Origin of the sequence: Sphingomonas sp. NFR04 (assembly GCF_900114095.1) — a bacterium.
Taxonomy (GTDB): Bacteria; Pseudomonadota; Alphaproteobacteria; order Sphingomonadales; family Sphingomonadaceae; genus Sphingomonas.
In genome coordinates, this window is sequence record NZ_FORV01000005.1 from 283,694 (window position 1) to 339,918 (window position 56,225).

A 56,225-nucleotide genomic window follows, 5' to 3' on the forward strand; every position below is an offset into this window, starting at 1 on the left:
AATAGATCAATACTCGGCAAGCCGAAGCGCGCCGTCCATGAACGTCACCACGGCCATGGTTCTGGCCGGCATCGCGTTGGTGTGTGGCACCATTACGCTGGCCGGTTGGGCGCTCGACATGCCGATTCTGCACCGCTTCCTGCCGCGCGCCTATCCGTTGTGGCCAGTGGGCGCGATCGGCTATATCTTCGTCGCGCTGGGCGTGCTGGCCGATCACGCACGGCGGCCACGCTTCGCGGTTTCCTTCTACCTGGCGGCCATGGCCGTCGGCATCGCCGGTACGCTTCAGCCGGTGCTGGCGCCTTGGATCGATCTCGGGCGGCTGCTCTTCGCCGATCGGGTCGCCGCGTTCCGGCTGGAACATGCTGGACGGCCAGGCGTGAACGCCATCGTCTTCCTGCTGATGCTGCCGATCGCGGCCTTCGCCTCGCGCAGCAAATGGCGGCTGTTGCGGGAGGTTGCTCCCTTGGTGGCGATCGCCCCGCTGGCGCTGGCGTTGGCATCGGCGACGGGCATGATGCTGTCGGACAACCCTACGTCGGTGAACCTCAGCCTGCGCGCCTCGATCCCGGGGACGATCATGGCGCTGTCGCTCACCGCAGCGATCCTGCTAGCGCATTGGGGCGTCGATGCGAAGCGATCGAGCCGGATCGAACGCTCCGACCCCATGGCGATCAAGACGGTGGTCGCCGGCGCGATCCTGCTGCCCGCCCTTCCCGCCACGATCGAACTGCTGCTCGAACGCGGCGCCCAGGGCGAGGCGATGACCAGCCATCTCGTACTGGGCGTGTTCAACGTGCTGGCGATCGGGCTCATCGCCTTCTGGGCGGTAAGCCGCGTCGGCCGGGAGCAGGTCGCGCGCGCCGAACTGAGCCTCGCGCTCGACGGTGCCACCGTGGTGATGACCGACGCACGCGGCCGCATCATCCACTGGTCACTCGGCTGCCAGCAGCTCTATGGCTGGACCGAGGCCGAGGCGCTGGGCGAGAATCTCTACATGCTGCTGCGCGCCCAGTGCCCCAACTGGAACAGCAGCTATGCCCTGCCCGATGCCGATGGCGCGCAGGAACTGATCGAGCAGCGCAAGGACGGCAGCCAGCTGCACGTGATCGAGCGGCTGCTGCGCTCCGCCACGCCAACGCGCGGCGCGATCGTCGTCCACAGCATCCTCGACATTTCCGAGCGCGTTTCGGCGCTGCGTGCGCTGCGGGCGAGCGAGGAAAGGCTCGCCCAGGCCACCGCTGCCCACGAACTCGGCATCTTCGACTGGGATGTCGGCAGCGATCACATCAACTGGTCGCCGGGCACCGAGCAGCGGCTGGGGCTTCCGCTCGGATCGTTGTCCAGCTTCGACTCGTGGAAGCAGCTGATCGATCCGGACGATCTGGAAAGCCTCCGCGCGACCGTGGCCGAGGCTGTCGCCGAGCGTGCCGAGCGCTTCTCCTTCCGCTACCGCCTGACCGGCTGCAAGGGCACCGAACGTACGCTGGAAGGCTCGGCACGCTGCTTCTACAATTCCGCCGGCGCGCTGATCCGCGTCGTCGGGGCGGCGCTCGACATCACCGAGCGCGACGAGCACGAGGCCGCGCTGCGTCGGCGCGAGGCGCAGCTGCGCACGGTGCTGGAGACGGTGCCGGACGCGATGATCGTGCTTTCCGGCGACGGATCGATCCTCCAGTTCAGCGCTGCCGCCGAGGAACTTTGGGGCTATCGGGCCTCGGAAGTCGTCGGCCGCGACTTCACCATGCTGATCCCGGCGGACGAGGTGGAAACGGATCAGGAAGTGCTGCACCGCTTCGTCCAGACCGGCGAGGGCCTGGTCGGCGAAGTGCTGGTCGGCACCGCGCAGACCGCCGACGGGCGCCGCTTCCCTGCCGAGATGCGCGCCGGTGCCGCGCGCAGCGACGGCCACCTGCTGATCACGGTCTTCGTCCGCGACCTCACCGAGCGCGTCGCCACCGAACAGCGCCTGAGCGCGCTCAACAACGAGATCGCGCACGTCTCGCGCCAGAGCGCGATGAGCGAGATGGCCGCCGATCTCGCGCACGAGCTCAACCAGCCGCTGAGCGCCACCGCCAACTTCCTCGCCGCCGCGCGCATGCTGATCGAGCGGGGCGAAGGCGGCCCGCGCGTCACCGACCTTCTCCGCATGGGCTCCGAACAAACCCAGCGTGCCGGCGAGATCATCCGCCGACTGCGCGCCTTCGTCGCCCGCGGCGAAGTCGAGATGCGGGTGGAATCGGTGGAGCGCACGGTCCGCGACGCGGTGGAGCTGGTGCTGGTCGGCACCGGCCATTTCAACCTGCGCGTGAGCTTCCATCTCGATCCCGCCGCCCGCTTCATCCTGGCGGATCGCATCCAGGTACAGCAAGTTCTGGTTAACCTGTTGCGCAATGCCGTGCAGGCATTAAAGTTCGTCGAGCCCGATGATCGACAGATCACGATCACGTCCGAGAAGCTGCCCGACCAGATGATAGCGATCACAGTTACGGACAGCGGACCAGGCCTCCCCGAACATGTCTTGGAAACACTGTTTTCGCGGTTCAGCACGACAAAGGGAGGTGCAGGCGGAATGGGGATTGGACTTTCGATCAGCAAACGCATTATCGAAGGCCATGGGGGGATGCTGAGTGCGGAGAACGCGCCGGGGGGCGGCGCGTCGTTCCGCTTTACCTTGCCCGGTATCGAAGAAGGTGAAGAATAATGACCCGAACGATCTACATCGTCGATGACGACGATGCCGTCCGCGCTTCGCTGCACAGCCTGCTCTCGGTCCGTCCGGACCTGATCGTGCGCGGCTATCGCTCGGGCGATGCGTTTCTGGAGCAGGAGGCCGAGCTCGATCCGGGCGTGGTGCTGCTCGACTTCCACATGCCGGGCTCGAGCGGGCTCGACGTGCTGATCAAGCTCGACCGCTCGCCGAAATTCGTGCCGATCGTTCTCACCGGTCAGGGAAATGTCGGCCTGGCGGTGCAGGCGATGAAGGCCGGCGCGCTCGACTTCATCGAAAAGCCCTATGAGGCAGAATTCCTGCTCAAGGTGATCGACCAGGCCTTCTCCAAGCTGGAAGAGGATGGCGAGGCGGCCGCCCGCACGGCCGGTGCCGAAGCGAAGATCGCGAAGCTCTCGCCGCGCGAGACCGATGTGCTGAAGGGCCTGATCGAAGGGCGATCGAACAAGATCATCGCCTATGAGCTCGACATCAGCCCGCGCACGGTGGAGATCTACCGCGCCAATCTGATGGAGAAGCTGGAAGTCCGCAGCCTGTCCGAAGCGCTGCGCATCGCCTTCGCCGCAGGGTTGTTCCCCAAGGGGTGACTTGGAGCGAGATGACAGGAGGTTGATCCACCCTGTCCTCTCGCTTTAATGCACCGCCCCGGCGTCGCGCAGCAGGGCGGCGATGGCGGCGGCGGGTTCCTCGGCGGTGACATGGTGCAGATGCGGCGCCGTCACGGCCTTGTCACCACCCAGGATGATCAGCCGGTGCCACAGCGGATCGGCCGCCAGGGCGGCAAGGCCGCCGGGGTGGTCCTCCGTCGCCGCCGCATCGGCGACGAGCACCGGCGCGGTGCCGCCCAGCCGGGCGATGCGGCTCGCATCCACCTGCTCCATGCTGACCACGTCGATCCCGGAGAGCGCCAGTCGCGCGGCGAGCATGCTGCGCAGGCTGGCCTCCCGGACCATCAGGATCACCAGCATGTTGAGCACCATTGCCATCAACCTTTGTTACGCGTTTATGTCCGACCATATTCCCGATCGTGGCATATGGCCACAGGTATCGCTTTGGTCAGGTCGATCGGCGTTCAGAACTTGAACACCAGGTCTGCATAGCCGTAGCGGGCATCGCCGCTGTGCGGCGCATTGGGGGCGCTGGTGAGGAAGCGCCCCTTGGCGAGATATGCGGCACCGATTTCGGCGCGCAGGCGATCCGGGATCAGCGAACGGCGCACGCGCATTTCCACTTCGGTGCCGGCATGGCGCCCGGACGCGCCGGTCTTGTCGCGTACGCTGGTGAAGGCGAAGGTATCGGTGCGATCGGCGAGCCACAGCCCGCGAACGGCGCCCATCAAGTCCAGCCGCTTCGAGGGCTTGGCTTCGATGCGGATGCCCGGCGAGACGAGGTTCGCCAGCCCGACCGGGCCGAACAGCGAGGCGGGGCCATAATCGGCTCGGCGCGCGCCGTAGAGCGAGTCGAACCGCCCATAGGCCGGGTTGGCACCGTCACCGCTGGCATAGTCGAAGAAGCCGGAGATGCGCGGCGTCCACTTCTTGGCGATGGTGTAGCCGCCTTCGATATGGACGAAGCCGGCGCGGACCGGCAGGTCCTTGCGGTCCGTCACCGCATTGGTGACACGTGCCTCGCCCCGCTGGAGCGCGGCTTCGCCCTCGATATCGAACTTGCTCTTGGCGGGCGCGCGGCGGAGGCGGAGACCGAATGTCACCAGGCGGCGATCGCGGGTCTGATAGCCCGGGCGGTCCTGCTCGGCGAGGCGGTAGACATAGCCGCCGACGCTCAGCTTGTGGCCGATATCGGCGAGGTTGCCGTCGGCGCCGTAGAACACCGTGCCGGTGTTGACGTGATCGAGTTCGACCTTGTTGTCGTAGATTCCGTCCGCCGAATTGGGCAGCGCGTCAATGGGATGGGTCCAAAACAAGACCAACTCGTCCTTTTTCTTGGTGCGGTATTCGACGCGGCCGCCAAGATAGGAAGGGAAGGTGTTGCCGAAATCGGCACGGGCGATCAGTCGCTGGGCACCGAAGGTCATCGTGAAGCGACCCGCGATTGCCGTCAGGCTGTCCTTCTTCCCGATGACATTGTGCAGCTTGTAGCTGACGAACGCCTGGAGCGGCTCGACCGTGTTGACGTCGCTGGCCTTGACCGAGCTGTTATGCCCTTCGCCATAGCCGCGCGCGTCGAGCAGCTCGCCGGTGAGGTTCAGATCGCCCCAATCGAGCTTGGCAGCCACCAGGGTGCGCAGCGATGCGAAGGCGATGCTGTTGTCGACCTTGGGACGGAACTGGCCATCGATGCCTTCCATGCGCGCGCGGACGCTGCCTTCGATACTCAGTTTGGGACCGGCAGGCTGAGGCGCGGGCGGCGCGGCGGCCGGCTTGGTCTGCGCGTGCGCGGTGCCCGACACAAGAAGCAGCGCGAAGCCGATGCTCCGCAACGAATTTCCGCTATTCCGAATGCCGTGCACGTGCGTACTCCTGCCGCCCCTTGTTTGTTGCACTTATAGAAAGGAACGGATCCGCTCCTGCTGAGCACGAGCGCGTACCCGGAGTTTTCCGGAAGTAGCGGCCCGCCCATCCGTAATCGCCGCAGCCCGGAGCGCCAGAAAACCCGCCTATAATGGGAACCACGTCGCATGCGCGGCGCGCCCTAACCGCTTCGACGGAAGATCGGAGCCTGCGGATGGAACGCAACATGTTCGCATTTCTTGACGACTGGCCCCTCACCAAAAAGATGCTGGCGGCCTTCAGCTTTCTCGGCCTGCTGCTGGTTGGTCTTGCGATCAACGGCTGGGTATCGAACCGCGATCTCACCAGCATCGCCCGCAAGCATGTCGAAGTCAGCGTCGCCGGCATGTCCAACATGAGCGACGTGATCAGCGACATCAAAGAAATGCGGATCATCGTCTACAGCCACTATAATGCGCTGACGGACGAGGAGCGCGCCAAGCTGCAGAAGCGCCTCGACACCGCCTCCGACGAGCTCGACAAGGATCTCAAGGCGTTCGCCGCGGTCGCCGACCCCTCCATGGCCAGCGACATCGCGAAGATGACGACGATCAAGGGGCAGCTCGACGACACCAACCGCCGCATCTTCGAGGCGGACGTGGTCGACAAGGACGCCGGGCTCAAGCTGATCAAGGGCGAGGGCAAGGACCGCTCGCACGATGCGCTCGACCAGGCCCAGAAGATCCTCGATGCGCTGCGCAAGGCTTCCGAGGAAGCCAATACGCGCGGCAACTCCTCCGCATTCACCGCGCTGATCCTCACGATCGGCCTGTCGCTGATCTCGATCGCCGCGCTCGGCGTGGTGTGGCTGGTGATCAACCGCACCATCGCCCAGCCGATGGCGGCGCTGGCACGCGTCACCAAGACGCTGGCCGAAGGCGGTTCGGCGACGGTGCCGAGCCTGAACCGCGGCGACGAACTGGGCGAGATCGCCCGCGCCGTCGAGCAGTTCCGCCTCTCCGCGCAGGAGCGCGCGCAGATCGACGCCCGTGCCGCCGCCGAGCAGCAGATGGTGACCAACACCGTTCGCGACAGCCTGGTGCGCGTCGCCCAGGGCGACCTCACCGCGGACGTCTCGGTCGACTTCCCGGCGGCCTATGCCGAGCTCAAGGCGAACCTGAACGAGGCGCTCGCCTCGCTGCGCGAGCTGATCGGATCGGTGACGGCATCGACCCACCGCATCCGCACCGGCTCGAGCGAGATCGCCCAGGCGAGCGAAGACCTTGCCCGTCGTACCGAGGCGAACGCCGCCGCGCTCGAGGAGACCGCGGCTGCCGTCACCCAGATGGACCAGCGCCTGAAGGCGACGGCCACCGCCGCCGGCAGCACGGTGCAGCGCGCCGACCAGGCGATCAGCGTCGTCTCGTCGGGCCGGAGCACCGCCGACGAAGCCGTGCAGGCGATGACGCGCGTGTCGGAAAGCGCGAAGGGCATCGACAGCGTCATCGAGGGTCTCGACAAGATCGCCTTCCAGACGCGCGTTCTCGCGATGAACGCGGCGGTCGAAGCCGGCCGCGCGGGCGAAGCGGGCCGCGGCTTCGCGGTGGTCGCCGATCTCGTCTCGGCGCTCGCGATGCGCGCCGAAGAAGAAGCCGGCCGCGCCCGCGATCAGCTGACCGCGACGCAGGCCGACATCGTCACCGCCGTCGGCATGGTGGAGAAGGTGGACGGCGCGCTGTCCAACATCTCGAACGATGTGGGCGAGGTGCACCAGCTGCTCGGCCGCATCGCCAGCGACAACCAGGCCCAGTCCTCGGCGATCTCCGAAATCTCGGACACGATCGGCACGATGGACCAGTCGACCCAGCAGAACGCGGCGATGGTGGAAGAAACCTCGGCTGCGGCCCGCAACCTCACCTCCGAGGTGGCCTCGCTCGCCGATCAGGCGGAACGCTTCAACATCGGCAAGACCTCCGCCGGGGCGCGGGCGCCCGCGAACGCCGGCAGCACCGCGACCGCTACGCGAGCGAAGAGCAAGGCCAAGCCCTCGGGCGGCGGCTATGTCTCGCCGGTCAAGCCGATGGCGACGCCGGCAGCGGCTGCGGCAGGTGGGGACGACTGGACGTCGTTCTGATCGCCTGCGCGCCAGCGGACGAAAAAATGGGCGCCCGGCCATGCCGCGGCGCCCATTTTGCATGTGGTCGGCGCCGACGCACGGCCGGCCGGGGTCTCGTACCCTGCCCTTGTGCCTGTGCGGAGACCTGCGGTGCGCTGCGGTGCGGAGCTTCGAGCCTCCTATTGTCCCCCAGCCGGCGATCGCACGTCGCCAAGGGTAGCGGGCCCTCCCCGCGGCGGTGGAGATCCATTGGCGCCGATGCTGCCCTGAGCTTCCTCGGACATCTATCCCCGCTTTCGCGGCCGTGACGATAGTCCGCGGCGCGCATCCAGGCACGAAAAAGCCCCGGGGGATCACCCCGGGGCTTTTTCGATTCGCGCTGAGGCGAAGGATCAGGCGGCGGCTGCGGTCGCCTGCGGCGCAGGCGCGCGATCCTGGAAGCCCAGGCCTTCCATGATCGTGCGGTTCACCTGGATCAGCTCCATGATCGACTCGCGCCCGGCGACCACGTCGCTGGTGAAACGATCCACCCAAAGCCCAAGCGAGATGATCTTCGCGCGCAGCTCCACCGGCAGCGTGTTCCCGCGAGCACCGCAGTCGGTCATGAACGCGGTCCACATTTCGCGATTGCGGTACAGCGACGGCATCAACAGCGCGCCCTTCAGGCCGGCTTCGTGTGCCGTCAGCATTTCCCCGGTGATCTCGCGCATCAGCCGCAGTTCCGCAGCACGCGGCGTCTCGGCCCGGCTCCGGGCAGCCTGATAAGCATTGATCGTCATTGTCGCTCCTTTGCTCCTGCCGCCATTGTAGGAAGATTTTGCCGGGTTGGTCCGTCCCCTTCCTATAAGATTCCTGCGTCCCCTCGGTGCGGACGCTTTCCAGGGACAGTACCGTGACCGACTTCATCCTTCCGCATGCTTTGCCGTCCGCGCTCGACGGGCGTGCGAACGTCAAGCTGCTCTCGCTCGACTGCTTCGACACGCTGCTCTGGCGCGACTGCCATGCGCCGATCGACCTCTTCGGCGCGCTGCCCGGCGTGAACGTCCTGCAGCGGCAATGGGCGGAGACCCGCGCCCGCACCGCCGTGATGGTGCAGCATCGTCACAAGGAAGTATCGATCGAGCAGATCTACCGCGAAATGTATCCGAATGCGCGCAAGGCGGAGATCACCGCCGCCGTCGCGCACGAGCTGGACGCCGAGGCGCGGCACTGCTTCGCCTTCCAGCCGGCGGTGGAACTGATCCGCGAGGCGAAGCGCCGCGGCATCGGCGTGATCATCGTCTCCGACACCTATCTCGACCAGAAGCAGCTGCGCGAACTGATCGCACGCGCTGCCGGCGTCGAAGTCGCGAACATGATCGAGCGGATCTTCTGCTCGTCCACCTACCACAAGTCCAAGTCGGACGGCCTCTATGCCGACGTGCTCAAGACGCTCAAGGTTCGGCCGGAAACGATCCTGCACATCGGCGACAATCCCATCGCCGACGTCGCCGGCGTGGCGCCGTTCGGGGTGCAGACGCTGCACCTCAAGCAGTTCACCGAAGCGACCGAGCAGCGGCTGCGCCTCGAATCCTCGATCAGTGCCATACTGCACCCAATGCTCCCGGAGATGATCGCAGCGCAGCAGCCCCACCGCGCCGCGCTCGCCATCGGCGAGCCGCGGATCGACGATCCGGCGAAAGCACTCGGCTTTTCGGTAATGGGCCCGGTTTTCCACAGCTATGAACGCTGGCTCCAGCAGGAGGCGGCGGCACTGCAGGCGGAGCGCGGCGGCACCGTCCACTGGCTGTTCATGATGCGCGACGGCCTGCTGCCGATGCGCATCCACCAGGTGGCGCAGCCCGAGAGCCCGGCCCACTCTGTCGAAATCAGCCGCTTCACCGCCGTCGCCTCCTCGCTCACCAGCCCGGAGGCGATCGACCGCTATGTCCAGTTCGACATCGGCAGCGACGCGCGCAAGATTGCGCAGCAGCTGCTGCTGCCACAGCACGAGGCGCGGGCGGTGCTGAAGGGCTTGCCCAAGGACCGACGTCGCATCCCGGCTTTTATCGAGGAGATCCGCAAGCCGCAGCGCGTCAAGCAGATCATCAAGGCCGGCCAAGGCTTTGCGGATCGGCTGATCGCGCATGTGCGCAGCGTCGTCGATCCGCAGCCCTGCGATACGCTGATGCTCGTAGACCTGGGTTATAACGGCTCGGTCCAGAACGACGTGGAGGCGCTGCTGCGCGAGCGCTTCGGCGTGCATGTCGCCGGCCGCTACCTGCTGCTGCGCGAACAGTTCCGCTCCGGCGGCGACAAGAAGGGTATGATCAGCGAAGACGCGTACGACTGCCACACGCTCGAGGCGATCGCCACCAATGTCGCCGTGCTCGAGCAGGTCTGCACCGCAGCCCAGGGCTCGACGGTCGATTACCAGGCGGACGGCACCCCGGTCCGCACCGCGAACAGCATCAAGGGCCGCCAGAGCGAAATTCGCGAACGCATCCAGGAAGGCACGCTGCGCTTCGAGCGGGAGCAGGCCGCCGCCCGGCTGCGCGGCGCCGCGGTCGACGAGATGCCGCTGTGGCGCCGCGCCGCCGCCGCGGTGCTCGGCCGGCTGATGTACTTGCCGATGGCGCACGAATTGGCGGTGCTCGCCGAGTTCGAGCACGACATCAACGAAGGCGTGAGCGACACCGTGGCGCTGTTTGATCCATCGAGCGCCCGGCATTGTCTTCACCAGCGCGGGCTGTTCTATATGAAGGGCTCCAACCGGATGTATTTGCCGGCCGAGTTGCACGGCGAGGGACTGCCGGTGAAGCTTGCCCTGCTCGCGCAGAAGCGCTTCGGGCTGCCGCTCAAATATGCCGATTTCGTCGACAGCACGATCTTGGTGCCGGTGATCGTCGCCGACGGGACCAACGTCTCGACCGGCAACGTCACCGCCACGCCCACGCACAACGGCTATTATCTGGCGCCGATCCCGATCGGCGACTGCCGCTTCTCGGTGGGCGTACAGTTCGGCCAGCTGTTCGACTGGGTGCAGGTGGAGAGCGCCACGTTCATGCCGGTCGAATATTTCCTGGCGAGCGCGCAGGGCGCCGGTGTGAACGAAATCAAGGCCGTGCCCTCACTGGAGGGCATGCAGCAGGCAGCACCGAAGCTGTTCCACTGTGCCGACGAATTCAGCTTCATGATGGTCCCCCCGCCGCCGCGCGAGGACGACCGGCCGATGATGCTCGCCTTGGTGTTCCGGCCCATCGCGAAGCGCGGAATCGCCCCCGTGGAAACGGTTCGGCAACCATCGCTGGTGCATGCACCCGGCGTGCGCTGAACCCGCACCTAAGCATTATCCCCGAAGCGACCGGTACCCCCGGAAACCATCCTATAATTCTGGAAAGATCCAGGGAAAGATTTTGGGCTCATCATGCTGAACGCCGTTGGTTTCGTCATCATTCTCGTGTGCGTGTTCGGGAGCTTCATGATCTCGGGCGGCAAGTTCGAGATCATTGCGCACGCGCTGCCGCACGAGATGATGGCAATCGGTGGCGCAGCGATCGGCGCCTTCATTGTCGGCAACTCGATGCCCACGGTGAAGAAGGCCGGCGCCGGCATCATGCGCGCGTTCAAGGGCGGCCGCTGGAAGGCCAGCGACTATACCGACCTGCTGACGCTGATGTTCACGCTGCTGACGCTGTTCAAGAAGAGCGGCGCCACCGGCATCGAACCGCACCTGGACAAGCCTGAGGAGAGCGATCTCTTCAAGCCCTATCCGCGGCTGCTGAAGGACCATCACCTGATCGAGTTCCTCTGCGATTACCTGCGGATGATGACCGTCAACTTCGAGGATCCGCACCAGCTGGAATCCGCGATGGAAGCGGATATCGAGAAGCACCACCACGAGGAAACCCATCCGCAGCACTCGCTGCAGCTGATGGCCGACGGACTGCCCGCCATCGGCATCGTCGCGGCGGTGCTCGGCGTCATCAAGACGATGGGCTCGATCGATCAGCCGACCGAGATCCTCGGCGCGATGATCGGCGGCGCGCTCGTCGGTACCTTTCTCGGCGTGCTTCTGTCCTACTGCGTGGTGGCGCCGCTTGCCGGCAAGCTGCTCGAGACGATCGAAGCCGACTCCAAGCCCTTCACCATCGTGAAGACCGCCATCGTTGCCTATGCCCAGAACCAGCCGGTGCAGGTCGCGATCGAAATCGCCCGTCGCATGACGCCTTCCGCGTTCGCGCCGAGCTTCCAGCAACTCGAAACCGCTCTCGACGAGGCCAAAAATGGACTTTCCCCTGCCACCGCTTGAGGCCGGCGCGGACAACGCGCTCGCGCTCCCCGCGCACGGAACCACCGTGACGGCCGCGGATCTTCAAACCCGCCTCATCCAGGCGGTCGACGGCGACGGCCCGGTCGAGATCGATGCCTCGCAGGTCGAGAGCGTCGGCCAGGCGGTGCTGCAGCTGATCGTCGCGGCCAAGGCCGAAGCCGACAAGCTCGGCAAGGCCTTCACCATCCTCAACCCCAGCACTGCCTTCACCGATCGTGTGAACCGTTGCCAGCTCGCAGCGGCGGTCGGCATTGATACCGGAGAACTTCTGTGACCAAGCTGATCCTTACCGTCGATGACTCCGCGAGCATGCGCATGCTGCTCAAGACGTCGCTGACCTCGCAGGGCTTTCGTATCGAGAGCGCGAACGACGGGCAGCATGGGCTGGAGCGCATGCACGAGGTCAAGCCCGACCTGCTCATCACCGACATCAACATGCCGAAGATGGACGGGTTCGAGCTGATCGAGGCCGTGCGCCAGGTTCCCGAATTCAAGGGCGTGCCGATCCTGGTGCTGTCGACCGAATTCTCGGACGAGAAGAAGCAGCGCGCCCGCTCCGCCGGCGCCACCGGCTGGATCACCAAGCCCTTCGAGGCCACCAAGCTGGGGGCGGCGATCCGCCGCGTCTGCCCGTGAGCGACGAATTCGACGATATCCAGGCAATCTTCTTCGAAGAGTGCACTGAAGGCCTCACGACGGCCGAGGAAGGGCTGTCGGCGATGCAGTCGGGCGATCTGTCCGGCGAAACCATTGCCGGCGTGTTCCGCGCGATCCACTCGATCAAGGGTGGTGCCGGCGCCTTCGGCCATTCGGACCTGACCGCCTTCGCGCACAAGTTCGAGAACGTGCTCGACGAGGTGCGTGCCGGGAAGATCGTCCCCACGCCCGGCGTGATCCGGGTGATGCTGAGCTCGTTCGACGTGCTGTCGGACCATGTCGAGGCGGCCAAGGGCAATGCGTCCCGGCCGAACGACGGGGCCGCGCTGAGCGCGCTTGAACAGGTGCTCGCCAACAAGGGCGTGCCGGATGGCGACGCGCCGGCTGCGGCCGCGCCTGCCGCGGCAGCCCCCGCTCCCGCCGCCCCGGCCCCTGCGCCGGCGATGGAGGAAGAGGAAGACGAGTTCGGCTTCCGCCCGGTGGGCGTGTCGCTCGATGATCTCGACGGCCCCGACGAGGCCGGCGGCTGGACCGTGCGCTTCAAGCCGTCGCGCGCCGCGCTCGCCAATGCCGGCGAGCCGCTGCTGACGGTGCGCGAGCTGGAGGGCCTGGGCGCGCGCGTCGACTCGGTCGAAATCAGCACGCTGCCCGCGCTGCGCGAGATCGATCCGGAAGACAGCTACTTCACCTGGGTGATGCACGCGCCGGCCGAGCTGCCGGAAAGCGACCTCTCCGACTGCTTCGACTTCGTCGCGCCGGACTCGGTGATCGAGATCAAGCGCAACGAAGACGTGGTCCTGCCCGAAGGGGCTGCCGACACTGAAATGGACGGCGACGAGATCCCGTTCGTGCCGGTGACGGCAACGGTAGACGACTTCATGGACCTGGGCCCTGCCCCGGCCGCACCTGCCCCGGCGCCCGTCCCGGCTCCGGCACCGGCACCCGTGGCGGCTGCTCCGGAAGCGGCGCCTGCCCCTGCGGCCGCGGCGACCCCGCCGGCCGGCGGTGGCGGCACGCCCGGTGGCCCTGGTGGCGGCGGTGCTGGCGGCGGCGGCGGTGGCCCGGCCAAGCCGGTCAACGAAGCCGCGCAGACCATCCGCGTGGACCTCGTCAAGCTCGACCTGCTGCTCAACCTGGTCGGCGAGCTGGTGATCCGCAACTCGATCCTGGCCGACCGGCTGTCGCCGGCCGATCGCCAGCGCGTCGAACTGCCCGAACTGGCCCGCCTCACCCGGCAGATCCAGGACAACGTCATGTCGCTGCGCGCCCAGCCGATCCGGCAGGCCTTCAGCCGCGTGCCGCGCATGCTCCGCGATCTGTCGGTCGAGACCGGCAAGCAGATCAACCTCGAGACGATCGGTGAGACGACCGAAGTCGACAAGGGCGTGATCGAGAAGATCGGCGATCCGCTGACCCACATGATCCGCAACGCCGCGGACCATGGCCTGGAAAGCGCCGAGGAGCGGATCGCGGCGGGCAAGGACCCCGCGGGCACGATCAAGCTGTCGGCCGAGCAGAAGGGCGCCCGTATCTTCGTTCGCGTGGCGGACAATGGCCGCGGCATCAACCGCGAACGCGTCCGCGCCAAGGCGGTCGAAAAGGGCATCATCAGCGCCGATGCGGTGCTGACGAACGAGGAAATCGACCAGCTGATCTGCGCCCCGGGCTTCTCCACCGCGGAGAAGATCTCGAACATCTCGGGTCGCGGCGTGGGCATGGACGTGGTGCGCTCGAACGTGGAAGCCCTGGGCGGCCGCGTCGAGATCCACTCGGTGCCCGGCGAAGGCACGACCTTCACGATGATCCTGCCGCTCACGCTGGCCATTCTGGACGGCATGATCGTGCGGCTCGCCGGCCAGCGCTTCGTCCTGCCGCTGACGCACGTGCTGGAGACGATCCAGCCCGAGCCCGGCCAGGTGAAGCGCACCGCGCCCGACCACGAAGTGATCGACATGCGCGGCGAATATCTGCCGGTGAAGCGTGCGACCGAGATCTTCGGCCTGAACGACGACCGCGCCATCGAGGACTCGCTGGTGGTGATCGTCGAGAGCGAAAGCTCGGGCAAGGTCGGTCTCGTCGTCGACACCATCGATGACCGCCGCGAAGTGGTGATCAAGAGCCTGGATCAGAACCTGCATCCGATCCGCGGCCTGGGTGGCGCGACCATCCTGGGCGACGGCTCGATCGCTCTCATCCTCGACATCGAGGCGCTGGTTTCCTCGCCTACCCGTTTCACGCCCAAAGGACTGGCAGCATGAGCACCCCCGACACCGCCAATGATCGCAAGATCGTAACCTTCTCGCTGGCCAAGCAGATCTTCGGGATCGACATGAGCGCGCTCATCGAAATCCGCGAATGGGACGAGCCGACGCCGCTTCCCAACGTCCCCAGCTTCATCAAGGGCGTGACCAACCTGCGCGGCAACGTGATCCCGGTGGTCGGCCTGGCCGAGCGCCTGGGCTGGGAGCCGAGCCAGCTGCATGCGCGCTCGTGCATCCTGGTGGTCAACATCATGGGCAAGCAGGCAGGCTTCCTGGTCGACGAAGTCAACGACATCGTGGGCATCAACGTGGGCGAGATCCAGCCGGCACCGGCGGTCGAGACCGCGCTGGAGGAAAGCGTGATCGCCGGCCTCGTCCGTATCGCCACCCGCGCCAAGGACGGCACGCGCGACGAGAATGGCAGCATGGTCCTGCTGCTCGATCTCAACGCGCTCAGCCTGACCAAGCACCTGGATCTCGCGGCATGAGCCCCGCCGGGGGCGCCGCCGCGGCGTCCGCCGGCGCCGGTAACGCGATGGCACCAGGCCAGAACGCGGAGCTTACGCCGCGCGATTTCCAGGCCATCGCTGCGATCATGTACGACGATGCCCGCATTTCGCTCAGCGAGGCGAAGACCACGCTCGTCCAGTCGCGCCTCGCGCGCCGGCTGCGCAAGTTCGGCCTGAACCGCTTCTGCGACTATGTCGACCTGGTGCACAGCGATGCGGAAGAACGCCATGCGATGGTGGTGGCGCTCACCACCAACCACACGCACTTCTTCCGCGAGCCGCATCATTTCGACCATTTCCGCGAGACCGTGATCCCCACGCTCCAGCGGAAACAGGGTCCGATCCGGATCTGGTCTGCAGGCTGCTCGTCGGGCGAGGAGGTCTACACGATCGCGATGTGCCTGCTGGGCCCCAGCCGGAGCAGCGCCTCGTGGTTGCGCAATGCCGATGTCCGGCTGCTCGCCACCGATATCGCCCCGCACGTGGTCGAGTCGGTGCAGCGCGGGGTCTATGCGGAGAATGTCGCGGCGGGCGTGCCGGAGCCGTATCGCTCGACCTGGATGAAGCCGACGCAAGGCGGCTTCGTGATGGCCGACGAAGCCCGGCAGATGGTCACCGCGAAAGTATTGAACCTGTTCGAGCCCTGGCCCCTCAAGGCCGCCTATGATGTCATTTTCTGCCGTAACGTCATGATCTATTTCGGAGATCCCGCGAAGGAAGAGCTGGAGCATCGCTTCGTCGAACAGCTCGCCCGGGGGAGCTTCCTGTATATCGGTCACTCGGAACGGCTGATCGGCCCGGCCGCGAGCAAGATGCGCTCGTGCGGGCACACTATTTACCAGAAGCCGGAGTAATGGGCATGAAACCAGTCCGCACGCTCATCGTCGACGACAGCGCATCGATGCGCGCGACGCTGAAGCGCATGCTCTCGGCCGACCCCGAGATCGAAGTGGTCGGCATGGCGCCGGAGCCGTTCGCGGCCCGCGACATGATCAAGGCGCTCAACCCCGACGTGCTGACGCTCGACGTCGAGATGCCCGGGATGGACGGCCTGTCGTTCCTGGAGCGCATCATGCGCCTTCGGCCGATGCCGGTGGTGATGTGCTCCACCCTCACCGCCCGCGGTGCGGAAGTGACGATCGAGGCGCTGCGCCTCGGCGCGGTCGACTATGTCACCAAGCCGAGCGGCACGCCCGACGATATCGAGCGCGATGCCAGCCTGCTGTGCGAGAAGGTGAAGAGCGCGGCGCGCTCGGTTGCCCGCGCCGGCCCGCAGCGCCTGCCCGCCCAGCCGAGCGTCGCCTCGGCCGGCGGCGGCGGTGCCGCGGCCCAGCTGATCGCGATCGGCTCGTCGACGGGCGGCGTGGAAGCCTTGTTCTCGCTGCTGCCGGCGCTGCCGGAAGATTCGCCGCCGATCCTGATCGTGCAGCACATGCCGGCAACCTTCACGCGCAGCTTCGCGCAGCGCCTGAACGCCGAGTGCCGGGTCAACGTAGTGGAAGCTACGGATGGTGCCCAGGTGACCCCGGGAACCGTCTATATTGCTCCTGGAGGCGAACGACATATGGAACTCCAGGGCGGTGCCAATGGCCGGATCAAGCTGATCCCCGGCAATCCGGTCACCGGCCATCGTCCTTCGGTGGACGTGCTGTTCCGCTCGGTCTCCAAACTGGGCGCCGGTGCCGTCGGCGTCATCCTCACGGGGATGGGCAGCGACGGCGCACAGGGCCTGCTGGAAATGCGTCGGGCCGGTGCCCGCACGCTTGGCCAGACCAAGGAAACCTGCGTGGTGTGGGGCATGCCCCGCGCCGCCAAGGAAGCGGGTGCAGTGGAGAAGGAAGTTGGCCTGTCGGCGATGCCGGAGGCCATTCTGAAAGCTTGTCGAGAAACGGTTAAGGTTGGGAGCGCATAACAATGCCCGCTGCATCACAAATCAAGGTGATGGTCGTTGATGATCAGACCAGTATGCGGGCGATGATCCGTCGTGCGCTACAGGACCTGGGGTTCAAGGACGTTCGCGACAAGGCCAGTGCGCCCGAGGCGCTCTCGTCGATCAAGAGCGATCGTGTCCACCTGGTCATCTCCGACTACAACATGCCCGAGATGGACGGGCTGCAGTTCCTGGAGGCGGTTCGCGCCGACCCGGTGATCGGCAAGACCGTGTTCATCATGCTCACCGGCTCGTCCGACCGCGAGGTCGTGCAGAAGGCGGCGGCGCTGGGCGTGAACAACTATGTCGTCAAGCCTTTCGCGCCGGCGGCGCTGAAGGAAAAGATCGAACGCGTCTTCGGCGAGCTGACCTGATATGCGCAGAGTTTCCATCGTACAGGGCGAGAACGCGGTCATCGCGGAGCCCCATGTCATGATTTCGACCCTGCTCGGGAGCTGCGTGGCCGCATGCCTCTACGACCCGGTCGCCAAGGTCGGAGGCATGAACCACTTCCTGCTCGGGGAGCCGGGCGCGGACCACAAGGTCTCGAGCTCGGACATGGCGCGCTACGGCGTGCATGCGATGGAACTGCTGATCAACAGCATGATGGCCAAGGGCGCCACGCGCACGCGGCTGCAGGCCCACCTGTACGGTGGCGCCAACATCATCTCCGGCCTGGGGGGCATCGGCGCGTCGAACGCCGCCTTTGCCCGCCGGTTCATGGAGACCGAAGGCATCGCGATTGCGCATTGCGATCTCGGCGGCACGCTCGCCCGCAAGGTCGAGTTCCTGCCGCACGAGGGCAAGAGCCGCTGCACCAAGGTGGCGGAGCGTGTCCAGGAACGTCCGGTCGCCCCCCTGCCCATTGCCGCCCCCGACGGAGAATTGGAGCTTTTCTGATGTCGTGCCTGCCCATGTCGGAACCGTCCCACCCCCAGGCCCTGCCCGGCTACGACCCCTTTGCGGGCGTGCTGCACAGCGTCATGGCCGGCGAGATCCGCGAAATCAGCAAGAAGCTGGAAGGCCTGGCCGAAGTGCTGGTCTGCGACGAGCATTTCGCTGCCAACTATCTCGAACAGCTCCAGGCGTTCGACTATCTGATCCAGCACGCCGACGAGTGCGTGAACCTGCTGGAGCGGATCGCGGGCGGCGAGGATTCGCTCTCGGCGATCAGCCATGTCCGTCTCGGCGCCGTCCAGGAACGCCTGCGCAACGCGCTGAAGGGTCAGTAACATGGCCCGCGGGGGGGACGTTCGGCCGATCATCGTCAAGAAGGTCAAGAAGACCGCTGCCGCCCATCACGGCGGCGCGTGGAAGGTGGCCTATGCCGACTTCGTGACGGCGATGATGGCCTTCTTCATGCTGCTGTGGCTGATTGCCAATCCGGACAAGGACCGACTGAAGGGCCTCGCCAAATATTTCTCGCCGACGGTCGCCGACAGCGGCCCCTCCACGCCAGTGAGCAATTCCGCGCCCGGCGCCGGGGGCCCGACCCGCCGTTCCGAGGCCGATCCCAGCACCGCCAAGGGCCAGCCCACCTTCGAGGTGACCACCGCCGGCTCGGCGCGCGGTGGCACGGCCGACGTGCCCGCGACGATGCGCGTCATGGCCTCCGAACTGATGGTGGCGCTGGAAGCGACGCCGCAGTCGCAGGGCAAGAAGAATGTCGACGTCCAGCAGGATCGGCAGGGCCTGCGGATCACGCTGATGGACACCGATCAGCAGCCGATGTTCAAGTCGAACACGGCCGAGCTCAATCCCTATGCGCGCACCCTGCTCACCAAGATCGCGCAGAAGATCTCCACCGTCGGCGCGCAGATCGCGATCGAGGGGCATACCGACGGCGCCGGCGGGCAGAGCGATGCCAATTGGCTGCTCTCCGGCCAGCGCGCCCTCGCCGCCCGCTCGGCGCTGGTCGCTGGCGGTGTGACCGCGGATCGCTTTGCCGAGGTGGTAGCGATGGGCGCCACCCAGCCGGTCTATCCGGACCAGCCCAACCGCGCCGAGAACCGTCGCATCAGCATCGTGCTCAAGGGCCAGACCTCGGCGCTGCCGACCGACTCCAGCTTCAAGTTCTGAGGGGCCGCTCGTGAAGAAACTGCTGTTCCTCATCGTCGCGCTGATCGCCGGCCTCTCCGCCGGCGGGGGCACCGCCTATGCGATGATGAAGATGCTCGGCATCGGCGCGCCCAAGCAGGAAGCCCAGGCCGACGAGAAGGAAGAAGCCGGCAAGTTCGTGCCCACCGGCAAGGTGCTGGTGCCGCTCGTCTTCGCCGACGGGCATCTGGCCGGCTATGCCTCGATGGAAGTGCAACTCCAGGTCGACGAGGCCAAGGCCGATTTCGTCACGCAGCGCATGCCGCTGCTGCTCCACGCGATCAACATGCGCACCTATCGCACCCCGATGGCGGCGGGCCCCGACGGCATGCTGCCGGATCTGGAAGGCTTCCGGAAGCTGGTCGATGCCTCCGCCAACGAAGCCTTCGGCCCGAAGGTGGTGCGCAAGATTGCGGTGACCAACGCCAACCCCGCCTGATATTCGTATCCGACATTCGTACGACTACCGAAGCGAAGCTGAACGTCCGTTCATCCTATAATATGCATAGGGGCTGCCGGTTTGCAGTCGAACGGGGAGATGAACGCCGTGGGCGCAGCCGAACACCAGTTTGACCACGACAGCAGCGATTCCGGCCCCTGGGCCGCGCGTGCCCCGCGCACGGTGACGACGCTGATGGTGGGCAAGCTGATCTGCACCGGCGCCGGCGAACAACTCTGCCGAGTCCGCAACATCTCCGCCACCGGCATGATGCTCGAAAGCCCCTTCCCCTTGCGCCAGGCCGACGGGATCGTCGTCGAGCTGCGCGGCGGCCCGGTGCTGGAGGGCAAGATCATGTGGGTCAGCGCCGGGCGCGCCGGCGTGCAATTTCACGAACCCATCGATGTCGAGGAGGTGCTCGCCACCGCCAAGGGCAGTTCCCCCGCCGCACGCCTGCGCCGCGCCGTGCCGCGCGCGCCGCGCTTCGCGATCGCCGGCACCGCCCGGCTCGTCTGCAACGGCGTCTCGCACAACGTGGCGATGGAGAATATCTCGCAGAGCGGCGCCCGCGTGCGCCTGTCCAACCAGCCCGATCTCGATCGGGTGATGACCTTGGTCGTCCCCGGCCTGAGTCCGCGCAGCTGCACCGTGCGCTGGGCCGAAGACGACTCCGCCGGCGTCGCCTTCATCGAGATGATTCCCTATGCCGAGCTCTCCGCCTGGCTGAACGAGGTACAGCCGCCGCGCTGAGCGGCGACGACTGCCCCGCCCCGCTCAGGCCGCCGCCGGCAAGGGCTGCCGCGCCCGGCGACGCCGCAGCGCCGCACCGGCCCCGGCCACCCCCAGGATCAACAGCACCCAAGTCTCGACTTCGGGTACCGCGCTGATGCCCAGCTGGCGCACCATCGTTTCGGCGATGACGCGGTGGACCTGCGTGGTCGGGTGGATCCCGTCGAAATAGAGCGCATTGCTGCAACTCGCGAGCTGCGACGGTCCGCCGCCGATGACCTGACACGGCGTCGTCGTGTTCAGCGTGCCCGGCAGGCCGAAGGACGATGGGGACGCGAGCAGATCATGCTCGATCGCGAACAGGTCGAAGAAATCGGCGGTGACGCCGGGCTGGCTGCCGATGCCCTGGGCTGTGACCTGCAACGCCTGGCTGATCTGCTGCGAGCGCGCGGTCAGTTCGTCGAGGCGACCGGGCACCCCGCCCACCTCCGCGACCGAGAGCGGCAGCAGACCGATGTCCGGCGAACCGACGATCAGGAAGTGGCGCGCGCCGAGGCCGTAGAGCGCGCCCACCGCGTCACTGAAGTCGGTGAGTGCAGAAGCGAAGTTCACCGGCCCGCCGGTCTGGTCCGTATTGCGGACATCGTTGCCGCCGAACGTGACCAGCACCAGCGCATTGCTGTCGATCGGCGCGCCGACCCTGTCCCAATACGACCCGACCTGGGCGAGGAAGCTGGGACTGCGCTCGCCCGGCACCGTCTCCGCGGTCGCTCCGCCGAACGCCATGTTCAGCCCGCCCGCGTATAGCGGCGTCGTCGCATGGCCGGTGATGGCGAGGCTGAGATAATCGGCGAAGTTGAAGCCGTTCGAGAAACGTCCGCCGACATAGCCATCCTCGGGCTTCGCGACGGCACCGCCCGTGGCCAGATAGGCATTGCCCGCATCCACCAGGCTGTCGCCGAACACATAGAGCCCGGAATAGGTCGGACCTGCCTGTGCTGCCACCGGCGCAAAGCACAGGACTGCAAACGCAAAAAATCGCGTGAAAGCCTTCATGGCGCATCCCCTCTCGTTAACCGATCTTTACCGGTCCCGAGGGAAACATCCAAGTAGTTCATTTGCGGTACGCGTCGAATATCGGGCACCTACAGCATCTATACTGCAGCGCAGCAAATATAGATCGCCGAGATGCATGCGCCGCGGCGGAGCAGCGGGCTCAGACCTGGATGTCGAGCTTGGCCAGTTCCACGCGCACGCGCACGTCGATTTCGCGCATCAGTGCGGCTAGCTGTGGGTCGGCCGGCGTCGGCACCGTCTCGGACCACTGCACGATCTCGCGCAGCCGTCCGACATCGGGCGTTCCCGCCACCAGTTCCTTGTGCAGCCGATCGAGCGCATCGATGCCGCGCTCGACGTCGCGCGCCTGCTTGCGGCGGCGTTCGGCGATCGGATTGTTGGCGGCGATCGCGACCAGCATCTGCACGCTGGTGGCAGCGATCGTGCCCGGTGCCGGCATCGGGTGCGGCGGCGCGGCGACCTGTTCCTCGAGGCGGCTCGCCAGGCTCGGCACGGATTTGGGCAACGCCGCCAGCAGGTTGCGCGCCATCATCGGTGACAGGCTGTCGATACGCACGAAATCAGACCCTCGCGAGCCGTCTTGGCTCTCCTCTTCCTATAAGATGAGTAGCGTTAATTTTCCACTTGGCCCGAGAGGTTTATGTATCGTCTCTCCGCATCGTTCCTGGCGCTCGCGCTGGCCTGTTTCGGCGCGCCCCAGGCGATGGCCCAGACCCGGATCAAGGACATCGTCGACGTCGAAAATGTCCGCGAAAACCAGCTGGTTGGCTATGGCCTCGTGGTCGGCCTCGCCGGCACCGGCGATCGTATCCGCAATGCCCCCTTCACCGAGGAATCGATGCAGTCGATGCTCGAGCGGATGGGCGTTAACATTCGCGGCACGCAGATGCGCACGCAGAATGTCGCCGCCGTCTCGATCACCGCGACGATGCCGCCCTTCTCGCGCAACGGTTCTCGGATCGACGTGCAGGTCTCCGCGCTCGGCGATGCGACCAGCCTCCAAGGCGGCACGCTGATCGCCTCGTCGCTGCGCGCGCTCGACGGCGAGATCTATGCCGTGGCGCAGGGCCCGGTCGCCGTCTCCGGCTTCAAGGCGCAGGGTGCGGCGGCGAACGTCAGCCGCGGCGTCACCACCTCGGCGCGGATCGCCGGCGGCGCGATCGTCGAGCGCGAGGTGCCCTATCAGCTGCGTTCGGCGAACAGCCTCAAGCTCGCGCTGAAGAACCCCGATTTCTCGACCGCCGACCGCATCGCCCGCGCGATCAACGGCCGCTATCCCGGCGCCGCGCAGATGCTCGACCCGGCAACGGTCGAGCTGCGCCCAACCGGCCAGTTCGCCGGATCGGTGATCGACCTCGTCACCCAGGTCGGCGATCTCGAAGTGAAGGTCGACCAGCCCGCCAAGGTGGTGATCAACGAAGCCTCGGGTACCGTGGTGATGAACAGCGACGTGCGGATCACGCCGGTCGCGATCGCGCAGGGCGGCCTGACCATCTCGGTCACCGAAGCTCCGCAGGTCTCGCAGCCCGGTCCCTTCTCCCAGGGGCAGACGACGGTGGTGCCGCGCACGCAGGTGCAGGTGAACGACGGCAACGGCGCCAGCCTCGCCGTGATCAACGGATCGTCGCTCAAGGCGCTGGTGAGCGGGCTCAACACGCTCGGTGTCTCGCCGCGCGACCTGATCACCATCCTCCAGGCGATCAAGACGGCCGGCGCGCTCCAGGCCGAAATCGAGGTGCAGTGATGAACGACACGTCTCCCCTGCCCCAGGCAGCCCTTGCCGGGGCGACCACCCCGGCCAAGCCGATGCCCAAGGTGGACGCGAAGAACGCCAAGACCGCCGAGGACTTCGAAAGTGTGTTTCTGGGCCAGATGACCCAGCTCATGATGCAAAGTGTTCAACAAGACGAACAGTTTAGCGGTGGCAACGGCGAGGAGATCTTCCGCGGCGTGCTTGCCGAGAAGCTCGGCGTCGCCATGGCGCGCCGCGGCGGAATCGGCCTTGCGCCGGCCGTCCTCGACCAGATCCTCAAGCTTCAGCAAGGACAGAAATGATCACGCAGCTCGTCGATGCGATGCTTTCCCTCACCGCCCTGATGGAGGAGGAGAGCGAACGTTTGGCCCGCACGCCCTACATCCGCGAACTCGGCGAAATCGCCGATGCCAAATTGCGGCTCGCCGGCCGCATCGAAGCGGAAGTCGCGCGGCTGAAGCGCGAGAATCCGGAAGACTGGCTGGAGACGCTGGAGCCGGAAGCGCGTGAGCAATTGTCTGAAGCAAGCCGCGCATTGCGCGACGCTTCGGTCGTCAACTCGCGAATACTTTCGCGCCAGATCGAATTGTCGGCCGAAATGATGGCAGCTATTGCTTCGGAGGCGCAGCGTCTTACCGGCAGCCGCAGCACGACCTATAGCGCATGCGGCGGGCTGTACGGCATGGATGCGCCCGCGCCGATCTCCGTAAATGCACGTTTGTGAAGGTGTTTTTGATTCGGCGCGCTCTGAAATCCACGCTGCGGCGCGGAATATTTCTGTGCCATTTCAGGCGCCGAACACATTGAAACACGCCAAGGTCGCCACATAAACCGTTGATCAGAAACGATTTATAAATGGTGTACTTGCGATTAACTATAGAGTGGCAAATTCTGCACGTTCCTTTATAAAGAAAAGGACAGCGCGTATGGGAAGAAGAGGGTTTCCTGCCTGAAACATCGGGCAGCTCCCAGCGGCTGTGCATGCTTTAGGGAGGTGTGGATGAACAAGCTCAAGACTCTGATGATCGCGGCTGCTTCGGTGGCTGGCGCTCTTACCATGTCGGGTACCGCGCAGGCGACCACGGTCGTTTGCGTCGATTCGGCTGCAGCCGTTTGCAGCTTCGACGGCTTCGGCGGTGGCTGGAACAACGTGAAGGTCGCCAAGAAGACGACCGCCACCCAGTCGTTCGCGCTGACGATCAACGCGCCGGGCGTCCTGCACGTCAGCATCTCGTCCTTCTATCTGGACCTGATCAGCCTCTCGTTCGGCGGCGTCACGCTGACCGGCATCGAAAAGGGCGAGGTCTATTCGTTCGCGGTCATCCCGTCGAAGACGCCGCAGCTGCTGACGGTGGTGATGAAGAACACCAAGACCAAGGACTATGGCTACAGCTCGCAGCTGGACTTCGCACCGGTTCCCGAACCGGCCGCGTGGGGCCTGATGATCGCCGGCTTCGGCATGGCGGGTGGCGCGCTGCGTCGCCGCCGCACCGCGCGCCTCGCGATCGCCTGATCGCAACGCCACGGCGTGCAAACGGAAAGGGCCGCGAGCGCATGCTCGCGGCCCTTTTTGTCGTCCGCGGCGGGCGGGTGCGGCCTCAGCCGCCGCTCTTGCCCAGCGCGGTCTTCAGCAGCACCATCTGCTTGCGGTAGATATTGGTCATCGCGCTGAAATCGGCCTGCACCTTGCCCATCTTGAGCAGCTGGTCTTCCAGCGTGACGTTGTTGCCGTCGGGCTTGGTCTCGGTCACGTCCTTGTCGAAGACGATCCCGCTGCCCATCGGCTGCACCGCGCCCAGATTCTTCATCGTGCCGGTCAGTTCGACACGCGGCTTGGCGATGCTGATGCCGCCGGCGCCCTGGAGCAGATCGCCGAAATTGGGCTCGGACACGTCGCGCGACTTGTAGCCGGGCGTTTCGCTGTTCGCGAGATTCTGCGCGATCACCTGCTGGCGCTGCGACAGATTCTGCATCCGCATCTGGATGGCGGAGAAGATGGTCGGCATTTCGGACATGGTTCAGAATCCCAACAGGCTCGTGGCGGTGCTCGGGCCGGACTGCAGCCGCGACAGCGCCGCCTGGTAATTTTTCAGCTGCGCCTGCTCGACCGCGGTGGAAGCGCCCTTCTTCCCCGATTTGGTCGTGCCGGTGCTGTCGACGATCGTCGCCTTGCCGTCATCCCAATATAGAGAGCGATAGGCGGTCTGCGTCATCGAGATCGCATCTTTGATCTTGCCGAGTGCGGCCTTGGCATTGTCGACCGAGGCGAGGCTCAGCGCCTCGCTGAGCTCGAGCCCGTACGCGCCGCCCGGCTTCACCTTGGGCGCCGTACCCACCACGGCGGCCGCATTGGCAATACGCTGCGGCTCCAGCCCGAGCTTCGAGAGCGCATCTGCGTCGGCACTGCCGGCGAGCAGTTCCATCTCATGGCCCTGCTTCATCGAGATGCGCAACGACTGCACCCCATCGATCGTGGTGGCGGTGACGGTGCCCTTGGAGGCGCCGATCATGCCCTGAAGGCGATCGGCGATGGTCTTCAGCGTGTCGCCCTTTTCGATCGTCACGCGGCGCACGGCGAGATTGTCTGCCTTGATCGAGAAATAGTCGCCCTCGCGCAGCGTCGTCTGGGTGGTGACCCGGTCGGACACCGTCGGGTTGAGCACGCCGCGGCCGAAGCCCAGCGCCGACAGCGCGGTGGCGCCGCCCACATCCGCCGCGACGCGCACCGGCTCGGTCCGCGTCTGGATCTGGCCGAACTGGGTGGTCGTGCCGACCGTGCCGCTCGCCGCATCGATCTGGGTGACGAAACCGTCGACCGGGCCCCGCCGGGTTGCACCCAGGTCGCCCGTCGTGCGGCCGCCGGCATAGATCTTGTCGCCCATGAAGGCGACGCTGTCGATCTGGTCGTCCTCGCCGGTGCCGACATAGGTGGTCGACGCGGTGGAGAGGGCGGAATCGATGCGCGTCACGAAGCCGTCGCGGCCACCGCTGAGCGCATTGGCCTGCGTGCCGGCGATCGCCGTGCTGGTGGCGCCGCCCACGGCGATGCTGCCGTCTGCTGCCACTGCCAGCGCACGGGCGTCGGCCGTGCCCAGGCTGATGCTGCCAAGGGTATTCGACAGCGAATCCGCCTGCATCTTCACCACGCTGGCCACGCCCTGGCTGGAGACGAGGGCCAGCAGATTACCGTCCTTGTCGGTCGCCAGGCTGGTGATGGTGTCGCTGCCGCCGGTATTGATCGTGCGGCGCTCGGCGATCTTGCCGGCGGAGTCGATCCGCACCACCATCGCATCGCCGCCATCTTCGTTGGAGACGCGACCGGCGACGAAGACCGAGCCGTCCGCGCCCACGGTCACGGCGCGGGCGGTATCGGCATCCTTGGAAACGACCAGGGTGGAAAATTGCTCGTCGCCATTGGCGGCGTATTTCGCCACCGCCATGTCGCCGTCGGCAGTGATGCCGTTGAAGCTGCCGGTCACCGTGCCGGCGACGACCACGCTGCCGTCCTGCCCCAGCGAGACCGATGCGCCGGTCGCCGCGCCGGTGGCGCCCAGATTGCGCTGCCACACCACCTTGCCCGAGCTGTCCATCTTGGTGAGGAACAGATTGTCGTCGCCGGTGGAGAGGTTTGCGCCCAGATCGCCCTTGGTGGTGCCGACCACATAGCTGAAGCCCTGCGCGTCGGTGACGCTCGCCGCCGCCGTGGTGGTGGCATAGACGTTGCTGGTCTGGGTGGTCTGAAGCTTGACCTTGCCGTCGGCGTCCTCGACCGCGGTGGTGACATTGGTCGTCTTGCCTGCGGCGACGTTCTGCGCGGTGCCCTGGCGGTCCAGCGCCTCGATCGTCCCCATGTTGACCTTGGCATTGTCGCCCGTGGGATCGTTGAGGCGGAATATCTCGGTCGAGGTGGGCGAATCGAGCGGCGTCTGGCCGGTGGTGACGACCAGCGAATCCTTGGCGCCGACCTGGTCGAGGCTGACCTGCTCGATGCCGTCCGGCGTCTCGAGGTTCAGCCGCCACATGCCGTCGCTGGTCAGCTCCGGCTGGAAGCGGGCGTTCCACTTGCTGACCGGCTCGCCCTTGCTGTCTGTCATCACGCTGCCGTCGTCGTCATAGACGAGCACCGACTTGATCTGGGCGTTGAGCGCGTCCGCGACCGAGTTGATCGTCGGCGGCTGGGGACCGGTCGACAGGTCGACGGTGAAGCTCTGCGACTGGGTGCCGCGCTTGATGCCGACGACGAACTGTTCGTTGCCGGTAAGGCCGGGCAGCGGATCCGATGCCATCTTCACCAGCGTCTTGCCGTTGGTCTCGTAGAGGTCGGTCGCGGCGAGCTCGCTGGTCTTGACGGTGGTGGTCGCCTTGCCGAACGCCAGCTTGACCTTGTCCGAAGGCGACGAGGCCAGATAGCTCTGCAGATCGGCCAGGCCCTTGGAGAAGGCCTTCTGATATTGCGCGCGCTGCGCGTCCGACGTGGTCTTGTCGGCGGCGCCTTCGGCAAGCACGCGCAGCTTGTCCAGCGCCTTGAACGCGGTGAAGGTGGTCTTCACGTCGTCGGGCAGCAGATTGCCGCTGCTGTCGCTGGTCGCCGGCTGGATCAGCGTTTTCGAGGCCAGGATCGAGGTGAGCTGCGACGAGGTGGCGTTGCCATCCTTGTCCTTCCAGGGCGGCGCGGTGACGGCGGTGGTGAACTGCGCCTTGGCGGTCTTCACCGCCTTGCTCTCAAAGGTCGGCAGCGCACCAATGGCCGAGAAGGCATCCTGCCCGGTCAGCACGCTTAGTCCGATGAGATTTGCGGCTAAATTAACCATGATCCGATCCGTCCCTTCCCCATTTACTTTCTATAATAGAGGAGAGCGCGGCCTTGCGGGTGCGCGCGGACCATTTTCTGCAGGGATGAGCATGGCTTCTGTCGCCACGGTGGGTGAACCGCCCGAACTGAAGAAATTCACCGGACCGCAGCGTGCGGCCGCGCTGATGCTCGCGCTCGGCAAGGAACATGGCGCCCCGATCTGGGACCAGCTCTCCACCGACGAGATCAAGGAGCTTTCCTCGACCATCTCCAGCCTGGGGCGCATCCCCAGCGTCGTGGTCGAATATCTGCTCGTCCAGTTCACCGGCGAAGTGGCGAGCATGGCCTCGCTCCACGGCAGCTACGAAACCACCGAACGCCTGCTCGCCGGCATCCTGCCGAACGACAAAGTGAAGGAGATCATGGAGGATATCCGTGGTCCCTCGGGCCGGACGATGTGGGACAAGCTGTCCAACGTCTCCGAGACGGTGCTGGCCGGCGCGCTCAAGCAGGAATATCCGCAGACCGTCGCGGTCATCCTCTCCAAGCTGCGCCCGGACCATGCCGCGCGCGTGCTCGCCGAGCTGCCGCGCGACTTCGCGGTGGACGTGATCATGCGCATGCTGCGGATGGACACGGTGCAGAAGGAAGTGATCAACCAGGTCGAGCAGACGCTGAAGACCGAGTTCATGACCAACCTCTCCCGCTCGCAGAAGCGCGATCCGCACGAGAGCATGGCCGAGCTGTTCAACTCGCTCGACCGCTCGACCGAGGAAGCGATGCTCACCGCGCTCGATGCCAAGGCGCCCGAAAGCGCCGAACGCATCCGCGCGCTGATGTTCACCTTCGAGGACCTCGCCAACCTGCTGCCGCCGGCGATCGCCTCGATCGTCCGCAATGCCGACAAGCGCGAGATGGCGCTGGCGCTGAAGGGTGCCCCGGAACAGCTGAAGACGATGTTCTTCAACGCGATGACCGAGCGCGCCGCCAAGCTGATGCGCGAGGACATGGCGGGCATGGGCCCGGTGCGTGCCCGCGATTGCGAAGAGGCCCAGTCGAGCCTCGTCCGCCTGGCCAAGGACCTTGCCGATCGCGGCGAGATCCTGCTGGTCGATCCCAAGTCCGACGACGCGATGATTATCTGAGGAGCATGGCAGCATGAGCATCCATGTCGAACGTTTCGCCTTCGACCGCGTCTTCTCGGCGCCGATCCCCGACAAGAAGCTGGTCAACGAGGACGCGCTGATCGAGCTGGCCGCGCTGCGCGCCGAGCTCGCGCTGCTCAAGGCCGACCAGCAGGCGGTGATCGATCGCGCCCGCGCCGAAGGCTTCGAGGCCGGGCTTGCCCAGGCGCGGGCCGAGCGCGAGGTCGCCCTGCTCAGCGCGGTCGACGCGCTGCACGCCGGTATCGAAGTGATCGACGCCCAGTTCACCGAAATCACCGAGCGGGTGACCAGCGAAGCGACCGAAGTCGCGCTCGCCGCCGCCGACCATATCGCCGCGCGCGCGATCGAGCGTGCGCCCGGCGAGGCGATCGACGCGGCGATCGGTCGCGTGCTCGGCCAGGTCGCGCGCGGCACCGAGCTGCAGGTGCGCGTCCACCCCGATCTTGTCGACGACATCGAAGCCAAGATCGCCGACCGCCAGTCCAAGGATCGCCGCAAGCTGAGCCTCACCGTCGCCCCCGACGCGACGCTGGCCATGGGCGATGCGCTGATCAACTGGGACGAGGGCGGCCTCGCGCTCAACGCCCAGCAACGTCGCGAGGCGATCACCGCCGAGCTGGAGAGCCTGCTGCTCCACTGAGGACCATGTCGCGCGTTCTCCCGACCAAAGGAGAATCACGCGCCACCCCAAACACTCCGTCATCCCCGCGCAGGCGGGGATGACGGCGTAGGAGATTGAGCGGAACGGCAAATCGGGCGGACGGTTGAGCTCCTTCGAACCTTCGAAGGAAATCAGCCATGCCGCAGCCCGTCCGTTTCTCGCCGTCCGTCGAACAGCCCCAGCCCGACGAGGCGGAGACGATCGCCGGGCTGAAGCAACAGTTCGAGAAGATCCTCGACACCACCTCCGAAGACTATCAGCACGCGGTCCGCTCAGTGCATGCCAAGGGCCATGGCCTCGCGCGCGGAACCTTTACGGTCGCCGACAATCTGCCGCCCGAGCTGGCACAGGGCCTGTTCGCGACGCCGGGGAGCCATGAAGCGATCCTGCGTTTCTCCACCAATGCCGGCGACATCCTCGATGATTCGATCCGCCTGCCGCGCGGCGTGGCATTGAAGGTGCTCGGCGTCGAAGGCGAACGCCTGCCGGGCAGCGAGGGCGACACGACGCAGGACTTCGTGATGGTCAACGCGCCGGCCTTTGCAGCACCCGATGCCAAGAAATTCCTCGGCAATCTCAAGCTGCTCGCCGGCACCACCGACAAGGCGGAGGGCGCCAAGAAGCTGCTGTCCGCCGTGCTGCGCAGCTTCGAGGCGGCGATCGAGGCGGTCGGCGGCAAGTCGGCGCTGCTGAGCAGCCTCGGCGGTGCCAAGCCCGTGCATCCGCTGGGCGCGACCTATTACAGCCAGACGCCCTATCGCTATGGCGAGTACATCGCCAAGTTCCAGCTGGTGCCGGTCTCGGGCATCAAGGACTTCGCCGACGAGACGATCAACGCCACCGGCCGCCCGGACGCGATCCGCGAGGCGGTGAACGAGCTGCTCGTCGAGCAGGGCGGCACCTGGGAGCTGCGCGTGCAGCTGTGCACCGATCTCGAGAAAATGCCGGTCGAGGATGCGTCGGTCGTGTGGGACGAGGACGAAAGCCCCTATCGCACCGTCGCGACGCTGCAGGTCGCGCCGCAGGCGGGCTGGGTCTATGGCGAGAGCGACCGGATCGAGGACCGGCTGTCCTTCGCGCCCTGGCACGGCCTCGCCGCGCACCAGCCGCTCGGCGGCGTCAACCGGGCGCGCAAGGAGCCCTATAAGTTCTCCGCCGACTATCGCGGACGGTTCAACGGCTGCCCGATGCACGAGCCGCGGGCGCTCGACGAACTGAACGTCGAAGCCTGACCGGCGCGGGGCCGCCCGGCGGCGGCCCCTCCCCGCGCGCGATCAGCTCTGGTGCGGATCGCGCGGATGTTCCGGCCGGGCAGGACGGGGCGGCTGCTGCGGATGCGGCCGCGCCTGTTCGGTCCGCGCAGCCGCCTGCGCGCGCTGCTGCTGGGCCACCTGCACCCGCGCCTGCGCCTGACGCTGCTCGGCCTGCGCGCGCGCCGCCTGCTGCTGGCGATCGCGTGCCTGTGCCTGTTGCTGCGCCTGCTGGCGCTGGGCCGCCTGTTGGCGCGCACGTTGTTGCGCCTGCTGCTGGGCCTGTTGACGCTGCGCGGTCTGCACACGGGCCTGCTGCGCCTGACGCTGGCGCTGCGCCGCCGCTTCGCGCGCCTGTTGCTGGGCCTGCTGGTGTTGCTGCGCGCGCTGCGCAGCCGCCTGCCGGACACGCTGCTGCTCGGCCGCCTGCTGGCGGATCCGCTGCTGGGCAGCCTGTTGCGCCCGTGCCTGTGCGACGCGCTGCTGCGCCTGGCGCTGGGCGAGCTGCTGTTGCTGCTGCGCCTGGCGCTGCCGGGCCTGCTGTTCGGCGAGCTGGCGCTGCTGCGCCTGCAGGTTCGCACGCTGCTGCGCCTGCTGCTGCTGGGCGAAGCGCTGCTGCGCCTGTGCCTGCGCCTGGCGCTGCGCCGCCGCCTGCTGGGCCTGGCGCTGCGCCGCCTGCTGCTGGGCGATCTGCTGGGCGCGGACCTGCTGCTCGCGGCGCTGGGCTTCGGCCTGACGGTTCCCGCCGAACCAGTTGGGAATCCAGCCGCGCTGCTGCGGCGGCGCCGGCGGCACATAGGCGACCGGCTGCGGCGCCGGTGAGCGGAAGCCCTGGCGCTGCCACGCCGCGAAACGCTGTGCGGCAAAGGCGCGGCGCTGGCGCTCCTGCTGCCACACGGCCTGCTCCTGCGCCGCATGCGCCTGGCGATAAGCCTGCCATTCGGCCTGGCGCGCCTGCGCCTCGGCCCATTGCGCATTGGCGGCGGCGATCTCCGCGCGTCGCGCCGCCCAGTTGGCCGCGACCACGCCGCGATGCTCGCGCTGCGCCGACAGCTGGTAGAGATATTCCCCGCGGTCATAATAGCGCGAGGCGGTGTCGGCGCGGCCATAATAGGCGTTGGCCGGCAGCAGGTCGCCGCCCGCGTCATAGACCGCGACGAGATCGTCGCCCGAATAGGCATAGCTATAGTCGGGATCGCGGACGAGATAGGGCTGGTCCGCCCCGGCCTGGTAGTAATAATAGCGATAGCCGCCATCGACGGGCTCGGCATAGCGGCGGTCGCCGACGCTGGTCTGCCACACCCAGGGCGAGACGCGGCCGTCGTCATAGGCATAATCGGGCGGTGCATCGCCGATCGCATCGGCCACGCCCTGGGCGCGATCGAGATAGGCATAGGCGTCGCTGCGCCGCGCGACCTGCGCCACGCGCACCCGCCGCGTCGCGGGCAGCGCCTCGGCCGCCGGGGCCGTCGCGAGCGACGTCGCGGCGCCCGCCTGCAGCGGCACCGCCGCCGGCAGCGCCGGCAGCGCGCCCGCCATGTTGCCCATCGCCGCGTTGCTATCCGCCTGCTGCACCGGGCTTGCCGGATTGCAGCCGGCCAGCGCCAGCGCGATCAAGCTCGCCGAAAGCATGGCGGGGCGTTTCCAGAGATCGGACATGACAACTCCTCACTTCCCGCCCCCTTGGCGCAGCTTCTGCCCGTTCCAGGCTGAACCTGCGCTGGAGCGGCCGTTCATCGGCCGTCAAACGCCCATCGCTGGTTTCGGATGCGCAAGGTTCGTCGGCGATCAGCCCGAAGTGAGACGCCGCATCTGCTCGCCCACCGTCCGCGCCGCCAGCCCGCTGGCCAGCACCATGTCGAGCAGTGCCTCGTGCTGCGTCGCGGTCACCGCGCCGTCGCTCTCGGGGCCGGCGCCGACCTGGTGGAACACCAGGATCGCCCAGCGCCGCTCGTGCCGCGCTAGCTGGAGATAGTTGAACACGTCGAGCGGCTGTGCGTCATAGCCCACCGCCAGCGCCTGCAGCCGATAGGGATGGCGTCGCACCCAGGCCGCCGGATTGGGCGGCCCCTCGCTGTTGCGCGCGCTGTCGATTCCCAGCTGCTTGAGCAATGCCTCGTAGCGGGCCCGCTCGGCATTGGCGCTGCCGGGGCCGAGATCGGTGACGTCGCAGGGATAGGCGAAGTCGTGCGGCCGGGCCGGTCCCGCCACCTTGTCGAGCCACGCCTCCAGCGGCCGGAACTCCTTCTCGGCAAAGGCCTCGGCGCCGAGCGGACCGATGTTGCACGGGTGGTGCATGGTATGCGCGCCTAGCTCGTGCCCGCGCGCCGGCATCTTCTCCCAGTCGGCCACCCGGTCGACGATATTGTCCCAGGTCACATAGAAGGTGCCGCGCAGGCCCCGCCGCTCCAGGGCGGGCGCCGCCACGTCGAGATGCGAGGGCAGCCCGTCGTCATAGGTCAGGCTCACCGCCCCGCCCGCGTCGTCCGCCGCTCGCGCCAGGGGCGGGCCGAGCACCAGCGTCGCCAGCCCTGCCGCGAAGTGCCGCCTGTTCACCTGCATGTCGTCTCCATCCGTTGGCGATGCCCTTGGCCGCAGCCGTCGGCGCGCGCAACCATGCTTCCGTAGCTTCGCGTAGGTCGACCGACTGCTAGGCAAAAAATTCCCACCCGGCAGAAACTGCCGTTCCGCCCGCCTCCTATAAGACCATTAACAAGGGGCATTCCGCGCCCCGTAGCTACTGCATGGGGCGGCTTTGGAAGCGATCAAGAATCTGGTGGCGCAACTCGGCACCAAGCGGCTCGCGATGATGGGGGGCGTGGCCTTCGCCCTGCTCGCGGCGCTGACTTTCGTGGCGATGAGCAGCTCCAAGTCGAACATGGGCTATCTCTACACGGACCTGGATCCGGCAGCCGCCTCGACGATCACCGAGAAGCTGAAGGCGCAGAACGTGCCCTACACGCTCTCCGCCGACGGCACTGCGATCATGGCGCCTGAGGACAAGCTCGCCCAGTTGCGCATGAGCATGGCTGGCGAGAAGCTGGGCGGCAAGATCGGCTATGAGGTGCTCGACGAGGAGCAGCCCTTCGGCGTCTCCGCCAGCCGCGCAAAGATGAACGAGACGCGCGCCATCGAGGGCGAGCTCTCCAAGTCGATCCAGACGATCCAGAGCGTCACCGCCGCGCGCGTCCATATCGTGATGCCGGAGCGGGCGATGTTCGCCAACGAAAGCCGCAAGGCGACCGCGGCCGTCACCGTCAAGACCAAGGGCCATATTGGTTCGGAGCAGGTTGCGGCGATCCGCTACCTCGTCTCCTCCTCGGTCCCCGAGCTTTCGCCCGACGCCGTCTCGGTCGTCGACCAGACCGGCGCGCTGCTCGCCCGTGCCGGCGATCCGGATACTGCCGCCGCCGGCGATGCCGACGAGCGCCAGCAGACCGTCGAAGGCAAGCTGCGCGACGAGATCGAGGCGCTGCTCCAGCCGATCGTCGGCGAGGGCAAGGTCCGCGCCGAGGTTTCCGCCCAGATCGACCGCGACCAGACCCGCGAGGAATCGAATGTGTTCGATCCCGACAAGCAGGTCGTCGCCCGCCAGGTGAGCGTCGAGACCGGCGACCAGAACAAGGAAAGCGACGCCGGCCCGCAGACCGCCTCGGTCGCCAACCAGATGCCCGATGCCAAGGCCAATCCGGCCGCCCCGGGCAGCTCGCGCCAGTCGGCCAGCAACCAGACCTCGGAAGACACCACCTATTCGAACAGCTCGACCAGGACGGTCACGCTGCGCTCGCCGGGCAAGGTGACCCGCCTCACCGTCGCGGTGATGGTCGATGGCGGTCCGAAGGGCCTGCCCGCCGATCAGATCCAGCGCCTGCAGCGCCTGGTGGAAAATGCCGTCGGCATCGATACCCAGCGCGGCGACAGCGTCGTCGTCGAGAGCATGCCCTTCTCGGCGGTGCCGGTCGACGAAGGCAAGGAGAGCATCTTCTCCAAGCTGCCGATGGACCGGATCTGGACCTTCCTGCAGCTCGCGCTGATCGCCGGTGTCGGCCTGCTCGCCCTGCGCATGCTCAAGCCCAAGCCCGAGCCGCTGCCGATCGAGCCGGAAATGACCCAGCTGGAGGCGCAGCACCAGAACGAAGAGATGCGGATGCTGACCGCCCTCGCTGCGGACGGCGACCCCGAAGCGCTCCAGAAGCTCGAGCAGATGCAGGTCAGCGAGACCGCGCTGCTCGATCAGGAAATCGCCCTCGCCCAGGTGGATGGGCGGATCAAGCTCTCCGCCCTCAAGCGGATCGGATCGGCCATCGCGGCCAGCCCGCCCGAGGCCGCCTCGGTGATCCGCCAGTGGATGAACGCATAGGATTTTAGCAGATGACGATCGATCCCCACGATATCATCCCGTCGGACGGCAGCGAGCCCCAGCCCGCCCCCGCCCCCGATTTCCAGGATTTCGAACTGCCGGGCAGCATGCCCGAGGGCCATGGCGGCAGCGCCGGTCTGGAAGCCGTGCACGACGTGCCGGTGAAGGTACAGGCGGTGCTCGGCCGCGCACGGATGCCGATCGGCGATCTGCTCGCGCTCAGCTCGGGCACCGTGCTCGAACTGGACCGCCGCGTCGGCGAACCGGTGGACATCTTCGTCAATGACCGGCTGATCGCCCGCGGCGAAGTCGTCCTGATCGATAACGCGCTGGGCGTGACGCTCACCGAAATCGTGCGGCCCGATCGCTGATGGCCAGCCCGATCCGCATGCTCCTGATCGGCGAACCCGGCAGCGAGTTCCGTCTCGCCGCCGAGCTCGCTCGCAGCGCCGGCGCCGAAGTGGCGATGGCCGACACGCCCGGTGACGGGCTGGTCGAGCTGCGCCAGGGTGGTGCCGATCTGGTGATGATCGACGTCGAGTCGGACATCACCGCCTTCATGGCGAGCATCCGCGCCGAGCGCTTCACCATCGCGGTTCTGGCCTGCGGCATCGATGCCCCGGCCGAGCGCGCGGTAGCGGCGATCCGCGCCGGTGCGCGCGATTACGTCCCCCTTCCCCCGCAGCGCGAGCTGATCGCCGCCGCCATTGCCTCGGTGGTCGAGCGCAAGGCGCCGGCTTGGATCGGCGGGCATCCCGCGCTTGCCCGCGCGCTGTCGCTCGCCGCCGGCGTGGCGCCCAGCGCCGCCCCGGTGCTGATCACCGGCGAGAAGGGCAGCGGCAAGGAGATGATGGCGCGCGCGGTGCACGATGCCTCGGGCCGCCCCCAGCCGATGCTGGTCGCCGAATGCGCCGGCGTCGCGCCCGACGTGATCGAATCCGAACTGTTCGGCCATGAAGCCGGCGCCTTTCCGGGCGCGGTCGCCCGCCGCATCGGTCGGCTGGAAAAGGCCGGGCACGGCACGGTGTTGCTTCGCGAAGTCGGCATGCTGTCGCCCGCGCTGCAGGCCAAGCTGCACGACGTGCTGCAGAAGCAGCAGTTCCGCCGCCTCGCCGGCCACGAGCTCATCCCCTTTCACGGGCGCCTGATCGCCACCTCGAGCCTCAACCTCGACGCGCTGGTCGAAACCGGCACCTTCCGCGCCGATCTGCTGGTGCGCCTGGGCCTCGTGCGCGTCGAGGTGCCGCCCTTGCGCGCCCGCGGCGAGGACATCATCGCCCTCGCCCGCTATTTCGCCAAGCGCCATGCCGAAGTCGATGGCCTGCCGCCGCGCGCCTTCACCGACGAGGCGCTGGCGCTGCTCCAGCGCTATGTCTGGCCGGGCAACATCCGCGAGCTGGACGAGACGGTGCACCGCGCCATCCTGCTCGGCCGCGGCGCCGCGATCATGCCGGGCGACCTAGTGCGCGCCGACGGCACGCCCCTCGCCGAACTAAACACAGAGACCAATCCCCTGGACATCAACAGCCTGGTCGGCCGCACGGTCGAGGAGGTGGAACGCGAGCTGATTTTGCAGACGCTCGAGCGCTGCCACGGCAACCGCACCTCCGCGTCGAACATCCTCGGCATTTCGGTCCGCACGATGCGCAACAAGCTGCGCAGCTTCATCGACGCCGGCATCGCCGTCTCGCCCGCGCCCTGACCTCCAGTTTCCGGTAGCAGCCCATGCCTCCCGTCGTCCTGAAGTTCCTCGACCGCATCGGCGCCAACCGCGACATGGCGCTCGCGGGCGGCGTCATCGCGATCATCGCGATGCTGATCCTGCCGATGCCGGGCTGGATGCTCGACATGGGCCTCGCCCTGTCGATCACCGTCTCGGTGATGATCCTGATGACGGCCCTGTTCATCGAGAAGCCGCTGGAGCTCAGCGCCTTCCCGACGATCCTGCTGATCGCGACGATGCTGCGGCTGGGCCTCAACCTCGCCTCGACCCGCCTGATCCTGGGCCATGGCCATGAGGGCCCCGATGCCGCCGGCGGCGTGATCGGCGCCTTTGGCGAGTTCCTGATGGGCGGCGAGACCATCATCGGTCTCACCATCTTCATGATCCTGGTGGTGATCAACTTCGTCGTGATCACCAAGGGCGCCGGCCGTATCGCCGAAGTCGCCGCGCGCTTCAGCCTCGACTCGATGCCCGGCAAGCAGATGGCGATCGACGCCGATCTCTCCGCAGGCATGATCAACGAGGAACAGGCCAAGGCCCGCCGCGCCGAAGTGGAGGCCGAAAGCGGCTTCTACGGCGCGATGGACGGTGCCTCCAAGTTCGTGAAGGGCGATGCCGTCGCCGGCCTGCTGATCACCGCGATCAACATCGTCGTCGGCCTGGGCATCGGCGTCATCTCGCACGGCGTGCCGATCGGCGAGGCGTTCCGCACCTATACCGTGCTCACCGCCGGCGACGGCCTGGTCAGCCAGATCCCGGCGCTGATCGTGTCGACCGCGGCGGGCCTGCTCGTCTCCAAGGGCGGCGTCGCCGGCAAGACCGGCGCGGCGCTGGGCGACCAGCTCGGCCGCTACCCCAAGGCGTTCGGCATGGTGTCGTTCCTGATGGGGGCGCTGGCGCTGATGCCGGGCCTGCCCTTCATCCCCTTCGCCGCCTTTTCGGCGCTGTCGGGCTGGGTCGCCTGGGAGATGTCGCGCCGTTCCACCGCCAAGGCCGCGCGCGAGCGCATCCAGGCGGCGCAGGAAGTCGCGCAGTCGCAGGCCGTCGAGCAGCCGATCTCAGAGACGCTGGCGATCGACGCGGTGCGCATCGAGATCGGCTACGCCCTGCTGCCGATGATCAACGACGACACGCGCGAACCGCGGCTCGACGACCAGGTCCGCGCGCTGCGCCGCCAGATGGCGACCGAGTACGGCTTCGTGCTGCCGGCGGTGCGGATCATCGACAATATGGGCCTCAAGCCCAACGAATATGTCATCTCGATCAAGGAGACCGAGGCGGCGCGCGGCGACATCCGGCTGGAGAAGCTGTTGCTGATCAATCCGGGCGGCGGCTCGGTGGGCCTGCCGGGCGAAGTCACCAAGGAACCCGTGTTCGGCCTGCCGGCCCTCTGGATCGATCGCGAGCTGCGCGACGAAGCCGGCTTCCGCGGCCTCACCGTGGTCGATTGCGGCACGATCATCGCGACGCACCTGACCGAGCTGGTGAAGGAAAACATCGCCGATCTGCTCTCCTATACCGAGACGCAGAAGCTGCTGACCGAAGTCCACAAGGAATCGGAAAAGCTGGTTGCGGACATCATCCCCTCCAAGGTCTCGGTGTCGAGCGTCCAGCGCATCCTGCAGAACCTGCTCGCCGAGCAGATCTCGATCCGCGACATCCCGACGATCCTGGAGGGCATCGCGGAATCCGCGCCGCTGACCAGCAACCTGACCACGATCACCGAGCATGTTCGCAGCCGCCTGGCCCGCCAGATCAGCGCCTCGCAAGCGCGCGGCGACGCGATCCCGGTGGTCACCCTCTCGGCCGACTGGGACCAGGCGTTCGCGGACAGTATCCTCGGCGCGGGCGACGACCGCCAGCTAGCGATGGCGCCTTCCGCGCTCCAGCAGTTCATCGGCGCGGTGCGCGAGACCTATGACCGGCTGGCGCAGGACGGCGAGATTCCCTGCCTGCTCACCAGCCCGTCGATCCGCCCGTTCGTTCGCTCGATCATCGAGCGCGTCCGCCCGGCGACGGTGGTGCTCTCGCAGAACGAGATCCACGCCCGCGCGCGCATCCGTGCGCTCGGCGTAATTGGCTGACCCGCAACGATCGTTCCGGCGATCATCCTATAATGGTTTGGAACGGCCTCTTCCCGGCCGCGCATGAGGCGACTGCATGAACGTCACGAACATCGGCTCCCCCTTCGCCGCCCCCGTCAGCCAAGAGGGCGCCGCGAATGCGGCCGCCGGCAGCGGCTTTGCCGGACTGCTGGGCGGAGTCGGAACCGGTGGCGTGAGCGGCTGGGCGGGCCAGGGGCTGGTCTTCGCCGGTGCGGGCACCACAGGGCTGCTCGGCGCGCAGACCGGCGCACCGCTGCTGCCGGTGACCCCCGATGCGAACGCGCTGCCCGGCGACAAGCCGCAGGTGGGCATGACCCAGCTGCTCGCCACCGCTGCGCCGGGTGCCGTCACCCCGCCGGTCGCGACCGGCGGCAACCCGCTCGCCGATGCCATCGCCAAGGCGCTCGCGGATGCGCGCGGCAACGCCGAGGACGCCACCGCAACGCCCGGCACCGCCGCGCCCAAGCCGAAGCCGACCGCCGTCGAGGCCAAGCCGGACGCCACCACAGACGCGCTCGCCGAGCTGCTTGATGCCACGGCACCCAAGCCGACCGAGGATGCGGCGCCCGGCCGCCCGATGGTGGGGGTCAAGGTCGCCAAGCCCGGCCGCGGTGCCGGTGGCGACAAGAACGGCCTCGATCCCGCCGGCGCCCCACTGCCCGCGCCCGAAGCGGCCACGCCGGCCGTCGTCCAGCCGATCGCCGTGCCCGTCGCCCAGCAGCAGCCGTCTGCCCAGCCCGCCCCCGCCCAGCAGCCTGCGGCGCAGAGCAAGACCAGCGGCGTCACCGGCCCGCGTTATGCCAAGGCGGACGCCATGGCCGGCAACGAAGCCGCGCCTGCGCAGACCACCAACGACAAGATGGCCGACCTTGCCGATGCGGTCGGCGCACACCCCCATGGCGGCGGCGCCACCGATGGCGGCAGCGCCGGCGACCATGGCCAGCAGAATTTCGGCCAGCAGCTCGCCGCAGCCGACACGCGCCACAGCGGCGCGGTGCCCTTCCCCACAGCCTCGGGCCATGTCGCCCCGGCAGCGAGCGCGGCACCCGCCGCCCCGGCCGCGGAGCCAGTGCTCAATGCGCGCGCGGGTGAACTGGGCCGCAGCCTCGGCGTCGAGATCGCCCGCAAGGTCGATGCCGGCGAGGACACGCTGCGCGTCCGCATGAACCCGGCCGAACTCGGCCGGGTCGAGGTCACGCTCGCGTTCGACGACAAGGGCCGCGTCCAGGCGACGATGCGCGCCGAGAGCCAGCACACGCTCGAGCTGCTTCGCCAGGAAGCCCCCGATCTCGGGCGCGCGCTCGACCAGGCGGGTATCCGCAGCGATGCGAGCAGCTTCCGCTTCGAAAGCCGCGACGGCGGCACCAGCAGCGGCGGCAACGGCCAGCAGGCCTCGCAGCAGCAGTCGCGCGGCGGCAACCAGCAGTTCCACGACGAACCCGACGCGCAGACCGCCGCCTATCGCCCGATCCGCGGCGACGGCCAGGTCGACCTCATCGCCTAACGCTCAGGAGTAGCGCCATGACTCTCGTCTCTTCGGCCACCGCGAATGCGGGGCAGTCCGCCACGAACGACTCGTCCACCAAGCTGACGGCGGACTACAACCTGTTCCTCAAGCTGCTGACGACGCAGCTGCAGAACCAGGATCCGACCAATCCGATGGACAGCTCGCAATATACGCAGCAGCTGGTGCAATATTCGCAGGTCGAGCAGTCGATCACCCAGAACAAGACGCTCAACTCGATCCTGTCGAGCCTGAACATGACGTCGCTGACGTCCAGCACGTCGATGATCGGCCAGCCGGTACAGCTGAGTTCGGACAAGGCCGGCCTCAGCGCCGCCACGCCCGCGCAGTGGCAGTGGGACGCGACCAACCCGATCGACAAGCTGACGGCCACGATCACCGACGCCAAGGGCAAGACGGTCGAGAGCTTCGATCTCGATGTGCAGGGCAGCTCCGGCCAGTTCAGCTGGGACGGCAGCACCAAGAGCGGCACCAAGTACACCGATGGCCTGTATCAGCTGACGCTTTCCGGCACGACCACGGCCGGCGCCAAGATCAGCACCACCGCCACGGCCCTGGGTAAGGTGGATGATGTGCAAATGATCAATGGATCGCCGGTGGTATCCATCAACGGCGCCCAATACCCCACCAGCATGATCTTGAAGATCGCAAAGTAACCTTTGTGCTCCGTAGCATCGCGTAGGGAGAGGGGCTTAAGTACAAATCCTGTAGCTGATTAGTGCGGGATTCGTTTCTCTCCCATCCGATTCTGCGATATAACGAAATCAGAAGCAGCGAGGACGTTCCGATCCCCTCACGATCCTCGCGCTTCCTTATTTGCCGAGCACCCCCCGCTCGGCATAGCGGCAGGCCAGTTCCCCCCAACTGGCCTGCCGCTCGCATTTTGGGGACCCGGCGTCCCTCCCCCCCCGCAGCATCCGCATCCGCCTCGCCGCAGGACCCAAGCCAGGGTTCCGGCGCCGCCATGATCTAGAACCGCGGCGCTACCCACCCCCACTGCATGCCGCGCTGCAGGCCTGCAGGCGCAGGCAGGCGCACGCAGCGCCCTCGCCCCCTGGGGTTATGCCGTGACGATCCTGATCCTTGTCCCTGACGCTGCGAACGCGGAATTACAGGGCGCGCAGTGCGGGCGCACCCCACGCGGCTCGCAGTCAAGCGCGTAGACGGAGGAAGGCCAGCAGCGCTGCAAGAGCAACGGTCATTCCCACGCAGGCGGGAATAATTGGCTTGGGCGCTGAGGGAAAGAACCGCGGCTTTAGCGCCAATGGATCCCCGCCTTCGCGGGGATGACGATGTCCGCGGTCGCGCGCCGTGGCTGGCGCATGACCGGCACTGGATCAGTGGATGCGCGCCTCGGCGCGGCGGGTCAGCTCGCGCGCATGCGCGGCGACGATGCACAGCTCGGCATAGAGGCGATCCCAGAAGGGCGCGGCGATCTCGAGGCTGGCGGCGCCTTCCTGGCTCAGCACCAGCGCGGCGCTGGGATCCAGGTCGAGCCGGAAGCGCGTGGCGAACATGCCGTCGACATGCTCGTCTGGCAGCCCCTGCGGCACCGAAAGCCGGGCCGACATGATGTAGCCGGCGAGCACGTCCACGCCGTAGCCATCGAGCAGGATTCGCGGCCGTCCGCCCAGATCGGGCCGTTCGACGACGATCAGCGCGCCCGAGGGATGCTCTTCGACGCTGACGCGCAGGCGCCCGCCAAAGGCATCGGTAATCTCGCGAATCCTCGGAAACAACGCCGACCTCCCAGTTTCCCATCATTATAGAAGCGGAAACCATATTACCCGCGATGAACGCGGGCAAAAAAAGAGGGCCGGGATGGCGTACCATCCCGGCCCCCGCAAGCCTTCGGCCCCCCAGGGTTGGGGCCTTGGGCTATTAGCGGAACAGCGAAGTGATCGTCTGCGGCGCCTGGTTGGCGATCGACAGAGCCTGAACACCGAGCTGCTGCTTGACCTGCAGAGCCTGCAGTCGAGCCGATTCCTTCGCCAGATCGGCGTCGACGAGGTTGCCGATGCCGCCGTCGATCACGTCCGACAGCTTGCTGGTGAAGGTCTGCTGAGCGTCGATCTTGCGCGAAGCGGCGCCGAGCGTGCTGAGCGTGGTCTTCAGGTTGTTCTTCGTGGTTTCCAGCGTGTCCACCATCGTCTGCGCAGCAGCCTGGGTGTCGATCTTGCCGGTCGACGCGACGGTGATCGTCGAGCCGCCGAGGTCGAGCGACTGGTTCGCCACGGTCAGCGAGTCCGGGTTCCACGCAGTGCTGCTGGTGTCCGAATCCTGCAGCGACTGCAGCGCGGTCACGGTGCCGCCCGAAGCCTTGAGCAGGTTCGTGCCGTTGAAGTCCGACGCGTTGACGATCGTGGTGATCTGGTCGCGAAGCGCAGTGAAGTCCTTGTTCAGGGCGTCACGGGTCGCGGTGTCGATACCCTTATCGGCAGACTGACGGGCCTTCGCCTGCATCTGGTTGACGATGTCGGAGATCTGCTCGGCGCCGGCAACGGCGACGTCAGTCACGCTCTTGGCGCGGCTGAGCGACGACGAAACCGCCTTCAGGCCACCCAGGTCGCCACGGAGGCCCTGAGCGATCGTGTAGGAAGCCGAGTCATCCTTGGTCGAGGACACCGACAGACCCGTGTTGATGCGGTTCTGGGTGGTGGCCAGGTCCTTCTGGGTCGCGGTCAGGCTCTGGAGAGCCGCCATTGCGCCGACGTTGGTGTTAACCGAAAAAGCCATGATAATTTCCTTCTTGGATTAGAGTCGCTTCTGCGACCCAGGTCGGAACCGCCGACCCGCGACTGAGCGTGAATGCCCTGCACGTCCATTGTGGGAAGAAAATCGATCCGACCAAAATTCTGCTGAAAATTTTGATGGTTACTGGAAGATTAAGATAAACATCCGGTAAATGCGAAAAGGGCCCGCCGGGATGTCCGGCGAGCCCTTTCTTGCGCTTTAGCCTGGGATCAGGCGTCAGAACGGGAACAGCGCGTCGTAGATCTGCTGGCCCCAGCGTGCCTGCTGCGCATCGGTCAGCTGGCCCTTGCCGCCATAGATGACGCGCGCCTCGGCGATCTGGCTGTGCTGGATCGAGTTGTCGCGGGCGATGTCCTCGGGCCGGATGATGCCGGTGACGATCAGCTCGCGCATCTCGAAATTCACCCGCACTTCCTGGCGGCCGCGGATCATCAGATTGCCGTTGGGCAGCACCTGGGTGACGATGGCGGCCATCGTCATGTTGATCGTCTCCGATCGCACGGTGGTGCCCCCGCCCGAATATTTGGAGCCCGAATTGGTATCCACCAGCTTGGACGGATCGGTGCCGGTCAGCTTCTTGATCGGCGTCTGCAAGCCCAGCAGGCTGGAAATGCCGCTGGTTTCGGTGCCGCCGCGGCTGCGCGAGGTGTTGTTGCCGATGTCGGCCTTGTCAGCGATCGCGATCTTGATCGTCAGGATGTCGCCCACCCGCCCCGCGCGCTGATCGCGGAAGAAGGCACCGGCGCCGGTGCGGAACAGCGAGGCGGTCGGCGCATTGGCCGGCTGCTCCGGGCGCACCCGGTTCGAGCGATCGAGCGGCGACGCGAGCGAGGGCTCGACATCGGGGGCATCGACGGGATCCATCGTGGAGAGCTTGGGCGCCTTGCCCACCGTCTTCAGCCGGCCCACCGCACCGCAGCCCGAGAGCGTGGCGGTGAGCGCCAGCGCGAGGATGATCTTACGCATGTACCTGTTCCCTCAGGGAGTGGAGATCCGCACCGTGCCCGATCCGTCGACGACGCCGTCGAGCGTGCGGTTGGTGGCAGTGACGACGATCCGCACCGGATCGCCCTGGGCACCGCTGCCCAGCGCACGGCCGGCGGCGGTGATGACCATAGCGCCGGAGACGATCCTGGCCGTCACCGGCTCGCCGCGCTTGACCAGCTGCGGTTTCATCACGTCGCCGCGGCGGAGCAGCGTGCCGGGGCTCAGGGCGCGCGATGCGTCCATGCCCACGGCGTCTTCGGGGCGGAGCGCGCCGCGCGCGCTCGCCTCGGGACGGGTTTCGATCGAGAGGGATCCCATCTCGATCCGTTCGCCACGCGCAACCGGCTGCTGGACCACCGCCACCGGCACGTCCTCGGCGGGCACCGCCACGCGCAGCAACAGGCCCAGCAGCGCGGACATCAGCGCGCCTGGCTGGTCGTCGCCAGCATTTCATCGGCGGTCTTGAGCACGCGGCTGTTCATTTCATAGGCGCGCTGCGCGGTGATCAGCGAGGTGATCTCGGATACCGGGTTGACGTTCGAGCCCTCGATGAAGCCCTGGGTCAGCGTGCCGATGCCGGTATCGCCCGGCGAACCGACGGTCGGCTGGCCCGAGGCGGCGGTCTCGAGAAACAGGTTCCCGCCCTTCGCTTCCAGGCCGTTCTCGTTCATGAAGGTGGCAAGCTGGAGCTGGCCGAGCTGCTGCGGCTGGGTGTTGCCGGCGACCGTCACTTCGACCAGGCCGGTCTTCGAGATGCTGACGTCGAGGGCACCCTGCGGAATGGTGATGCCGGGCTGCACCGGATAGCCGTCCTGCGTCACCAGTTCGCCCTGGTCCGAGATCTGGAACGAGCCGTCGCGGGTATAGCTGGTGGTGCCGTCGGGCATCGTCACCTGGAAATAGCCCTTGCCCTGCACCGCAATGTCGTAGGGATTGTCGGTCTGCTGCAGCGAACCCTGCTGGTTGATGCGGTAGACGCCGCCGGTCTTCACGCCCGAACCGATCTGGATGCCGGCCGGCACCTTGGTGTCGCCGCCGGTCGACGAGCCGGGGCGCGAGACCTGCTGGTAGAGCAGGTCCTGGAACTCGGCGCGCTGCTTCTTGAACGCGGTGGTGTTCATGTTGGCGATGTTGTTCGAGATCACGTCGACATTGGTCTGCTGGGCCAGCATGCCGGTCGCGGCGATGGAAAGCGTACGCATGGAGTTTATCCCTTCGTGAAATTCAGCTGACGCGGCCGAGCTTGTCGATCGCGCTCTTGCGCAGGTCCGACATCGAGTTGGAGAGGCTCTGGCTGGTCTGATAGGCGCGCAGGATCTGCATCATGTCGGTCGTCTCGACGATCGCGTTGACGTTCGATCCCTCGACGCCGCCGCTCACCAGCTTGGTCTGCGCGGCGGGCAGTTCGCGGCCGCCGGAGGCGGTGAACATGTCGTTGCCGCGCGGATCGACCACCGCCTCGCTGTCGAACACCGTCACCGCGATACGGCCGAGCGGGCCGTTCTCGCCCATCACGGTACCGTCGGGATTGACGTTGACCTTGCCGGCCTCCTCGGGCGGGATCTTGATCGGCTTGCCACCCTCGCCGAGGATGATCTGGCCGCCGGAGGTGGCGAGCTCGCCGCTCTCCAGCACCTTCACATAGCCCGCGCGCGTATAGGCGGTGGTGCCGTCGCCGGCCTGCACCGCCAGATAGCCCGGCCCGTCGATCATCACGTCGAGCGGGTTGCCGGTCGGCTGGAACGCGCCGTTCGAGGCATCGTGGACCGCGCCGTAATCGAGCACGAACGAGGTTTTCTCGGCGGCCTTCACCGCGCCGTCGGTCTGTTCCACATATTCGCGGAACACCGGCTGCTCGCGCTTGAACCCGACCGTATTCATGTTGGCGATGTTGTTCGCCACCACGTCCATCCGGCGCTTGAGCGCCTGCTCCTGGCTGAGGAGCACGTAAGAGGAGATGTCCACCGGACTGTCCTTCGAAAAATGGTCACTAGGCAGAAATTGCCGGGTGACGCTTCTATAATAGAGGGAAATCGGACGTGCGGACGCCGCGGCCGATAAATCGGAAGGTCCAGGGTTATTATGTCGGCCGAGATCGTCGAGGATAAGAGCGCGCAGGAGGCCCCGGCGCCCAACAAGAAGAAGAAGCTGATCATCATCGGTGCCGCCACCGTGGCTGCGCTGACGCTGGGCGGCGGCGGCGCCGCCTTCTTCATGGGCGGCAAGAGCGCAGCCAAGACCGAGGCGCATGGCGAGGAAGCCGCAGCGAACGAAGGCGACGGCAGTGCCAGCGAAGGCGACGGCGGCAAGGAAGGCGCAGGCAAGAGCAAGTTCGTCGACGTGCCCACCGTCTCGGTGAACCTGCGCTCGCCGGACGGCTCCCCCCGCTTCCTCAAGCTGCACCTGATGCTGGTGCCCGGCACCAAGACCACCGCCGAGGCGCTCAAGGACAAGCTGCCGGTGGTGCTCGATGCCTATCAGCCCTTCCTGCGTGAGCTGCGGCCAGAGGATCTGGGCGGTTCGGCGGCGGTGTTCCGGCTGAAGGAAGAGCTGATGGTGCGCGCCACCCGGGTGCTCGGCGCCGGCATGGTCAAGGAAGTTCTCATTCAGGACCTGATCCAGCAATGATCGATCTAGACGATTTCGACCTTCCCGATCCGCCCGCGGCTCCGTTCGGCGACGATATCGGCAATTTCGGCCAGGCCGACATCGACGCCCTGTTCGGTGGCAGCGAACCGGTTCTGAAAAAGAAGGGCCTGCGCGCCGTTCTGGAATCGAAGGTCATCAGCCACGAACGGCTGCCGATGCTGGAAGTGGTGTGCGACCGCGTGGTCCGCAGCTTCGCCAGCTCGATGCGCAACATGACCTCGGACGCGATCGACGTGAGCCTGGAGGAAGTGACCTCGGCCCGCTTCGGCGAGTTCATGAACCGCGTGCTGCTTCCGGCGATGGTGGGCGTGTTCAAGATCGCGGAGTGGGAAAGCTACGGCCTGATCACCGTGGAGTCCGGCCTCATCTATTCGGTGGTCGACGCGCTGCTCGGCGGCCGCGGCAGCAACACGCCGGCGGTGATCGACGGGCGCGGCTTCACGCCGATCGAGACATCGCTGGTCTCGCGCGTGCTAGAGACCGCGCTGCGCGACTTCGCCGACGCGTTCGAGCCGATCGAGCCGGTGAACATGAAGCTCGAGCGCATCGAGACCAACCCGCGCTTCGCCGCGATCGCCGCCACCTCGAACATCTGCGCGATCGCGACGTTCCGGGTGGACATGGACGGCCGCGGCGGCTGCCTCACGCTGGTGTTCCCGTACGCCACGCTGGAGCCGGTGCGCCACAAGCTGCTCCAGCGCTTCATGGGCGAAAAGAGCGGCCGCGACAGCATCTGGGAGGCGCACATGGCCTCCGAGATCCGCAAGACCAACGTCACCGTCAACGTGCTGCTCGGCGAGAAGGCGCTGCCGCTCTCCGACCTGGAAGAGCTGCAGGTCGGCCAGACCATCGCGTTCGACAAGAGCCCCGACGACGCGCTCGACATGGCCTGCGGCGACATCAAGCTCGCCCAGGCCCAGATCGGCCAGCGCAGCGGCCGCGTCGCCGTGCGCCTGGTCAACGACGTTTCCCGCACGAGGAAGAAGTAACATGAGTATCGCGCTTTTCGCCAATGTGCTGACGATCATCCTGTGCGTGGCCGTGCTCGTGCAGAGCATGCGCATGATGCGCAGCCTGCGTGCCGTGAAGGACGGGGCCCTCACCGATGTGGTGAAGGCGCTCGACCATGCGACAGTGCAGGCCCGCGCCGTGCTTTCCGACATGAAGCAGACGCTGGGCACCGATTGCGCGCGCCATGCGCGGCTGGTGGAGCAGGCCCGCGACCTTCGCGACGAGCTTTCGGACATGATCGGCATCGCCGACAGCGCCTGCGAGCGCATCGTCTCGGCGGTCAGCCTGGCCAACGCACTGCGCGTCGCCGGCGAGGAAGCCGCGGCCCAGGACGCGGAAGCCGACGTTTCGGCCGACGAGACGCCCGCCACGCGTGAGGCCGCATGATGGCGCGCCCCTCCCTGCTGCTGCTGATGGCGGCAGCCTCCGCCATCGCCGCCGTGGCCAATGCCGCCAGCATCGCCACCGGCGATCAGGACGGCACCAGCAAGACCCGGCTCGGCAACTCGATCGAACGCGACCTTAGCGCGCGCGATCAGGATGCCGCCAAGCGCCAGCGCGCGCTCGACCTGCGCGAGCAGGCCGCCAAGGCCGCCGAGCAGCGGCTGGCGGCGAGCGTCGAGGCGCAGCAGAAGGACGCGGCCACAGGCGCGCCGGGAGCACCCGGAACGCCCTTGCCCGCCGAAGCCCAGTTCGACGAGCTCGCCCGCATCTACCAGGCGATGAAGCCTGCCAAGGCGGCGGCGGTGTTCGAGCAGCTCGACATGGAAGTGCAGATGAAGGTGGCGCAGCGCATGCGCCCTGCCTCCACCGCGGCGATCCTCGCTTCGATGTCGCCCAAGGGTGCGGCGTCGCTCAGCATGGCGTTGGCGCGCAAGAGCGCTGCGAAGCCGGTTGCGGCGCCGGCCGCGGCCCAGGCTGGCCCAGCCGTTGCGGGTCCGACCGGACCGGCGCGCAAGCCGGGCTGAGGCGCTAATCCTTCTAACGCAAAAACGCCGTAGGTCCGGCGCGAACCGGACCTACGGCGTTTTTGTGAATGCAGCAGATGGTAGGAGCGTCCGCCCCGCGGGATCAATTCTGCGAGGCGCCCACCTCGACGATCAGCACCCGGTCGAGCTCCGGCGCGACGGTCTTGAGTGCGCCGGTCAGCGTCTTGTCGAGATCGGCGACGTTCACCGCGCGCAGCGCCGAGGCATCGAGTCGCGCGAATTCCACTCCGCCGGCAATCGCCGCCATGCGCAGATTGGGCATCGCCGCGGTGAGCTTTTCGGCGGTAGCGGCATCGTGCACCTCGAGCACCAGCTGGAAATTGAGCGTGCCGGCGACACGATCCGAATCGACGATCGGCACCGCGATCGGCTCCATCTTCACCAGATGCAGCCCCTCGCCTTCGCCGCCGCCGCCCGAGGCAAATGCACGCCCCGCCGGCAGCGGCGAAACCGCGATCGCCACCAGTCCGAGCATCGCCAGCGTCTGCTTGCCGCGCACCAAATTTCTCCTGTTAATCGCATGGGTGCCGCCGCCGCTGCGGCCACGCACGTCCTATAAATAAGGGACAAGCACTTAACGGATTACAAATGAGCCACGATCAACGCCCCGCCCGGATGCGCGTCGTCGCCGACGCTGCCAGCCGCGGCAACGCCGTCGACACCAGCGAGATGCAGAACGGCCAGGCCGACGAGGCAAAGGTCGCCGCGGACGGCCTGCCGATCGTGCCCGCCATGATCTTCATCATCGCCTGCATCATCGGTGGCGCCGTCGTCACCTACCTCATGGCCGGAGCCCATTGATGCGCCGTTTGCTGATCGTCGCATTGCTCGCCAGCACCGCCGCCGCGCCGCCCGGCGATCCCGCCCCGGCGCCGACCGAGCATGATGCGGCCCCCGCCGCGCCCGCCGCAAACGCCGCTGCCCCCGCAGCGCCTGCCGCAGGCCGCCCGATGCTGCCGCCCTTCGCCGCCACCCTCGCGCAGATGCCGATCGTCACCGACAGCCGCGACTGGCCCACGCTGAGCGAGGAAGCGGCGTGGGAGGAGATCATCCAGGCCAAGCCCGAAACCCGTCAGCTCGCACGCTGGCACTATGTCGGCTCGCTGATCCGCCGCGGCATGGGCGCGGAGGCGCTGGGCGTGCTGGAGACGATGGAATCCGACGACGAGGATCTCGCGCTCGTCGCCCCGTTCCAGCTCGCCACCGGCGCCGCGCTGGTGATGGTCGGCCATTATCGCGACGCCGTCGAAGCGCTGTCGCTCCCCGAGCTCGAAGGCAATGCGGAGGCCTGTGCCTGGCGCGTCCGCGCACTGGCCGGGACCGGCGACGGCAAGGCCGCCGCCCGCCAGATCAACTGCGCCGTGCCCGCGATCAACGGCCGCGCGCCGCAGGAGCGCAAGCCTTTCACCCTCGCCGCCGCCCGCGGCGCGATCGCGATCGGCCAGGGCCAGCCGGCGATCGCTTGGCTCAAGCTGTTCGGCGACCAGGACCCGCAGGCCAATCTGCTGCGCGGCAAGGCGCTGCTCGTCTCGGGCGATCCTGCCGAAGGGCTGTTCCGCCTGTCGCGTGCCGAGCTGAGCGGTTCGCCCGAGATCCAGGCCGAAGCCAAGCTTGCGCAGATCGAAGGCGACCTCAAGCTCCACCGCATCGATCCGGCCGAGGGCGTCAATCGCCTCGAAGCGCTGCGCTATGGCTGGCGCGGCGACGAGATCGAGGCCGGCGCACTCCGCCTCGAATATCAGCTGGCGCTCGAGACCAACAATCGCCGTGCCGCGCTGCGCAGCGCCGCCACGCTGTTCCGCTTCTATCGTCCGGACGGCGATTCCGGCCCGATGCTCAAGCAGATCCAGACTTGGCTGGCCGAGATGCTGGCCCCTGACAGCGGCACGCCGCTGCCCGAAGCCGCCGGCCTGTACTGGGATTACAAGGAACTAGGGCCCGCCGGTGCCGAAGGCGACGTGCTTGCGCTGCGCCTCGCCGAGCGGCTGCAGGATGCCGGGCTCTATCCGCGCGCGGCCGAGCTGCTCCAGTATCAGCTGATGCAGCGCCGCCAGGACGTGGCGCAGGGGCCGCTCTCCGTGAAGGTGGCCTCGCTGTTCATCCTCTCCGGCGATCCGGTGAAGGCGCTCGACACGCTCCACGCCACCGAACAGGCGAGCTATTCGGACGCGATGCGCTTTGATCGCAAGCGGATCGAGGCGGTGGCGCTGTACAAGCTGGGCCGCGAGGATGCGGCGATGGCGGCGCTGGACGGCGTGCCCGGCGGCAGCGGTGTGCGCAGCGAAATCCACTGGCGCACGCGCAACTGGGGATCGTTCATCACCGAGAACGAGGCAACCCTGCCCGCCCCCGGCGCGATGACCCCGCCGGCCCAGGCGATCGTGCTCCGCCAGGCGGTGGCGCTGGCGATGCTCAACCAGGAAGCCAAGCTGCAGGCGCTGCGCGCGCGCTACGGCGCCGCGTTCAAGGCGCTGCCCAGCGGCCAAGCGTTCGACCTGCTGACCCAGCCGTCGCCGAGCGTCGACCCGGCGCGGATCAGCGCGGCGATGGCGGCGATCCCCGAAGCGAGCCCGACGGGCGCGATCGGGGATCTGATGGACGCGACGACTTCGACTACAGGCTGAAGCGCAGCGTCGCGCGCAGGTCGCGGCCTGCGAGCGGCGCATAGTCCTTCAGATAGCTGCTCGCGCGGCGCGCCTCGACGTCGAACAGATTGTTGGCGGACAGCGTGAGGGTCGTCCCCGGCATGGTCGGGAACGGCTTCAGGTTGAGCGTGGCGTTGACCATGGTGTAAGGCGCCGTACGCGTCTCGAACACGGCGATGCGGTTCTGCACGAAGACATGCTCCGCCTCTACCCGGCCGGTGATGCGCTCCGACTGCGCCTCGATGCCGCCCAGCACGCGCGGCGCCGGGATGCGCGGTGCCGGCCCTTCGTCGACGATGTTGGCATGGACATAGTCGCCGAGCGCATCGAGGTTGACGGTATAGTCGCCCAGCTGCGCCAGCCGCACCGAACCTTCCGCCTCGAAGCCGTAATAGCGCGCGTCGCGCTGGGTGAACTGGAAGCAGGGCAGGTCGACCGTGCGTCCGCTCGGCGCGGCCGCCGCCTGGCAGACCGCCTGCGGGGCCTGGTTGTCGCTGATATAGTTGGAGAACCAGTTGTAATAAGCCGAAGCGTCGAAGCTGTAGCCGTCGCCATGCGCGTGCAGAGTCGCTTCCAGCCCCCAGCTCTTCTCCAGCCGGAAATCGGGGCTGCCCAGCTCATAGGCCTCGGTGCCGGCATGCGCGCCGTTGGCGAACAGTTCCTCGGCGGAAGGCGCGCGTTCGGTGTGCGAGAGGTTCAAGCCGATCCGCACGTTGCGGGTGACGCCGTAGGACGCGCCGACCGACCCCGACAGCGCCTGGAAGCTGCGCTTGCCGTTGAAGAAGCGCTTGTCGTCGAGCACGGGATTTGCGGAAAGATCGGTGAACTCATAGCGCAGCCCCGCCTCGGCCTTGAGCGCGCCCATGTCGAGCTGCTGGAGCGTGAACAGGCCGGTCTGCTGCGTCTTGTTCTTCGGCAGGAAGGCCTCGTCGCCCTGCACGTCGAAGTCGCGCGCGAAATACTGCACACCGCTCGCACCCTTCCACGCGCCGTGATCGGCCTGGACCAGCTCGAGCCGCCCCTCCAGCCCCTTGTTGTAGAAGGCGGTGCCGACGCCGCCATCGGGCTCCAGCTCGAAATGGCGATAGGCGGCATAGCCCGCGCGCAGCCGCACCTTCTGGAGGAAGCCGCCGCCGGTCTCGGCTTCGGCGCGCAGATCGAGCCGGTTCTGGACGACGCTCAGCCGCGGTGCTTCCTGCCCCTCGCCGGGCTGCGTGGCGAAACGGATCGGCACGCCGTACAGGCTGTCATAATGGCTATAGGCGATGCCCAGCGTGCCGGTATCGGTGATGATCGCCGCGCCCGCCCCCGCCGTCCAGGTCTTGGCGGCGCTATTGGGCAGGCGGTTCTTCACCGCGGCATTGGCGGCGAAATCGATCGGCTCGGGGTCATTCGGATCAGCGGGCAGCGCCGCGCTCGCCAGCGCCTGGCGACGCTTGTCAGCGGTGAGCGCATACCCCCCGATCTTCAGGTCGCTGGTCTTGGCGTAGGAACCGTCGGCATGCAGCACGAGGTGGCTGCCCACCGCGACATCCCCAGCCCCGCCGACCGAACGCTCCTCCGCGGCCGAGCCATAGGTGCCGATGCCGCTCAGCCGATAACCCTTCTCGGGCACGCTGCGCGGAATGCGGCTGTCGATCACATTGACCACGCCGCCCATCGCCGACGAGCCGAACAGCAGCGCCGAGGGACCGCGCAGCACCTCGACGCGCTCGGCGAGCAGCGGATCGATGATCACCGCATGATCGGCCGAGGTGTTCGACACGTCGATCGAGCCAATTCCGTCGGTCAGCACGCGCACACGCTCGCCCTGGAAGCCGCGCAGAATCGGCCGCGAGGCGTTGGGCCCGAACGAACTGGCCGATACGCCCGGTTGCCGCGCCAGCGTCTCGCCAATGGTGGGGCGCAGGTTGCGGGTGAGTTCCTCGCCGGTGACGACCGAGGTGCCGGAGAGTACGTCGGTCTCGCTCAACCGATAGGGCGCGGTGACGATGATCGCCGGCGGCTGCTGTGCTGCCTGGTCTTTCGCCTGCTCGGTCTCGGTAGGCGCCGGCGTTGCGTGGTCGGGATCGGCGAAGGCCGGAACCGGCAGCAGCACGAGCGAGGAAGACAGGAGAAGGACGCGACGCATCGGGATTCCACTTTCTGAAGGGAGCGTGACGCGAGCATGTATCGGGGATGATATATGGTATCAAGGCCTTTATGGTGCGCTGCGATGAAACGTCGACGCCCTGACAAACCGCGGGTGATCGATTGACAGGCGAAACGAAATTGTCGCACCGTTTAGTCCTCAACAGGGGAAACACTACCGATGCTATTGCCGTATCTCGCTGTCGCCTTGCTCTCCGCCGTCGGTCAGGACGCCGCGCCGCCGCCGCCGCAAGAGCGCGGGACGATCATTCTCTACCGTCCCGAGAGCATCGTGGGCGCGGCGGTCGCCTGCCCGATCCGCTACAAGGGCAATGTCGTCGTCGAGCTCGGCCGCGGCAAATATGCGGAATGGTCGGTGCCGAAGGGCACCTACACGCTGGAGAACAAGGTCAGCAGCGTCGACGTCACCGTCGAACCCGGCGAGAAACGCTATGTGCGCTGCTCGATCAAGATGGGCTTCATGGCCGGACGCGCCTCGCTGCAATTGGTCGACCAGGCCGACTTCGACAAGCATGGCAAGGACTTCGAGAAGAAGGACGTGGCGGCGATCGACCCCGCCGCCTGATCCGCGCGGGCCGGCGCGGAAGCCTTACGCCAAGGCAAGCCGCGCCGGCCTAATCCTATCGCGACAGATACAAGACGTACCATCTCGCCAGCACCGCGAGAGCCAGCTTCTGTCAATGCGTCGCCCAGCTTCGGCCTAGCGCCGCCAGCGTCGGGGATCGGCGCGCAGCATCTCCTTCATCCGCGGGGCTGGCGATTCGACGGGCCAGCAGCGGCGACCACAGCGCCAGTCGGGTCGCGGACAGGCCCCAATCATCGCTACATCTGCACGCAGATTGCCGGCCCGGACCCCGTCGCCAGCGTCCATCCCATTTAAATCGCCGCACTGCAGCAAATATGTGCCGAAGCGACGCGCCCGGCATCTTGACGGCGCGAAAGCCTTCCCGTTAACAAACGGTTAAATTGGCTCTGGGCGCCTCATCCGTGGCACTGCTCGGTAGTTCAGCAGAGGAATATAGCTTTGCAAGACATTTACGACAAGCTGACAGAAATTTTGCAGGACGTGTTCGACGATGACGAAATCGTCGCGTCGCCCACGCTTTCCGCCGCCGATGTCGACGGGTGGGACAGCCTGGCGCATGTCCGCTTCATCCTGGCTATCGAGCGGGGTTTCGGCGTGAAATTCTCGGCCGCGGAAGCCAGTTCCTTCGCCAATATCGGCGAGCTTGCGAACGGCATCGCGGCCAAGCGCGGCGCATAATATCGCTCCGCGCGCGCCGTACACGGCTGCGGTCAGTGACTGATTATTCTGAGGGGCTTTTGCCGTGAGCGAAGATATTCTGAAGGACTTGTCATGGCTGCCGCGTGCGCCGGAGGACTTCCGCAAGCAGCGCCGTGCCCTGAGCGACAAGACCGGCCCGATCGGGCAGGATCTGCGCTTTCTCGCGACGCACCAGCTGAGTGACAGCCAGCTGACGCAGCTCGCCCAGTCGATCGCCGATCTGCGCTCGGCCGGTGCCGATCTGTCGCCGCTGGTGCCGTTCCGCCTCGGCCTGATCGGCAACGGCACGCTGGACCTGCTCGCGCCGCTGCTGGTGGCGAGCGCCGCGCGGCACGGCATCGCGCTCGAAGTCGTGCAGACGGAGTATGGCCAGCTCATGCAGGAGGCGATGTCTCCGGATTCGGGCATCAACAGCGCCAAGTGCGACGCCGTGCTGCTCGCGCTCGACTACCGCGCCCTGCCCGGCCTGGGTTCGCCAAATTCGGTGAACGACGCGCTCGGCTTCATCGGACAGCTGCGGGCGGGCTTCCGCCAGAATAGCGGCGCGATCTCGATCGTGCAGACCTTTGCCCCGCCGGCGGAAGCGCTGTTCGGCCATATCGACCGCGTGCTCGATGCATCCCCGCGCGGCGCGCTCGACCGGATCAATACCGAGCTCGCGCGCAGCGCCGCGGCGAGCGACGACGTGCTGCTGGACGTCGCGTCGATCGCCGAGCTCGTCGGCCTCGCCAACTGGCACTCGCCGCAGCAGTGGAACCTGGCAAAGCTGCCGTTCGATGCCGCCTATGCGCCCTTCTATGCCGACCATGTCGCGCGGCTGGTCGCCGCCATCAAGGGCAAGTCGCGCCGCGTGCTGATCCTCGACCTCGACAACACCGTCTGGGGCGGGGTGATTGGCGACGACGGACTGGAGGGCATCCGCATCGCTCAGGGCGACGCCGTCGGCGAGGCCTTCCTGGCCGTGCAGGCGAATGCGCTGGCGCTGCGCGCCCGCGGTGTGGTGCTGGCGGTATCCTCGAAGAACACCGACTCGGTCGCCCGTGGCCCCTTCCGCGAGCATCCCGAGATGCTGCTGCGCGAAGATCATATCGCCGTCTTCCAGGCGAACTGG

56 protein-coding genes (1 of these 56 cut by a window edge) are annotated in these 56,225 nt (G+C 67.0%); 39 read left to right on the top strand and 17 right to left on the bottom strand.

Annotated elements, in window-relative coordinates; all coding sequences use genetic code 11:
* The first annotated feature begins 37 nt into the window (after positions 1–37).
* On the top strand, positions 38–2,704 hold the full coding sequence (locus tag BM009_RS16105; protein ID WP_093297737.1) for a PAS domain S-box protein: 2,667 nt from the start codon (positions 38–40) through the stop codon (positions 2,702–2,704).
* Positions 2,704–3,318: a response regulator transcription factor gene (locus BM009_RS16110; protein ID WP_093297738.1), complete on the top strand. Its 615-nt coding sequence runs from the start codon at positions 2,704–2,706 to the stop codon at positions 3,316–3,318. Before BM009_RS16105 ends, BM009_RS16110 begins: the two co-directional genes overlap by 1 nt.
* Positions 3,319–3,363: 45 nt before the next feature.
* Here BM009_RS16110 and BM009_RS16115 read toward each other — a convergent pair whose 3' ends face one another.
* Positions 3,364–3,717 (bottom strand): hypothetical protein, encoded by a 354-nt coding sequence (locus BM009_RS16115; RefSeq protein ID WP_254772316.1) that lies wholly within the window; start codon positions 3,715–3,717, stop codon positions 3,364–3,366.
* An 86-nt stretch (positions 3,718–3,803) separates the two neighbouring features.
* Entirely contained in the window at positions 3,804–5,201 is a 1,398-nt protein-coding gene (locus tag BM009_RS16120; protein WP_139216656.1) for an alginate export family protein, read from the bottom strand.
* Between the two features lie 227 nt (positions 5,202–5,428).
* Here BM009_RS16120 and BM009_RS16125 point away from each other — a divergent pair, with 227 nt between their 5' ends.
* Positions 5,429–7,315 carry a methyl-accepting chemotaxis protein gene (locus tag BM009_RS16125; protein ID WP_175488074.1) on the top strand — a complete coding sequence of 629 codons (1,887 nt, stop codon included), beginning with the start codon at positions 5,429–5,431 and terminating at the stop codon, positions 7,313–7,315.
* 374 nt (positions 7,316–7,689) lie between these two features.
* On the opposite strand, the gene BM009_RS16130 is transcribed toward BM009_RS16125, so the two are convergent.
* Positions 7,690–8,076 (bottom strand): flagellar biosynthesis regulator FlaF, encoded by a 387-nt coding sequence (locus tag BM009_RS16130; RefSeq protein ID WP_093297742.1) that lies wholly within the window; start codon positions 8,074–8,076, stop codon positions 7,690–7,692.
* Positions 8,077–8,189: 113 nt separating this feature from the next.
* Here BM009_RS16130 and BM009_RS16135 point away from each other — a divergent pair, with 113 nt between their 5' ends.
* The 14 genes from BM009_RS16135 to BM009_RS16200 all read left to right on the top strand — a co-directional run bounded on the left by BM009_RS16135 (position 8,190) and on the right by BM009_RS16200 (position 20,252).
* Positions 8,190–10,610 carry an HAD family hydrolase gene (locus BM009_RS16135; protein WP_093297744.1) on the top strand — a complete coding sequence of 807 codons (2,421 nt, stop codon included), beginning with the start codon at positions 8,190–8,192 and terminating at the stop codon, positions 10,608–10,610.
* Between the two features lie 93 nt (positions 10,611–10,703).
* The gene (gene motA / locus BM009_RS16140) at positions 10,704–11,588 is read left to right on the top strand and encodes a flagellar motor stator protein MotA (protein ID WP_093297745.1); all 885 of its coding nucleotides are present in this window, start codon (positions 10,704–10,706) and stop codon (positions 11,586–11,588) included.
* On the top strand, positions 11,563–11,883 hold the full coding sequence (locus tag BM009_RS16145) for an STAS domain-containing protein (protein ID WP_093297746.1): 321 nt from the start codon (positions 11,563–11,565) through the stop codon (positions 11,881–11,883). The genes motA and BM009_RS16145 overlap by 26 nt, the downstream gene beginning before the upstream one ends.
* Entirely contained in the window at positions 11,880–12,245 is a 366-nt protein-coding gene (locus tag BM009_RS16150; protein WP_064313997.1) for a response regulator, read from the top strand. The genes BM009_RS16145 and BM009_RS16150 overlap by 4 nt, the downstream gene beginning before the upstream one ends.
* A complete protein-coding gene (locus BM009_RS16155; protein ID WP_093297748.1) occupies positions 12,242–14,524 on the top strand; it encodes a chemotaxis protein CheA in 2,283 nt (760 codons plus the stop codon). The genes BM009_RS16150 and BM009_RS16155 overlap by 4 nt, the downstream gene beginning before the upstream one ends.
* Positions 14,521–15,015: a chemotaxis protein CheW gene (locus BM009_RS16160; RefSeq protein ID WP_093297749.1), complete on the top strand. Its 495-nt coding sequence runs from the start codon at positions 14,521–14,523 to the stop codon at positions 15,013–15,015. Before BM009_RS16155 ends, BM009_RS16160 begins: the two co-directional genes overlap by 4 nt.
* Positions 15,012–15,890, top strand: a complete 879-nt coding sequence (locus BM009_RS16165) for a CheR family methyltransferase (protein WP_093297750.1) — start codon at positions 15,012–15,014, stop codon at positions 15,888–15,890. The genes BM009_RS16160 and BM009_RS16165 overlap by 4 nt, the downstream gene beginning before the upstream one ends.
* A gap of 5 nt (positions 15,891–15,895) precedes the next feature.
* Positions 15,896–16,948 (top strand): protein-glutamate methylesterase/protein-glutamine glutaminase, encoded by a 1,053-nt coding sequence (locus BM009_RS16170; protein ID WP_093297849.1) that lies wholly within the window; start codon positions 15,896–15,898, stop codon positions 16,946–16,948.
* 2 nt (positions 16,949–16,950) lie between these two features.
* Positions 16,951–17,340, top strand: coding sequence for a response regulator (locus BM009_RS16175; RefSeq protein WP_175488075.1), 390 nt, complete (start codon positions 16,951–16,953; stop codon positions 17,338–17,340).
* Between the two features lies 1 nt (position 17,341).
* Positions 17,342–17,866, top strand: a complete 525-nt coding sequence (locus BM009_RS16180; RefSeq protein ID WP_093297752.1) for a chemotaxis protein CheD — start codon at positions 17,342–17,344, stop codon at positions 17,864–17,866.
* The gene (locus BM009_RS16185) at positions 17,866–18,198 is read left to right on the top strand and encodes a hypothetical protein (RefSeq protein ID WP_093297753.1); all 333 of its coding nucleotides are present in this window, start codon (positions 17,866–17,868) and stop codon (positions 18,196–18,198) included. The genes BM009_RS16180 and BM009_RS16185 overlap by 1 nt, the downstream gene beginning before the upstream one ends.
* A gap of 1 nt (position 18,199) precedes the next feature.
* Positions 18,200–19,045, top strand: coding sequence for a flagellar motor protein MotB (locus BM009_RS16190; protein ID WP_093297755.1), 846 nt, complete (start codon positions 18,200–18,202; stop codon positions 19,043–19,045).
* Positions 19,046–19,055: 10 nt separating this feature from the next.
* Positions 19,056–19,502 (top strand): flagellar basal body-associated FliL family protein, encoded by a 447-nt coding sequence (gene fliL, locus BM009_RS16195; protein WP_093297756.1) that lies wholly within the window; start codon positions 19,056–19,058, stop codon positions 19,500–19,502.
* A 108-nt stretch (positions 19,503–19,610) separates the two neighbouring features.
* Positions 19,611–20,252 carry a PilZ domain-containing protein gene (locus BM009_RS16200; RefSeq protein WP_175488076.1) on the top strand — a complete coding sequence of 214 codons (642 nt, stop codon included), beginning with the start codon at positions 19,611–19,613 and terminating at the stop codon, positions 20,250–20,252.
* Positions 20,253–20,276: 24 nt separating this feature from the next.
* On the opposite strand, the gene BM009_RS16205 is transcribed toward BM009_RS16200, so the two are convergent.
* Positions 20,277–21,287, bottom strand: a complete 1,011-nt coding sequence (locus BM009_RS16205; RefSeq protein ID WP_093297759.1) for an SGNH/GDSL hydrolase family protein — start codon at positions 21,285–21,287, stop codon at positions 20,277–20,279.
* Positions 21,288–21,447: 160 nt separating this feature from the next.
* Positions 21,448–21,864 carry a flagellar assembly protein FliX gene (locus BM009_RS16210; RefSeq protein ID WP_093297761.1) on the bottom strand — a complete coding sequence of 139 codons (417 nt, stop codon included), beginning with the start codon at positions 21,862–21,864 and terminating at the stop codon, positions 21,448–21,450.
* Between the two features lie 84 nt (positions 21,865–21,948).
* On the opposite strand from BM009_RS16210, the gene BM009_RS16215 reads away from it, so the two are divergent.
* The 4 genes from BM009_RS16215 (at position 21,949) to BM009_RS16230 (ending at position 24,574) form a co-directional block, all read left to right on the top strand.
* Positions 21,949–23,052 (top strand): flagellar basal body P-ring protein FlgI, encoded by a 1,104-nt coding sequence (locus tag BM009_RS16215; RefSeq protein WP_093297762.1) that lies wholly within the window; start codon positions 21,949–21,951, stop codon positions 23,050–23,052.
* 62 nt (positions 23,053–23,114) lie between these two features.
* On the top strand, positions 23,115–23,363 hold the full coding sequence (locus BM009_RS16220; protein WP_254772325.1) for a rod-binding protein: 249 nt from the start codon (positions 23,115–23,117) through the stop codon (positions 23,361–23,363).
* A complete protein-coding gene (locus tag BM009_RS16225) occupies positions 23,360–23,785 on the top strand; it encodes a flagellar protein FlgN (RefSeq protein ID WP_093297765.1) in 426 nt (141 codons plus the stop codon). The genes BM009_RS16220 and BM009_RS16225 overlap by 4 nt, the downstream gene beginning before the upstream one ends.
* A gap of 276 nt (positions 23,786–24,061) precedes the next feature.
* Positions 24,062–24,574, top strand: coding sequence for a PEPxxWA-CTERM sorting domain-containing protein (locus BM009_RS16230; protein ID WP_093297767.1), 513 nt, complete (start codon positions 24,062–24,064; stop codon positions 24,572–24,574).
* Between the two features lie 85 nt (positions 24,575–24,659).
* Here the strand turns inward: BM009_RS16230 and BM009_RS16235 are convergent, their stop codons facing one another.
* A complete protein-coding gene (locus tag BM009_RS16235; RefSeq protein ID WP_093297768.1) occupies positions 24,660–25,076 on the bottom strand; it encodes a flagellar basal body protein in 417 nt (138 codons plus the stop codon).
* A 3-nt stretch (positions 25,077–25,079) separates the two neighbouring features.
* Positions 25,080–27,872: an autotransporter outer membrane beta-barrel domain-containing protein gene (locus tag BM009_RS16240; protein WP_093297770.1), complete on the bottom strand. Its 2,793-nt coding sequence runs from the start codon at positions 27,870–27,872 to the stop codon at positions 25,080–25,082.
* 91 nt (positions 27,873–27,963) lie between these two features.
* Between BM009_RS16240 and BM009_RS16245 the strand changes: the two genes are divergently transcribed.
* The 3 genes from BM009_RS16245 to BM009_RS16255 all read left to right on the top strand — a co-directional run bounded on the left by BM009_RS16245 (position 27,964) and on the right by BM009_RS16255 (position 30,912).
* The gene (locus tag BM009_RS16245) at positions 27,964–28,998 is read left to right on the top strand and encodes a flagellar motor switch protein FliG (RefSeq protein WP_093297852.1); all 1,035 of its coding nucleotides are present in this window, start codon (positions 27,964–27,966) and stop codon (positions 28,996–28,998) included.
* 13 nt (positions 28,999–29,011) lie between these two features.
* Positions 29,012–29,659, top strand: coding sequence for a FliH/SctL family protein (locus BM009_RS16250; RefSeq protein ID WP_093297771.1), 648 nt, complete (start codon positions 29,012–29,014; stop codon positions 29,657–29,659).
* 158 nt (positions 29,660–29,817) lie between these two features.
* Complete coding sequence (locus BM009_RS16255; protein ID WP_093297773.1) at positions 29,818–30,912, top strand: catalase family protein; 1,095 nt, start codon at positions 29,818–29,820, stop codon at positions 30,910–30,912.
* A 42-nt stretch (positions 30,913–30,954) separates the two neighbouring features.
* On the opposite strand, the gene BM009_RS16260 is transcribed toward BM009_RS16255, so the two are convergent.
* Both BM009_RS16260 and BM009_RS16265 read right to left on the bottom strand, forming a co-directional pair.
* Positions 30,955–32,589, bottom strand: coding sequence for a hypothetical protein (locus tag BM009_RS16260; protein ID WP_139216657.1), 1,635 nt, complete (start codon positions 32,587–32,589; stop codon positions 30,955–30,957).
* Between the two features lie 129 nt (positions 32,590–32,718).
* Complete coding sequence (locus tag BM009_RS16265) at positions 32,719–33,492, bottom strand: polysaccharide deacetylase family protein (protein WP_093297775.1); 774 nt, start codon at positions 33,490–33,492, stop codon at positions 32,719–32,721.
* Between the two features lie 193 nt (positions 33,493–33,685).
* On the opposite strand from BM009_RS16265, the gene fliF reads away from it, so the two are divergent.
* The 6 genes from fliF (at position 33,686) to BM009_RS16295 (ending at position 41,299) form a co-directional block, all read left to right on the top strand.
* Complete coding sequence (fliF, locus tag BM009_RS16270; protein ID WP_093297777.1) at positions 33,686–35,290, top strand: flagellar basal-body MS-ring/collar protein FliF; 1,605 nt, start codon at positions 33,686–33,688, stop codon at positions 35,288–35,290.
* 11 nt (positions 35,291–35,301) lie between these two features.
* Positions 35,302–35,661: a flagellar motor switch protein FliN gene (gene fliN, locus BM009_RS16275; RefSeq protein WP_093297778.1), complete on the top strand. Its 360-nt coding sequence runs from the start codon at positions 35,302–35,304 to the stop codon at positions 35,659–35,661.
* Positions 35,661–36,992, top strand: coding sequence for a sigma-54-dependent transcriptional regulator (locus BM009_RS16280; protein WP_093297780.1), 1,332 nt, complete (start codon positions 35,661–35,663; stop codon positions 36,990–36,992). Before fliN ends, BM009_RS16280 begins: the two co-directional genes overlap by 1 nt.
* Before the next feature lie 23 nt (positions 36,993–37,015).
* The gene (flhA, locus tag BM009_RS16285; RefSeq protein WP_093297781.1) at positions 37,016–39,097 is read left to right on the top strand and encodes a flagellar biosynthesis protein FlhA; all 2,082 of its coding nucleotides are present in this window, start codon (positions 37,016–37,018) and stop codon (positions 39,095–39,097) included.
* A 76-nt stretch (positions 39,098–39,173) separates the two neighbouring features.
* A complete protein-coding gene (locus BM009_RS16290; RefSeq protein ID WP_093297783.1) occupies positions 39,174–40,622 on the top strand; it encodes a flagellar hook-length control protein FliK in 1,449 nt (482 codons plus the stop codon).
* Between the two features lie 17 nt (positions 40,623–40,639).
* Positions 40,640–41,299: a flagellar hook assembly protein FlgD gene (locus BM009_RS16295; RefSeq protein ID WP_093297784.1), complete on the top strand. Its 660-nt coding sequence runs from the start codon at positions 40,640–40,642 to the stop codon at positions 41,297–41,299.
* Between the two features lie 681 nt (positions 41,300–41,980).
* Here BM009_RS16295 and BM009_RS16300 read toward each other — a convergent pair.
* The 6 genes from BM009_RS16300 to BM009_RS16325 form a co-directional block, all read right to left on the bottom strand.
* Positions 41,981–42,382, bottom strand: coding sequence for a hypothetical protein (locus BM009_RS16300; RefSeq protein WP_093297785.1), 402 nt, complete (start codon positions 42,380–42,382; stop codon positions 41,981–41,983).
* A 142-nt stretch (positions 42,383–42,524) separates the two neighbouring features.
* Positions 42,525–43,379 carry a flagellin gene (locus BM009_RS16305; protein WP_093297787.1) on the bottom strand — a complete coding sequence of 285 codons (855 nt, stop codon included), beginning with the start codon at positions 43,377–43,379 and terminating at the stop codon, positions 42,525–42,527.
* Positions 43,380–43,613: 234 nt separating this feature from the next.
* The gene (gene flgH / locus BM009_RS16310) at positions 43,614–44,363 is read right to left on the bottom strand and encodes a flagellar basal body L-ring protein FlgH (RefSeq protein ID WP_093297788.1); all 750 of its coding nucleotides are present in this window, start codon (positions 44,361–44,363) and stop codon (positions 43,614–43,616) included.
* Between the two features lie 12 nt (positions 44,364–44,375).
* The gene (gene flgA / locus BM009_RS16315; RefSeq protein ID WP_093297790.1) at positions 44,376–44,804 is read right to left on the bottom strand and encodes a flagellar basal body P-ring formation chaperone FlgA; all 429 of its coding nucleotides are present in this window, start codon (positions 44,802–44,804) and stop codon (positions 44,376–44,378) included.
* The gene (gene flgG / locus BM009_RS16320) at positions 44,804–45,586 is read right to left on the bottom strand and encodes a flagellar basal-body rod protein FlgG (RefSeq protein ID WP_093297791.1); all 783 of its coding nucleotides are present in this window, start codon (positions 45,584–45,586) and stop codon (positions 44,804–44,806) included. The genes flgA and flgG overlap by 1 nt, the downstream gene beginning before the upstream one ends.
* 22 nt (positions 45,587–45,608) lie before the next feature.
* The gene (locus BM009_RS16325; RefSeq protein WP_093297792.1) at positions 45,609–46,349 is read right to left on the bottom strand and encodes a flagellar hook-basal body complex protein; all 741 of its coding nucleotides are present in this window, start codon (positions 46,347–46,349) and stop codon (positions 45,609–45,611) included.
* A gap of 117 nt (positions 46,350–46,466) precedes the next feature.
* On the opposite strand from BM009_RS16325, the gene BM009_RS16330 reads away from it, so the two are divergent.
* Genes BM009_RS16330 through BM009_RS16345 form a run of 4 tightly spaced genes read left to right on the top strand, consistent with a single transcriptional unit; the run spans position 46,467 to position 49,012 of the window.
* The gene (locus BM009_RS16330) at positions 46,467–47,012 is read left to right on the top strand and encodes a flagellar basal body-associated FliL family protein (RefSeq protein ID WP_093297793.1); all 546 of its coding nucleotides are present in this window, start codon (positions 46,467–46,469) and stop codon (positions 47,010–47,012) included.
* Positions 47,009–48,022: a flagellar motor switch protein FliM gene (fliM, locus tag BM009_RS16335; protein ID WP_093297794.1), complete on the top strand. Its 1,014-nt coding sequence runs from the start codon at positions 47,009–47,011 to the stop codon at positions 48,020–48,022. The genes BM009_RS16330 and fliM overlap by 4 nt, the downstream gene beginning before the upstream one ends.
* 1 nt (position 48,023) lies before the next feature.
* A complete protein-coding gene (locus tag BM009_RS16340; protein ID WP_093297796.1) occupies positions 48,024–48,431 on the top strand; it encodes a DUF6468 domain-containing protein in 408 nt (135 codons plus the stop codon).
* On the top strand, positions 48,431–49,012 hold the full coding sequence (locus tag BM009_RS16345) for a MotE family protein (protein ID WP_093297853.1): 582 nt from the start codon (positions 48,431–48,433) through the stop codon (positions 49,010–49,012). Before BM009_RS16340 ends, BM009_RS16345 begins: the two co-directional genes overlap by 1 nt.
* A gap of 103 nt (positions 49,013–49,115) precedes the next feature.
* On the opposite strand, the gene BM009_RS16350 is transcribed toward BM009_RS16345, so the two are convergent.
* Positions 49,116–49,532, bottom strand: coding sequence for a hypothetical protein (locus tag BM009_RS16350; protein WP_093297855.1), 417 nt, complete (start codon positions 49,530–49,532; stop codon positions 49,116–49,118).
* Positions 49,533–49,621: 89 nt separating this feature from the next.
* Between BM009_RS16350 and BM009_RS16355 the strand changes: the two genes are divergently transcribed.
* The gene (locus BM009_RS16355) at positions 49,622–49,834 is read left to right on the top strand and encodes a hypothetical protein (RefSeq protein ID WP_254772317.1); all 213 of its coding nucleotides are present in this window, start codon (positions 49,622–49,624) and stop codon (positions 49,832–49,834) included.
* Positions 49,834–51,657 carry a hypothetical protein gene (locus BM009_RS16360; RefSeq protein WP_093297799.1) on the top strand — a complete coding sequence of 608 codons (1,824 nt, stop codon included), beginning with the start codon at positions 49,834–49,836 and terminating at the stop codon, positions 51,655–51,657. Before BM009_RS16355 ends, BM009_RS16360 begins: the two co-directional genes overlap by 1 nt.
* On the opposite strand, the gene BM009_RS16365 is transcribed toward BM009_RS16360, so the two are convergent.
* The gene (locus tag BM009_RS16365) at positions 51,647–53,809 is read right to left on the bottom strand and encodes a TonB-dependent receptor (RefSeq protein WP_093297800.1); all 2,163 of its coding nucleotides are present in this window, start codon (positions 53,807–53,809) and stop codon (positions 51,647–51,649) included. The genes BM009_RS16360 and BM009_RS16365 overlap by 11 nt on opposite strands.
* 180 nt (positions 53,810–53,989) lie before the next feature.
* Between BM009_RS16365 and BM009_RS16370 the strand changes: the two genes are divergently transcribed.
* The 3 genes from BM009_RS16370 to BM009_RS16380 all read left to right on the top strand — a co-directional run.
* Positions 53,990–54,394: a DUF2846 domain-containing protein gene (locus tag BM009_RS16370; RefSeq protein ID WP_139216659.1), complete on the top strand. Its 405-nt coding sequence runs from the start codon at positions 53,990–53,992 to the stop codon at positions 54,392–54,394.
* 459 nt (positions 54,395–54,853) lie between these two features.
* Entirely contained in the window at positions 54,854–55,093 is a 240-nt protein-coding gene (locus BM009_RS16375) for an acyl carrier protein (RefSeq protein ID WP_217644211.1), read from the top strand.
* 64 nt (positions 55,094–55,157) lie between these two features.
* Positions 55,158–56,225, top strand: the 5' portion of a protein-coding gene (locus tag BM009_RS16380; RefSeq protein WP_217644212.1) for an HAD-IIIC family phosphatase. The gene runs 843 nt beyond the window's last position; the window shows 1,068 of its 1,911 coding nt (coding positions 1–1,068); its start codon is at positions 55,158–55,160; its stop codon lies beyond the right edge, outside the window.

Bases quoted from the DNA above. Each gene is read 5' to 3' on its own strand.
- BM009_RS16330 (WP_093297793.1), top strand. From the start codon at position 46,467: ATGTCGGCCGAGATCGTCGAGGATAAGAGCGCGCAGGAGGCCCCGGCG.
- BM009_RS16215 (WP_093297762.1), top strand. From the start codon at position 21,949: ATGTATCGTCTCTCCGCATCGTTCCTGGCGCTCGCGCTGGCCTGTTTC.
- BM009_RS16180 (WP_093297752.1), top strand. From the start codon at position 17,342: ATGCGCAGAGTTTCCATCGTACAGGGCGAGAACGCGGTCATCGCGGAG.
- BM009_RS16170 (WP_093297849.1), top strand. From the start codon at position 15,896: ATGAAACCAGTCCGCACGCTCATCGTCGACGACAGCGCATCGATGCGC.
- motA (WP_093297745.1), top strand. From the start codon at position 10,704: ATGCTGAACGCCGTTGGTTTCGTCATCATTCTCGTGTGCGTGTTCGGG.
- BM009_RS16185 (WP_093297753.1), top strand. From the start codon at position 17,866: ATGTCGTGCCTGCCCATGTCGGAACCGTCCCACCCCCAGGCCCTGCCC.
- BM009_RS16295 (WP_093297784.1), top strand. From the start codon at position 40,640: ATGACTCTCGTCTCTTCGGCCACCGCGAATGCGGGGCAGTCCGCCACG.
- BM009_RS16175 (WP_175488075.1), top strand. From the start codon at position 16,951: ATGCCCGCTGCATCACAAATCAAGGTGATGGTCGTTGATGATCAGACC.
- flgA (WP_093297790.1), bottom strand. From the start codon at position 44,804: ATGTCCGCGCTGCTGGGCCTGTTGCTGCGCGTGGCGGTGCCCGCCGAG.
- BM009_RS16355 (WP_254772317.1), top strand. From the start codon at position 49,622: ATGAGCCACGATCAACGCCCCGCCCGGATGCGCGTCGTCGCCGACGCT.
- BM009_RS16280 (WP_093297780.1), top strand. From the start codon at position 35,661: ATGGCCAGCCCGATCCGCATGCTCCTGATCGGCGAACCCGGCAGCGAG.
- BM009_RS16225 (WP_093297765.1), top strand. From the start codon at position 23,360: ATGATCACGCAGCTCGTCGATGCGATGCTTTCCCTCACCGCCCTGATG.
- BM009_RS16190 (WP_093297755.1), top strand. From the start codon at position 18,200: ATGGCCCGCGGGGGGGACGTTCGGCCGATCATCGTCAAGAAGGTCAAG.
- BM009_RS16265 (WP_093297775.1), bottom strand. From the start codon at position 33,492: ATGCAGGTGAACAGGCGGCACTTCGCGGCAGGGCTGGCGACGCTGGTG.
- flhA (WP_093297781.1), top strand. From the start codon at position 37,016: ATGCCTCCCGTCGTCCTGAAGTTCCTCGACCGCATCGGCGCCAACCGC.
- BM009_RS16105 (WP_093297737.1), top strand. From the start codon at position 38: ATGAACGTCACCACGGCCATGGTTCTGGCCGGCATCGCGTTGGTGTGT.
- BM009_RS16305 (WP_093297787.1), bottom strand. From the start codon at position 43,379: ATGGCTTTTTCGGTTAACACCAACGTCGGCGCAATGGCGGCTCTCCAG.
- BM009_RS16145 (WP_093297746.1), top strand. From the start codon at position 11,563: ATGGACTTTCCCCTGCCACCGCTTGAGGCCGGCGCGGACAACGCGCTC.
- BM009_RS16250 (WP_093297771.1), top strand. From the start codon at position 29,012: ATGAGCATCCATGTCGAACGTTTCGCCTTCGACCGCGTCTTCTCGGCG.
- BM009_RS16340 (WP_093297796.1), top strand. From the start codon at position 48,024: ATGAGTATCGCGCTTTTCGCCAATGTGCTGACGATCATCCTGTGCGTG.
- BM009_RS16165 (WP_093297750.1), top strand. From the start codon at position 15,012: ATGAGCCCCGCCGGGGGCGCCGCCGCGGCGTCCGCCGGCGCCGGTAAC.
- BM009_RS16345 (WP_093297853.1), top strand. From the start codon at position 48,431: ATGGCGCGCCCCTCCCTGCTGCTGCTGATGGCGGCAGCCTCCGCCATC.
- fliM (WP_093297794.1), top strand. From the start codon at position 47,009: ATGATCGATCTAGACGATTTCGACCTTCCCGATCCGCCCGCGGCTCCG.
- BM009_RS16235 (WP_093297768.1), bottom strand. From the start codon at position 25,076: ATGTCCGAAATGCCGACCATCTTCTCCGCCATCCAGATGCGGATGCAG.
- BM009_RS16255 (WP_093297773.1), top strand. From the start codon at position 29,818: ATGCCGCAGCCCGTCCGTTTCTCGCCGTCCGTCGAACAGCCCCAGCCC.
- BM009_RS16365 (WP_093297800.1), bottom strand. From the start codon at position 53,809: ATGCGTCGCGTCCTTCTCCTGTCTTCCTCGCTCGTGCTGCTGCCGGTT.
- BM009_RS16240 (WP_093297770.1), bottom strand. From the start codon at position 27,872: ATGGTTAATTTAGCCGCAAATCTCATCGGACTAAGCGTGCTGACCGGG.
- BM009_RS16205 (WP_093297759.1), bottom strand. From the start codon at position 21,287: ATGAAGGCTTTCACGCGATTTTTTGCGTTTGCAGTCCTGTGCTTTGCG.
- BM009_RS16370 (WP_139216659.1), top strand. From the start codon at position 53,990: ATGCTATTGCCGTATCTCGCTGTCGCCTTGCTCTCCGCCGTCGGTCAG.
- fliN (WP_093297778.1), top strand. From the start codon at position 35,302: ATGACGATCGATCCCCACGATATCATCCCGTCGGACGGCAGCGAGCCC.
- flgG (WP_093297791.1), bottom strand. From the start codon at position 45,586: ATGCGTACGCTTTCCATCGCCGCGACCGGCATGCTGGCCCAGCAGACC.
- BM009_RS16290 (WP_093297783.1), top strand. From the start codon at position 39,174: ATGAACGTCACGAACATCGGCTCCCCCTTCGCCGCCCCCGTCAGCCAA.
- BM009_RS16220 (WP_254772325.1), top strand. From the start codon at position 23,115: ATGCCCAAGGTGGACGCGAAGAACGCCAAGACCGCCGAGGACTTCGAA.
- BM009_RS16360 (WP_093297799.1), top strand. From the start codon at position 49,834: ATGCGCCGTTTGCTGATCGTCGCATTGCTCGCCAGCACCGCCGCCGCG.
- BM009_RS16110 (WP_093297738.1), top strand. From the start codon at position 2,704: ATGACCCGAACGATCTACATCGTCGATGACGACGATGCCGTCCGCGCT.
- BM009_RS16245 (WP_093297852.1), top strand. From the start codon at position 27,964: ATGGCTTCTGTCGCCACGGTGGGTGAACCGCCCGAACTGAAGAAATTC.
- BM009_RS16130 (WP_093297742.1), bottom strand. From the start codon at position 8,076: ATGACGATCAATGCTTATCAGGCTGCCCGGAGCCGGGCCGAGACGCCG.
- BM009_RS16230 (WP_093297767.1), top strand. From the start codon at position 24,062: ATGAACAAGCTCAAGACTCTGATGATCGCGGCTGCTTCGGTGGCTGGC.
- BM009_RS16125 (WP_175488074.1), top strand. From the start codon at position 5,429: ATGTTCGCATTTCTTGACGACTGGCCCCTCACCAAAAAGATGCTGGCG.
- BM009_RS16115 (WP_254772316.1), bottom strand. From the start codon at position 3,717: ATGGCAATGGTGCTCAACATGCTGGTGATCCTGATGGTCCGGGAGGCC.
- flgH (WP_093297788.1), bottom strand. From the start codon at position 44,363: ATGCGTAAGATCATCCTCGCGCTGGCGCTCACCGCCACGCTCTCGGGC.
- BM009_RS16260 (WP_139216657.1), bottom strand. From the start codon at position 32,589: ATGTCCGATCTCTGGAAACGCCCCGCCATGCTTTCGGCGAGCTTGATC.
- BM009_RS16160 (WP_093297749.1), top strand. From the start codon at position 14,521: ATGAGCACCCCCGACACCGCCAATGATCGCAAGATCGTAACCTTCTCG.